Annotated in this window: 48 protein-coding genes and 4 pseudogenes; 28 read left to right on the top strand and 24 right to left on the bottom strand. The window is 62.3% G+C overall.

The window, feature by feature from the left end:
* Positions 1-96: 96 nt before the first annotated feature.
* Positions 97-507, bottom strand: coding sequence for a response regulator (locus BLM15_RS30370; protein ID WP_236846825.1), 411 nt, complete (start codon positions 505-507; stop codon positions 97-99).
* A 707-nt stretch (positions 508-1,214) separates the two neighbouring features.
* Here BLM15_RS30370 and BLM15_RS30375 point away from each other — a divergent pair.
* A complete protein-coding gene (locus BLM15_RS30375) occupies positions 1,215-2,000 on the top strand; it encodes a Crp/Fnr family transcriptional regulator (RefSeq protein WP_126116641.1) in 786 nt (261 codons plus the stop codon).
* Here BLM15_RS30375 and BLM15_RS30380 read toward each other — a convergent pair.
* The 6 genes and pseudogenes from BLM15_RS30380 to BLM15_RS30405 form a co-directional block, all read right to left on the bottom strand.
* Complete coding sequence (locus tag BLM15_RS30380; RefSeq protein ID WP_126116642.1) at positions 1,992-2,306, bottom strand: DUF2489 domain-containing protein; 315 nt, start codon at positions 2,304-2,306, stop codon at positions 1,992-1,994. The two genes, BLM15_RS30375 and BLM15_RS30380, sit on opposite strands and share 9 nt — an antisense overlap.
* 97 nt (positions 2,307-2,403) lie before the next feature.
* Positions 2,404-2,688: pseudogene (locus tag BLM15_RS30385) on the bottom strand (alcohol dehydrogenase catalytic domain-containing protein); the annotation flags it as partial.
* Positions 2,689-2,866: 178 nt separating this feature from the next.
* On the bottom strand, positions 2,867-4,384 hold the full coding sequence (locus BLM15_RS30390) for an FAD-dependent oxidoreductase (RefSeq protein ID WP_126116643.1): 1,518 nt from the start codon (positions 4,382-4,384) through the stop codon (positions 2,867-2,869).
* Positions 4,385-4,469: 85 nt separating this feature from the next.
* Positions 4,470-5,036: a CinA family protein gene (locus tag BLM15_RS30395; protein WP_126116644.1), complete on the bottom strand. Its 567-nt coding sequence runs from the start codon at positions 5,034-5,036 to the stop codon at positions 4,470-4,472.
* A 59-nt stretch (positions 5,037-5,095) separates the two neighbouring features.
* Positions 5,096-5,392, bottom strand: a pseudogene (locus BLM15_RS32265) (low affinity iron permease family protein).
* A 132-nt stretch (positions 5,393-5,524) separates the two neighbouring features.
* The gene (locus BLM15_RS30405) at positions 5,525-6,031 is read right to left on the bottom strand and encodes a YciE/YciF ferroxidase family protein (protein ID WP_126116645.1); all 507 of its coding nucleotides are present in this window, start codon (positions 6,029-6,031) and stop codon (positions 5,525-5,527) included.
* 615 nt (positions 6,032-6,646) lie between these two features.
* Here BLM15_RS30405 and BLM15_RS30410 point away from each other — a divergent pair.
* A complete protein-coding gene (locus tag BLM15_RS30410) occupies positions 6,647-6,937 on the top strand; it encodes a con-10 family general stress protein (protein ID WP_126116646.1) in 291 nt (96 codons plus the stop codon).
* 61 nt (positions 6,938-6,998) lie between these two features.
* Positions 6,999-7,508 carry a ferritin-like domain-containing protein gene (locus tag BLM15_RS30415; protein WP_126116647.1) on the top strand — a complete coding sequence of 170 codons (510 nt, stop codon included), beginning with the start codon at positions 6,999-7,001 and terminating at the stop codon, positions 7,506-7,508.
* Between the two features lie 279 nt (positions 7,509-7,787).
* On the opposite strand, the gene BLM15_RS30420 is transcribed toward BLM15_RS30415, so the two are convergent.
* On the bottom strand, positions 7,788-8,300 hold the full coding sequence (locus BLM15_RS30420) for a DUF4142 domain-containing protein (protein WP_164547736.1): 513 nt from the start codon (positions 8,298-8,300) through the stop codon (positions 7,788-7,790).
* A 540-nt stretch (positions 8,301-8,840) separates the two neighbouring features.
* On the opposite strand from BLM15_RS30420, the gene BLM15_RS30425 reads away from it, so the two are divergent.
* From BLM15_RS30425 to BLM15_RS30440, 4 genes are read left to right on the top strand one after another with little or no spacing between them, the layout of a single operon-like run.
* Complete coding sequence (locus BLM15_RS30425) at positions 8,841-9,401, top strand: ATP-dependent Clp protease proteolytic subunit (RefSeq protein ID WP_126116649.1); 561 nt, start codon at positions 8,841-8,843, stop codon at positions 9,399-9,401.
* Positions 9,402-9,458: 57 nt separating this feature from the next.
* Complete coding sequence (locus BLM15_RS30430; protein ID WP_126116650.1) at positions 9,459-9,731, top strand: hypothetical protein; 273 nt, start codon at positions 9,459-9,461, stop codon at positions 9,729-9,731.
* 36 nt (positions 9,732-9,767) lie between these two features.
* The gene (locus BLM15_RS30435) at positions 9,768-11,060 is read left to right on the top strand and encodes an SDR family oxidoreductase (protein ID WP_126116651.1); all 1,293 of its coding nucleotides are present in this window, start codon (positions 9,768-9,770) and stop codon (positions 11,058-11,060) included.
* Positions 11,060-11,539, top strand: a complete 480-nt coding sequence (locus BLM15_RS30440; RefSeq protein WP_126116652.1) for a DUF2269 family protein — start codon at positions 11,060-11,062, stop codon at positions 11,537-11,539. The genes BLM15_RS30435 and BLM15_RS30440 overlap by 1 nt, the downstream gene beginning before the upstream one ends.
* Before the next feature lie 15 nt (positions 11,540-11,554).
* On the opposite strand, the gene BLM15_RS30445 is transcribed toward BLM15_RS30440, so the two are convergent.
* The 3 genes from BLM15_RS30445 to trhA all read right to left on the bottom strand — a co-directional run bounded on the left by BLM15_RS30445 (position 11,555) and on the right by trhA (position 13,814).
* Entirely contained in the window at positions 11,555-12,061 is a 507-nt protein-coding gene (locus BLM15_RS30445) for a hypothetical protein (protein ID WP_126116653.1), read from the bottom strand.
* Positions 12,058-13,002, bottom strand: coding sequence for a hypothetical protein (locus BLM15_RS32090; RefSeq protein ID WP_236846826.1), 945 nt, complete (start codon positions 13,000-13,002; stop codon positions 12,058-12,060). Before BLM15_RS32090 ends, BLM15_RS30445 begins: the two co-directional genes overlap by 4 nt.
* Positions 13,003-13,136: 134 nt before the next feature.
* Positions 13,137-13,814 carry a PAQR family membrane homeostasis protein TrhA gene (gene trhA, locus BLM15_RS30455; RefSeq protein ID WP_236846827.1) on the bottom strand — a complete coding sequence of 226 codons (678 nt, stop codon included), beginning with the start codon at positions 13,812-13,814 and terminating at the stop codon, positions 13,137-13,139.
* A 100-nt stretch (positions 13,815-13,914) separates the two neighbouring features.
* On the opposite strand from trhA, the gene BLM15_RS30460 reads away from it, so the two are divergent.
* Both BLM15_RS30460 and BLM15_RS30465 read left to right on the top strand, forming a co-directional pair.
* Positions 13,915-14,826, top strand: a complete 912-nt coding sequence (locus BLM15_RS30460; RefSeq protein WP_126116655.1) for an NAD(P)/FAD-dependent oxidoreductase — start codon at positions 13,915-13,917, stop codon at positions 14,824-14,826.
* A gap of 137 nt (positions 14,827-14,963) precedes the next feature.
* Complete coding sequence (locus tag BLM15_RS30465) at positions 14,964-15,626, top strand: DUF6766 family protein (RefSeq protein WP_126116656.1); 663 nt, start codon at positions 14,964-14,966, stop codon at positions 15,624-15,626.
* A 49-nt stretch (positions 15,627-15,675) separates the two neighbouring features.
* On the opposite strand, the gene BLM15_RS30470 is transcribed toward BLM15_RS30465, so the two are convergent.
* Positions 15,676-16,248: a DNA-3-methyladenine glycosylase gene (locus tag BLM15_RS30470; RefSeq protein ID WP_126116657.1), complete on the bottom strand. Its 573-nt coding sequence runs from the start codon at positions 16,246-16,248 to the stop codon at positions 15,676-15,678.
* Between the two features lie 26 nt (positions 16,249-16,274).
* Between BLM15_RS30470 and BLM15_RS30475 the strand changes: the two genes are divergently transcribed.
* From BLM15_RS30475 to BLM15_RS30495, 5 genes are all read left to right on the top strand, one after another.
* The gene (locus tag BLM15_RS30475) at positions 16,275-18,041 is read left to right on the top strand and encodes a M20/M25/M40 family metallo-hydrolase (RefSeq protein ID WP_206734942.1); all 1,767 of its coding nucleotides are present in this window, start codon (positions 16,275-16,277) and stop codon (positions 18,039-18,041) included.
* 1 nt (position 18,042) lies between these two features.
* The gene (locus BLM15_RS30480) at positions 18,043-18,342 is read left to right on the top strand and encodes a hypothetical protein (protein ID WP_126116658.1); all 300 of its coding nucleotides are present in this window, start codon (positions 18,043-18,045) and stop codon (positions 18,340-18,342) included.
* A gap of 116 nt (positions 18,343-18,458) precedes the next feature.
* Positions 18,459-19,124, top strand: a complete 666-nt coding sequence (locus tag BLM15_RS30485) for a Crp/Fnr family transcriptional regulator (protein ID WP_164547737.1) — start codon at positions 18,459-18,461, stop codon at positions 19,122-19,124.
* Positions 19,125-19,309: 185 nt separating this feature from the next.
* Positions 19,310-19,543 (top strand): hypothetical protein, encoded by a 234-nt coding sequence (locus BLM15_RS30490; protein ID WP_126116660.1) that lies wholly within the window; start codon positions 19,310-19,312, stop codon positions 19,541-19,543.
* 233 nt (positions 19,544-19,776) lie between these two features.
* Positions 19,777-20,778, top strand: a complete 1,002-nt coding sequence (locus BLM15_RS30495) for a DUF72 domain-containing protein (RefSeq protein ID WP_126116661.1) — start codon at positions 19,777-19,779, stop codon at positions 20,776-20,778.
* Positions 20,779-21,991: 1,213 nt separating this feature from the next.
* Here BLM15_RS30495 and BLM15_RS30500 read toward each other — a convergent pair.
* Positions 21,992-23,069: pseudogene (locus tag BLM15_RS30500) on the bottom strand (5-(carboxyamino)imidazole ribonucleotide synthase).
* A 284-nt stretch (positions 23,070-23,353) separates the two neighbouring features.
* On the bottom strand, positions 23,354-24,484 hold the full coding sequence (locus BLM15_RS30505; RefSeq protein WP_126116662.1) for a YihY/virulence factor BrkB family protein: 1,131 nt from the start codon (positions 24,482-24,484) through the stop codon (positions 23,354-23,356).
* 154 nt (positions 24,485-24,638) lie between these two features.
* Here BLM15_RS30505 and BLM15_RS30510 point away from each other — a divergent pair, with 154 nt between their 5' ends.
* From BLM15_RS30510 to treZ, 4 genes are read left to right on the top strand one after another with little or no spacing between them, the layout of a single operon-like run.
* Complete coding sequence (locus BLM15_RS30510; protein WP_206734943.1) at positions 24,639-27,830, top strand: alpha-1,4-glucan--maltose-1-phosphate maltosyltransferase; 3,192 nt, start codon at positions 24,639-24,641, stop codon at positions 27,828-27,830.
* Entirely contained in the window at positions 27,830-31,117 is a 3,288-nt protein-coding gene (gene treS, locus BLM15_RS30515) for a maltose alpha-D-glucosyltransferase (RefSeq protein WP_126116663.1), read from the top strand. The genes BLM15_RS30510 and treS overlap by 1 nt, the downstream gene beginning before the upstream one ends.
* Positions 31,110-33,302, top strand: coding sequence for a 1,4-alpha-glucan branching protein GlgB (glgB, locus tag BLM15_RS30520; RefSeq protein WP_126116664.1), 2,193 nt, complete (start codon positions 31,110-31,112; stop codon positions 33,300-33,302). Before treS ends, glgB begins: the two co-directional genes overlap by 8 nt.
* 31 nt (positions 33,303-33,333) lie before the next feature.
* A complete protein-coding gene (treZ, locus tag BLM15_RS30525; protein WP_126116665.1) occupies positions 33,334-35,091 on the top strand; it encodes a malto-oligosyltrehalose trehalohydrolase in 1,758 nt (585 codons plus the stop codon).
* Positions 35,092-35,098: 7 nt separating this feature from the next.
* Here the strand turns inward: treZ and treY are convergent, their stop codons facing one another.
* Both treY and malQ read right to left on the bottom strand, forming a co-directional pair.
* Positions 35,099-37,672, bottom strand: a complete 2,574-nt coding sequence (treY, locus tag BLM15_RS30530; RefSeq protein ID WP_126116666.1) for a malto-oligosyltrehalose synthase — start codon at positions 37,670-37,672, stop codon at positions 35,099-35,101.
* A 367-nt stretch (positions 37,673-38,039) separates the two neighbouring features.
* On the bottom strand, positions 38,040-40,088 hold the full coding sequence (gene malQ / locus BLM15_RS30535; protein ID WP_126116667.1) for a 4-alpha-glucanotransferase: 2,049 nt from the start codon (positions 40,086-40,088) through the stop codon (positions 38,040-38,042).
* Between the two features lie 184 nt (positions 40,089-40,272).
* On the opposite strand from malQ, the gene BLM15_RS30540 reads away from it, so the two are divergent.
* Positions 40,273-40,554 (top strand): DUF2934 domain-containing protein, encoded by a 282-nt coding sequence (locus tag BLM15_RS30540; RefSeq protein ID WP_126116668.1) that lies wholly within the window; start codon positions 40,273-40,275, stop codon positions 40,552-40,554.
* A gap of 75 nt (positions 40,555-40,629) precedes the next feature.
* Here BLM15_RS30540 and glgA read toward each other — a convergent pair whose 3' ends face one another.
* Positions 40,630-42,162, bottom strand: a complete 1,533-nt coding sequence (glgA, locus tag BLM15_RS30545) for a glycogen synthase GlgA (protein WP_126116669.1) — start codon at positions 42,160-42,162, stop codon at positions 40,630-40,632.
* Between the two features lie 195 nt (positions 42,163-42,357).
* On the opposite strand from glgA, the gene glgX (BLM15_RS30550) reads away from it, so the two are divergent.
* Entirely contained in the window at positions 42,358-44,436 is a 2,079-nt protein-coding gene (glgX, locus tag BLM15_RS30550) for a glycogen debranching protein GlgX (protein WP_126116670.1), read from the top strand.
* Here glgX (BLM15_RS30550) and glgX (BLM15_RS30555) read toward each other — a convergent pair.
* The 3 genes from glgX (BLM15_RS30555) to BLM15_RS31535 are packed head-to-tail and all read right to left on the bottom strand — an operon-like array spanning position 44,399 to position 49,248.
* A complete protein-coding gene (glgX, locus tag BLM15_RS30555; protein ID WP_126116671.1) occupies positions 44,399-46,411 on the bottom strand; it encodes a glycogen debranching protein GlgX in 2,013 nt (670 codons plus the stop codon). The two genes, glgX (BLM15_RS30550) and glgX (BLM15_RS30555), sit on opposite strands and share 38 nt — an antisense overlap.
* Positions 46,412-46,434: 23 nt before the next feature.
* Positions 46,435-48,903 carry a glycogen/starch/alpha-glucan phosphorylase gene (locus BLM15_RS30560; RefSeq protein WP_236846830.1) on the bottom strand — a complete coding sequence of 823 codons (2,469 nt, stop codon included), beginning with the start codon at positions 48,901-48,903 and terminating at the stop codon, positions 46,435-46,437.
* 54 nt (positions 48,904-48,957) lie between these two features.
* Entirely contained in the window at positions 48,958-49,248 is a 291-nt protein-coding gene (locus BLM15_RS31535; protein ID WP_164547738.1) for a hypothetical protein, read from the bottom strand.
* 116 nt (positions 49,249-49,364) lie between these two features.
* Between BLM15_RS31535 and BLM15_RS30565 the strand changes: the two genes are divergently transcribed.
* From BLM15_RS30565 to BLM15_RS30585, 5 genes are all read left to right on the top strand, one after another.
* The gene (locus tag BLM15_RS30565; RefSeq protein WP_126116673.1) at positions 49,365-49,604 is read left to right on the top strand and encodes a DUF2171 domain-containing protein; all 240 of its coding nucleotides are present in this window, start codon (positions 49,365-49,367) and stop codon (positions 49,602-49,604) included.
* A gap of 37 nt (positions 49,605-49,641) precedes the next feature.
* Positions 49,642-51,429, top strand: coding sequence for a thiamine pyrophosphate-requiring protein (locus BLM15_RS30570; RefSeq protein WP_126116674.1), 1,788 nt, complete (start codon positions 49,642-49,644; stop codon positions 51,427-51,429).
* 75 nt (positions 51,430-51,504) lie between these two features.
* Entirely contained in the window at positions 51,505-51,969 is a 465-nt protein-coding gene (locus BLM15_RS30575) for a DUF4143 domain-containing protein (protein ID WP_236846860.1), read from the top strand.
* Positions 51,851-52,159 (top strand): hypothetical protein, encoded by a 309-nt coding sequence (locus BLM15_RS30580; protein WP_126116675.1) that lies wholly within the window; start codon positions 51,851-51,853, stop codon positions 52,157-52,159. Before BLM15_RS30575 ends, BLM15_RS30580 begins: the two co-directional genes overlap by 119 nt.
* A 172-nt stretch (positions 52,160-52,331) precedes the next feature.
* A complete protein-coding gene (locus tag BLM15_RS30585) occupies positions 52,332-52,664 on the top strand; it encodes a DUF1236 domain-containing protein (RefSeq protein ID WP_126116676.1) in 333 nt (110 codons plus the stop codon).
* Between the two features lie 177 nt (positions 52,665-52,841).
* Here the strand turns inward: BLM15_RS30585 and BLM15_RS30590 are convergent, their stop codons facing one another.
* Positions 52,842-53,027, bottom strand: a complete 186-nt coding sequence (locus BLM15_RS30590; protein ID WP_126116677.1) for a hypothetical protein — start codon at positions 53,025-53,027, stop codon at positions 52,842-52,844.
* Between the two features lie 72 nt (positions 53,028-53,099).
* Positions 53,100-53,363: a DksA/TraR family C4-type zinc finger protein gene (locus BLM15_RS30595; RefSeq protein ID WP_126116678.1), complete on the bottom strand. Its 264-nt coding sequence runs from the start codon at positions 53,361-53,363 to the stop codon at positions 53,100-53,102.
* Positions 53,364-53,556: 193 nt separating this feature from the next.
* On the opposite strand from BLM15_RS30595, the gene BLM15_RS30600 reads away from it, so the two are divergent.
* The 3 genes from BLM15_RS30600 to BLM15_RS30610 all read left to right on the top strand — a co-directional run bounded on the left by BLM15_RS30600 (position 53,557) and on the right by BLM15_RS30610 (position 56,181).
* A complete protein-coding gene (locus tag BLM15_RS30600) occupies positions 53,557-54,462 on the top strand; it encodes a hypothetical protein (protein WP_126116679.1) in 906 nt (301 codons plus the stop codon).
* 39 nt (positions 54,463-54,501) lie between these two features.
* Complete coding sequence (locus tag BLM15_RS30605; protein WP_126116680.1) at positions 54,502-55,014, top strand: YciE/YciF ferroxidase family protein; 513 nt, start codon at positions 54,502-54,504, stop codon at positions 55,012-55,014.
* 657 nt (positions 55,015-55,671) lie between these two features.
* Entirely contained in the window at positions 55,672-56,181 is a 510-nt protein-coding gene (locus tag BLM15_RS30610; RefSeq protein ID WP_126116810.1) for a ferritin-like domain-containing protein, read from the top strand.
* A 105-nt stretch (positions 56,182-56,286) separates the two neighbouring features.
* On the opposite strand, the gene BLM15_RS32415 is transcribed toward BLM15_RS30610, so the two are convergent.
* Positions 56,287-56,529 carry a DUF6894 family protein gene (locus BLM15_RS32415; RefSeq protein WP_442859479.1) on the bottom strand — a complete coding sequence of 81 codons (243 nt, stop codon included), beginning with the start codon at positions 56,527-56,529 and terminating at the stop codon, positions 56,287-56,289.
* 260 nt (positions 56,530-56,789) lie between these two features.
* A pseudogene (locus BLM15_RS30615) lies at positions 56,790-57,246 on the bottom strand (ATP dependent DNA ligase).
* Positions 57,247-57,671 lie beyond the last annotated feature (425 nt).

Below are 57,671 nucleotides of genomic sequence, written 5' to 3' on the forward strand. Positions count from 1 at the left end.
AGGTTGACGAACGTCCGACGGCGAACGCCGTCAAGGCTGGCCCCGCCTTCACTAACATCGCAAATCTTGCGCACACGGCTCGGTAAAACTCACTAACTATGAACCGGTCGTGATGTCGGAAGATTTTTCTCGCAGACTCGTATTTAGCAGCTGTGATATGGCGCCGACGACTTGATGCAATTGACATGGTTTTTCGATCCGGCGGACATCGATGTATTCGACCGGAATGCCATCGCGATCATAGCCCGTTAGAAAAAGAAAAGGTATGCCACGGTCTCTCAAAGCCTCCGCCAGTTTAAACGATGGCCCGCGCCCTAGATTGATGTCGACTAATGCCGCATCTGGCCGTGACTTCGCTAATGCTGCGCGGGCGGATTCTTCAGTCGGACACGGACCAACCACGTGAGCTCCAGCTCCCTGTAACTCGCGAGTCATGTCGGCCGCGATGAAATACTCGTCCTCGACCACGAGGATTTGGTATCCGCTGAGATCGCTTGTGTCGTTCATCTCGAAGCTCGTTCTCGACCTGTGCCGGCTTCGCTTCAAGCGTGAGTAGGCTAAATCCATCAAGCTTGAGCCAGCAGGCCGTCTCCTCCAATTGGGGCGCTCTGGCCCTTGCCAGTCCGATCGTGCCTTCCGTTCCAGATGCATAACTCTAGACCCCCCCTTTTAAGCCTTCCATCTTCAGAGGCGCCACGCCGCGCAGAGGTTGGTCGGCGACCCTTGAGCATCGATCGACCGCAGCGCCGTCGGGAAACTTCAGTGCCGCGTTGGTGGCTCAGGCCAACAGACGTCACGAATTTCATAAGCTGCTTCGCCCGATAAATAATATAGGTATTGTCGTCGCGATGTGACTGTGTCGGCGACGCCTCGCTCACATAGCCACTGGAAGTAGGCGTCAATACGCACGCCGACGACCTGCGCAGCCGCTCCCGTGGCTAAAAGTTCGCGAACCTTTGCTACCGCCTGCTCCCGCCACGCACTGTAGCAAGGCGGCAGATAAACGCCGTTCCGCATTTGGCGAATACGAATGAAATCATCTTGCTCATACCAGGGAACGAGCACGACCCGGCATAATCCGACATGACGGCACAGCCCCTCGCTTCAGGCTGTCAAAATTAGCTCAAGCCGAGCGTTCGGCTTTAACAAGGGTTAATTTCATGACGCGGATCAAAGCGGCATCCTGTTGGTTAGTCTGCGGATCCTGAGATGGTATGAAAATGGAACAGGCATCGGAGCGCGGCGCAAACAGTGGTGCGGCTTGGAAAGGGGCTCGGGCGTTCTTCAGGAAGCTCAGTAATGGCTCGTCTCTGGAGCCTCGTGATGAACTTATGTTGTTTGGGCTGATCGTCGCAACCAAATCAGTACCCACCGGGGTCGATTTGTTTTACGAGGGTGAGGAGCGGCGCCATCTTGCGCTCGTTGCCGACGGTTGGGCCTGCCATTACAAGCAGATGGCAGACGGTAGGCGCCAGATTATTAGCCTGCTGCTCGCCGGGGACTTATGTCAGCCCTTCGGCACCATGCCTGCCCACATGACGGACACTCTTGTTGCCCTCACCCCTCTTACCGTCGCCTACCTTTCTGCCAGTGACTTGCGCGAGCTTTGCAAAACGAACCCGCGGATTGAGAGGGCCCTTTGGTGGGATCTTCAATTCACGAAGGAGTCCCAAAACGAACTGATCGCCAGCTTGGGCAGGCGCGATGCCATGGAGCGGCTCGCCTATTTGTACTGCGAGCTCTATTTTCGCCTTGCTGCCGTGGGCCTCGCTGACCGGCCCGAATTCGCATTCCCCATGACGCAGACAGCGGCGGCGGACTTGCTGGGTCTATCTCCAGTACATGTCAATCGCTCCCTTAAGTCGCTGAAAAACCAGGGGCTCGTAACATTGCGTGGGCGCGTGCTCAGGATTGATAAGCTTTCTCAGCTAGTCGACCTCAGCGGCTTCCAGTTCACGAATTATCATCTGACGAGGGATGCGGGTAGTGGGTCAGTTTGAAAATCTGGCCGCAAGCCGTTCAGCAGAGGGACTGCCAAAGTTGTGCGCCCATGCCTCGGCCTTCGCGATTTCTGGACGGAGTTTTTCCAAGGCATCCGATTGCCAGTATTCGCGCACCGATCCAAGCGGCATGGCATCAGTCTCGGAGTCGATCCCAACGAATGCCATCACATCAGGGTCGGTCTCAAGATCGGCAGGAAAGCGCAGAGAGGCAATTCTTCGCGCGCCTTCGAATAAGGACATCGCGCCGGACAACATGGCTTGAGCCGTTCTGCTAATCTCAGTCCGGGCTTCCTCTTTCGTCATTTGTCGCGCCTTTAGGCTGCTGATTTTTTGTAGGGCCCGCGCTTGGCAGGCGCTTCCTCGCCAGCCTCAACCATAGCCACGATATCGGCAACTTCCCAAAGCTTAAATCGCCGCAGCTGATGGTGAACGGCGCAACGACGCGGTTGCCGATGCGCAGATTAGTCACCTCTGCGCCGAGTTCGACGACCTCGCCCATGTTCTCGTGACCGAGAATGTCACCGCTCTCCATCGTTGGCTGATAGCCGTCGAGGAGATGCAGATCGGAGCCGCAGATCGCGCAGCAAGTGATCTTGATGATCGCATCACGGGGATGTTGGAGTTGCGGGTCAGGAACGGTGTCGACCCGACCGTCGCCTTTTCCATGCCAACAGAGCGCACGCATGCGTCGTCCTCCGAAGCTGTCGCCGTGAAAATCTTCGCCGGGTGGCAAGGTGGAAAAGCAGCAGGAGCTAATCGTCCGGCGGTTACTTGAACCAGTGGAAAGGCGCGGCGTTCCTTTTCATCGAAATTTTCTGAGTTCGAACGTCGGCAAGTAAAGAGGTAACTTCAGAGGCGTGGTCCTAAAGGCGCGCCAGCGGCGCTACGGCAGGACCGTTGAGCACGCTGCCGTCGGGAGCAAAATGCGATCCGTGACAGGGACAATCCCAGCACGTTTCCAGCGAATTCCATTGCAAATGGCAGCCAAGATGCGTGCAGACTGCCGAGCGCTGGTAGAGGGTGCCGTCATTCGCCCGGTACGCAGCGATCTTGGTGAGGCCGTCGCGGATGATCGCGCCTTGTCCAGGCTCGAGTTCGTCCACGGAGGCGACCTCTCCCGGAGCGAGATACTGCGCTAGATTGGTCACTGCCGTGCTGTTCTCGCTGACGAAAGTCATCGCTGCCTTCACCGGCTTGCGAGCCGGGTCATAGACAGCTGCGAAGCGGTTGTCCTTGCCGTCGATCAGATCAGGGATGAGGAGGCTGGCGACCACGCCATGGGTAATGCCCTGGCCGGAGTCGCCGGTCGCGACGAAGATCCGCTCGCGCTGCGACTCGCGGCCGATGTAGGCGCCATAGTCGAGCGTATCCATCACCTGTCCAGACCAGCGATGGAGTTCCGGGCCGAGATCCGGGATCAGCGTCCTGATCCACGATTCCAGTGCGGCAAAACGAGTGGGCGCGTCGTCGGACTCGCCGGTCTTATGGTCTTCCCCGCCGACGATCAGGATATCCTTGCCGTTCGCGCCGGCGGTCAGGCGGACGTAATGGTATGGATCTTCGGTATCCCAGTAGAGCGCATCTGCCAGGGCCGCTCGCTCGATTTCGAACGTCATCGCATAAGTCCGATATGGCGCCTGCTTTGTGTGCAGGGCGAAGAGATCATGGATTGGTGAATTGGTCGCGACGACCACAAAGTTGGCATCGACCTGCTGCCCGGACCCCAGCCTGATGTGCACGCCCTCCCGGTCTTCTGCAATCTCGTCGACCGCCGAAAACGGATGCAACAGTGTCCCTTTTTCCTGCAGCGCCTCGACAAGGCCTTGCAGATACCTGAGGGGGTGAAAGGTCGCCTGATCGGGGTAGCGCAGATAAGGCCGGTCCTGCAGCGTCTGCAGCGGCAGCCCCGTACCGCGCTCAACCTCGACACCGATCTCGCCGGCTGCCGACACTTCGTCGTCCAGCACCGACTGCTCGCTCTTTGGGTCAAGGAAGAGGATGCCGTCGAGCCTGCGAAACTCGCACTCTATTCCAAGCTCCCTCTGGATCGCCTCGATCCGATCGACCGCGGCGCTCTGGCTGGCCTGAAAGCCGCGCGCTAGTTCTGGCCCGCGCATTGAAACCAGCTCGGCCAGCGAGTCGTCGCAGATCGGAGCGAGATGCGCCGTTGTCCTCGACGTCATGCCGCCGGCAATCGGGCCGCGATCGAGGACCAATACCGAGTATCCGCGAAGCATCAGCTCGTAGGCAACCGACAGGCCGGCGATACCGGCCCCCACGACTGCCACGTCGATTTGCGCATTCTCTGACAGAGGCAAGGCGTTGGGCGCTACTTCGGTATTCATCCAGACCGAGCGGCTGTGTTCGCGCATCGCGTTCATGGGAAACTCCTCTGAGGGTCCAACGTCCCGTGACTTGATCAGTTCGAATGATTCAGGGCGCGGCTAGTTCTCCCGCCTGAGAGCCTCAGACGCGCTGGACGGACTTCATTTTCAAAGCTTCGAGGCCAATTGCGAGTGCAGTTCGCAAGCCGGCGTCGAGTAGAACCGGCGGGGGGAACGCACCAAACTCACAATGGCAGTCGATACCACCGCCACCGGCCACGGCCGCAGCGATATAGATGCGCCCTCGCGGATTGCCACGCTCATCGGCAACCGGGCCCGTTACACCCGTGATCGCAAGCGCAAGATAAGCTTCAGTGCCTGCGAGCACCCCCGTCTCCATGGCGCGCGCCACCGGACTCGAGACTGCGGAATGAGCTGCCATAAGCTGCTCTGGCACGCCCAGGAGCTGGGTTTTGGCCGAGGCCATATAGGTCACGAAACCGCCGATCAGGACATCCCCGGCCCCCTCCGCCTTCGATAAGCCACTGGCGAGGGCGCCTGCGCTACAGGACTCGGCAACGGCGATCCGCAGGTTGCCATGCGCGAGCGCCGTGATGAGCTGTTGCGCCAGATCCTGAAGCTCGGGTAGCGCGGATCCGGGGAGCGTCTCGAACTCGCGCATACGCCATGAGAGCACCGATTCTTTCATCGCTTTGATCCTTGCCGGTTTTGGGGGTCGGCGTTTGCGTTACGCCCCCTTCAACCCGTTCACGTCAGACCTGGAACGCTGCAGCTGGGCTGCTCGCGCGCCTTTGCGGCTCGCCGCTCATATTCGTCGCGGATCGCCGCAAGCTTCTCCTCGTCGAGGTCCTCGAGGTTCACCAGCTCTTCGCGTGCGCCCTCAACCGTGGTGAGCAATCATTGAACTTGATCTGCATCGCGGCCGTGTCGCGGTTCTGGCTGTTGTGGATCCATCAGGAAGGTGACGATCGTCGTCGAGGTGTTGATCACCCGTTGCCAGGGTGTCGTTGACGCTGAAGAAGGGGCCGGACAGCCCAAGGTCACCCCCAGCGCCAGGAAGGTCGTTACCGGCTTGCCGGCATGGCAGCGGCTTCTGCCACAGCCGGCTGAACGGTGACGCCTGCCCGAGATCCAAGACTGGGTCGGAGGGCTCTGGTATGTCGATCCTGTCCCGGATCAGGCCGCCTTGGCCAAGGCCTGCTTGTTGACCTTGCGCTCGCCGAGCTGAGTGAGTGTCAGGTCGGTCTTCAACTCTTCGGTCAGGGTCAGGTCGAGGAGCGTCACGGCGTTGCCCAGAGCAAGCTGCTGGGCCCAAGCCTTCAGCGTGCCATAGCGCGAGATTTCATAGTGTTCGACCGCCTGGGCGGCTGCGAGGAGACCGGCGTCGAGAGCCGGGCTGCCGTCGAAGTCTTCCATGATCGACTTGCCCTCCTCGATGATGCCGATGATCGCGTCACAGGTCTTGCCGCGAGGCGCCTTGCCGAGGATCTCGAAGACCTCGGTGAGCCGCTCGACATGGGTCTCGGTCTCGTCGCGATGCTTTTCAAACGCCTGCTTGAGCTCCGGAGCAGTTGCTGCCTTCGCCATCTTCGGGAGCGCCTTCAGGATCTGCTTTTCAGCGTAATAGATGTCCTTGAGTGTCTCGAGAAAAAGATCGTCAAGAGTCTTGGGTTCGCTTGCCATCGTTTAACTCCTTGGAAAGATACGGTGATAACCCGACCGCCGTTTCTTGGTTTCCGCAGGGGGCAGGATGGTACGCAAACGCACGGATCGCCTCACCGGGACCTATTGGCGAGCCTCTCGGTGTGCTCTGCGACCGCAGCTGGCATGCGAGCACACCTGCTAGAGAACGCTTGCGTTCGGTGACCACAGATAATCGATCGCCCTCGCCACGGCGGCGCATGAGGTGGGCTGACGCAAAACGAGGAGGTCGGTCGTCCACGGCAGGGGTTGATAACCTCAACAGTGCTCCGGATGAGATTTCGCTATCCTGCGCACTGTCCCTGATCGGCCACAAAGCAAGTCCGTCGCCTCCGATCGCGCTCGCTGCGGCGCAAGAAGGCTCGATTTGATCTCATCCAGCTGCGCCCGATGCCGCCCAGCTTGAGCAAAAGCTACGCGCTGATGGATTGGCAAACGCAGGCGCTGGAGACCATGTGAGTCGCCATGGCCGTGGCCGTTGCACGTGAACGGTGCGCCCCCGTACGCACCTCAGCTGGGCTGAACGCTTCCGGCTTTGCGCTGTTCTTTCCGTAACCGGGCAGCGGCTCGGGCACATCCCAACCTGAGGAAAATCCAATGGCAAACGACGACAAGCGTGGCTTTGCGTCCATGGACGAGAACAAGCAGCGCGACATCGCCTCAAAAGGCGGCCGGAGCGTGCCGGATGAAAAGCGGAGCTTCAAGCAGGATCGCGAGGTTGCATCGGAAGCCGGTAAGAAGGGCGGCGAGAACAGTAGTGGCGGCCAGCAGCAGGGGGGCGACTCCAACCGCGGTCAGCAGGGCGGCGGGCAGCGTGGTGGCAGTGGCAACTCCGCCAATGATCGCGAGCGCGCGGCGGACGCCGGCCGCAAGGGCGGCACGAAGTAATCAGCGTGGCCCCTTCCGGGAATCCGGAAGGGGCTTTTTTCCTTGGACAGGAGATTACGTCATGGCTCACGCAGAAGAACGGCTCATGGAATGGCTGCGGGACGCTCACGCCATGGAACAGCAGGCCGAGACCATGTTGTCCTCGCTCGCCACGCGGATCGAGAATTATCCCGACGTGAAGGCGCAGATTGAAGCTCACCTGGAAGAAACGCGCCGGCAGGCGTCCCAGCTCGAGAGCTGCATTCAGCGGCGCGGTGGAGGCACGTCCACCATCAAGGACCTTGCGGGGAAATTCGTCGCCTTCGGACAGGGCTTGAGCGGCATCTTTGTGGGTGACGAGATCATCAAGGGAGCGCTGGCGAGCTACACCTTCGAACAGATGGAAATCGCCTCCTACCGAATCCTGATCGCCGCGGCCGAGCAAGTCGGCGACCCCGAGACAAGCGCCGTCTGTGCCCGCATTCTCGGCGAAGAAGAGGCAATGGCGCGCTGGCTTGCGGAAAATCTGGCGCCGCTCACCCAACGCTATCTGGTGCGCGAGGAAACACCTGAACTCGAGGCCCAACGCTGAGCCATCGTTATCGGCGCCGCCTCCCGTTGGCGCCGAGCTTTCCGCCGATCCAGCTTAGCTGCGGCTGTACCGGCAGCTCGGTCGCGCGGAAGGTATAAGCGTGTCGAGTGTCGTTCGAGCGCTCGCCTCGCCACGGCCGATGACATTTGGCGCCTTCCGTCTAATTGATAAAGCTCCCGCTGGCTGAGTACGCTCTCGCTTGGCCCGCAGGAGCGCATCGAGATCTCGATGACGCCCATGACCCGAGCGGGGACCGCGACGCGCGCTCTGACGCAACCGTCACGACCGACGGCGAACCTCAAGAATCTCAAGCTGGGCGAGATGTTCGCGGATATGGCCGCGGGCGAGAGATGCCACGGCGCGGAACGTTAGGTCCTGGCCGTTTTGCAGATAGCGTTCCTGGATCTGCAACAATTGCCTATGTCCGGCGGTCTGCTCGGCCAGATAGGCCTGCTCGAAACTTTCACCATTCGTCTCCGCCAGGTTGCGGGTCGTGGTCTGGGCATCGACCTTCGGCATTGTCGGGGGCGAGTTCGAGTGCTGCAGGTCGGTCAGGGATCTCAGCACATCCCGCAGCCCCTCCTGCTCGGCGATTTCAAAACTGGCGAACCGCTTGATCTCTTCACGTATCGCCTTCTGCAACGCCAGCTTACTGGTGTCGATTGCAGCCGCGCCGGCCGACAATGTCTCGGTGGCGTGCTGCAGCTCCCGATCCCGACCGCTTTTGCTCTGAGCCACTGCCGGGCTTGTGACGATCAGTGCTGCCGCTCCAATAAGCATCCGCCGATCCATAATTCTGCTCCTGCGCCAGGCCGTGTCCTGTCTGCCATTGTGCCAGGTCGGCCGCGCTGAACCCGGGTGATCAGAAACAAGGTGCCCGGCTGGTCGTTCGGCTGGCGCACGGCTTGGTACGGCGGCGCACAAAGTCGGAAATACTTCAACACGCCGTTCTGACGATCCAGCGCTGACTGGTCGCTCGGCCGGCCTGCAGCTCCTTGCCTGCTGCATCGGTACGCAAACGCACTAAATGCCCAAGCCCGCAACCTGAACGGTCAGCGCAGGTTATCGCCGTGCTCCACAAATCCAAGCGAGCCAGTGCGATGCCCCAACCTTCCCTCCATCATCCGGCGCTTTCGGTTCGGCACCTCCAACCGGCAACATGCTGGCATCCCAGCTGGATTTTTTTGCAGGCAGTCCGATTCTTGCCGATTTGGCGCGGCTCTCCGGCCGCTCGGAAGCTGCGGTCGCGTGGCTGCTTCGGCAAGACATGATTGTTCCGGCGGGCGTGCTTTGCGCAGCGCTTATCCTGCAATCAACCAGTAGCCCCTCCTCATGAATGGCCAGACTGCCGAGCTCGCCAAGCCGAACATCCGGCTTCTCGGAGCCATCGACAATGACGCGGTGAATAGCTTTCTGGACCAGTTGAGCCGTGCAAAGGAAACCGGCGGGCCGATCGTGCTCGAGCTGACGACACAAGGCGGCGATGCCGATGCGGCGCGTCGAATCGCTCTCGAAATCCGGCTGTGCCGTTCCTGGAGCGGGCTGCAGACAAAACTCATTGGCAAGACGACCGTCATGTCGGCGGGCATCACGATCATGGCCGCGTTCCCCGTCGGCGACCGCTATCTGACGGCCGACACGCTTTTGCTAGGTCACGAACGACGGCTGACCAAGCCGATCGAATTGAACGGCCCGATCCGGGCCAATACTCAAATTGTCCGTGAAGTGCTGGCCGAACTCGACACCGCGCACACCCTTGAGTGTGAGGGCTTCGCCGAGTTCGTCGAGGGCAGTCACCTCAGCCTGGACGATCTGCAAAAGCGGGCTCGGAACAATTATTACCTCACAGCTAGCGATGCGCTGAGCGAAGGCCTCATTGGGGGCATTGTCTAAGCTTGATCACCCCGGCCCACATCTCGGTGGAGCCATCACTTTCAACAGGAGGCCACTATGGCGGGACAAGCAAACGGTACATCGACCGAAGATCAACTGAACGCCGGCGTGCTGGCTGAAGACACCGATTTGCCGGACAGCGACAATGGCAATTTCTCCGGGGCGTTGAAGGAATTCGGCGTCGATACGGACCGGATGGTCGAAGCGACCAACGAACGAGTGGGCGACGTCCAGCAGATGCTGATCGATGAGATCCGCGCCCGGCCAATGCGAGCTTTGGGGTGGGCGGCCGCCGCCGGCTTGTTCGTCGGTTTTCTGGCGGCCCGTTAAGGTCCGGCCCGGCGCTGAGGCGCGGAGCGGTCGAGCATGAGCCGGATTTTGATCATCGGTGCGACCGGCCTGATCGGCACGCGGATCGCCGCCGAGCTTGCCGTGCTCGGGCATCAGGTCGTGGGCGCGGCGCGAGATGTCGGGGCGAGCGCGCGTCGCCTGCCGGGCCTAGAGTGGATCCGGCTCGATCTTGCCAGTTCGCGCGCCGAGGATTGGTCAAGGCACCTTGCAGGGGTCGATGCGGTCGTGAATTGCGCCGGTGGGCTGCAAAGCGGGCCGACCGACCGCCTGGCCGATACCCATAGCCAGGGGCCGCAAGCTTTGTTCGCAGCCTGCCACGCGAGCGGTGTACGCCGCATCGTCCATTTCTCCGCGATCGGCGTGGATCGGGCGACGCCTACGGAGTTTTCGCGAACGAAACTCGCCGGCGATACCGCCTTGATGGCGAGCAATCTCGATTGGGTCATTCTCCGACCCTCCGTCGTGCTCGGCGCGCCTGCCTATGGTGCCAGTGCGTTGATACGCGGCCTCGCCGCGCTGCCGGTCCTGCCGGTCATGCCCGACACGGCGCCAATTCAGCCGGTGACACTGGACGACGTCGCGGCGACAGCGATCTTCTTCATCGATCCTGCTTCCCCCAGCCGGCTGGTGCTAGAGCTCGTGGGTCCCGAGGCGATGAGTTTTCCCGATGTCATACGGCAATATAGGCGCTGGCTCGGGTTCAGGCCGGCCTTTGAGTTTCGCCTGCCGGCATGGCTGGCTGCGGGTCTCTACCGACTCGGCGATTTCACCGCGCGGCTCGGCTGGCGCCCTGCGGTGCGCTCGACCGCGCGGAGTGAGATTGCGCGCGGGGCGGTGGGCGATCCCTCGGACTGGCAGCGCCTGACCGGCATCGCGCCGAAATCGCTCTCGGCCGCTTTGATGGCGCGGCCGGCCTCGGTGCAAGAGGGCTGGTTTGCGCGGCTCTACCTTCTGAAGCCCGTGGTACTCGGCAGTCTCGTGCTTTTCTGGATGGGCTCGAGCCTCGCCTCTCTGGGGCCGGGCTATGGGGCCGGCCTTGGCTTGCTCGCGGACAGGCTGAGCAGTTCAACCGCGGCGCTCGTCGTCATCGGCGGCGGAATCGCCGATCTACTCATCGGCGTTGGAATCGCGATCCGCCGCACGACACGTGCCGCTCTCATCGCCGGCATCGTGGTCTCCGCGCTGTATGCCCTGGCGGGGACGATCGTCACTCCTTGGCTTTGGCTCGATCCGCTGGCGCCGCTCCTCAAGATCGGCCCCGTCATCGCGCTGCTCCTCGTCGGGCTCGCCACGCTGAAGGATCGCTGATGACCTACCTCATCCTGAAGTTTGCGCATCTGCTCGGCGCCATTGTGCTGATCGGCACCGGAGCCGGCATCGCGTTTTTCATGGTGATGGCTCATCGGACCGGCAATGTCGGCAAGATCGCCGGCGTAGCCCGCATTGTGGTCACCGCCGATTTCCTCTTCACGGCGACCGCCGTCATCATGCAGCCGATCACCGGGGTATGGCTCGCGCACGAAGCCGGCTACGCGTTGGCTGAAGGCTGGATCGTTCTGTCGACCATCCTCTATGTGGTGATCGGCGCCTTCTGGCTGCCAGTGCTGGTTTTCCAGATACGGATGCGTAATCTGGCAGAAGCGGCCGATGCCGCCGGCGAGGCTTTGCCTCCGGCCTATCACCGCCTGTTCTGGATCTGGTTTGTCTTCGGCTTTCCGGCGTTCGGAGCCATCCTCGCCATCCTCTGGCTGATGATCGCCCGGCCAAGCTTTTCGCTATTTGGATGACGCAGCGAGCCGCGCTCAGGCCTGCAGTCCTGCGCGATCCTTCAATTTGGGATTGGGGCTGGTGGACAGCGAGAAGCTGTCGCGCTCGGCATTTTCGAGCTCGGCAAGCCCGGCAGCCAGACAAGCACCCCAGACGAGATGGACAGCCAGCATCAACACGTTGCGGCGCATCGGATGTTGCGTGGCGGGACGCAGGATGCGCGCGGCCGGTACCCAGCCGAGATAGCTTCCGATCCAAACAGCAATCCCGTAGCCGGAGCCTGCTGCGATTCCTCCTCGTCGAAACAGACCGGCAAAGAGTGCACCGCCAGCTCCGCCATAGAGAAAATGCTGGAGCAGCGTGGCGCTCGACACTGGCAGGCCCAGGCTTGGCAGATCCTCGGCGATTTCCCGCGGCGGCAAGGGATAGCGTTCGTGGTCCGGCAGCACGCGGTGCAGACGCCTCATCGCAATCGTCATCGGCAGCGTAGCCACCAGGCCCGCCAGCGCGCCCAGGACAATGCGGCCGCCGAGGCTGCTCATCGCGCCTTACTCCCGCCGCGGGTTCCCAGAGACGAGGCCGCGAGCGCAAGAGCCATCGCGACATAGGTTATGCCGATGGCGCCTGGGCTGACCACTTTTTCCCACCCTGGCGTCAGCCGCTTGGGCACCACCGCGTAGTCGACAAATGCAGCGAGAGCCGAGACGGCCACGGCATCGCCAAGCGCAGGGCGGCCGGGCCGCTGCCGGCGCAGCCCTTCGTAGACCGCGGCCCAGAGAACCGAGGCGCCATGATGGGTGACGAAGCCGAGGACTGTGTGGGCCGTATCGACCCGTCGCGAGCGCCCGGCAGCGTCACCCCAGTACCAATGGCTGGTGGAATTGAGCGGCCGAACGGCTGACCGCCCCTCCATCCGCGCCAGGAACGCCAGGACACCGCTCGTCACGACGCTGATCGCCGTGCCGGTGGCAAGAGCAGTCAGCAGCGACCCGAGGAGAGCTGTCTTCCTTCCGCGCGCCGGGTGCTCATCGACGCTCGGAAGTGGCGGCGCCGCTTCGGTCCCCGGAGGGGATCTCTCAACGCCCTCTTCAGCAGCTCTGCGCTGCGAAGGCCTTTCGCCTTCGATCAGGCGGAGCGCAGCCAGCAGCAAGTCCTCGGGCGGCATGACGTCATGTTGCAGATGCCATTCGACATAGTCGCGCTTTTTGCCGAGCAGGTCGGCGAGGTCGGCGACCCAGTCGGTTCCCGGGAAACGGCTAGCCATTTCCAAGGCAAATGTCGAACTGGTCTGAACGGAGAGGGCTGCGAGATCGTCGCGCTCTCCGGCAGCTTCGCCACCGCTATTCCGGTGCCAATCGTCCGCCGCCCCGAGGAGCGCCTTGAGTTCGCTCGTCTCAGCGACCGTCGCCGGGCTCGTCCGCAACGCACGGATACGCGTCAGCGCGGTCCTGTATTCATCCTGGCTTCGGATCGTCATTGTCATGGCAGGTGCCTCCCGGGCCTGCTGTGACTACCCGCTACTGGACGGAAGGTTCGGACCTATGACCCGGCTTGGTGCGGCAGCGTACGAACGAGACCGAAATGCTGATCCGTCGGCTCGGTCAAGCACGCTCCGCTTCAAGTCGACGCCGAAACTGCATAGGCCTGAAAGATGGCTCCGTAGAAGCAACCGGAAGCCGCAAGCACGAAGCTGTGCCAGATGGCGTTCTGGAAGGGCAGGGCATGCCAGACGTGAAAGACCACGCCCAGTGTGTAAAGCAGGCCGCCAGTCACGATCAGCCACAAGGCCATGCCAGGGAGCTGGGCGACACTCTCCCAGGCGAATACGCCGCTCCAGCCGATGAGCAGATAGAGCGCGATGGACAGGCGATCATACCGGCCGGGAAGGGCGACCTTGAGCAGGACCCCGGCGGCCGACGCGATCCAGACGGCAGCAAGAAGGATGTGCGCCACCGCGCCCTCGCCCATCCTGGCCAGGAAAGGCGTGTAGGTGCCCGCGATCAGGACGTAGATCGCCGAGTGATCGAAGCGTCGGATCAGCCATTTCATCGGCGAAACTGGCCACATGTTGTAGACGGCGGAGATAAGGAGGACTGCCATCAACGCGCAGCTGTAGATCACAACCGGGATCAGACCAGGCATCGGGTCTGCTGCGACGACCCGCGCGATCAGGAATGCGACCGCGCCAATCCCCAACATGATTCCGAGCCCATGAACCAGGCCGTCCGCCCAAAGCTCGGCGCGATTGAAGTGGAAGCGCCCTCGTATTGGTTGGTGCAATTCGTACCCTTTCAAGCTCGTGCCGTGACGCTCTAACCCGTAGCGCCTCTCATAGATCCAACGTCGTTCTCGCGCGTTGTATTGGCTTGAATGATTGGCCGCTGATGGGATCGTGATGCCTGAACAGCTTGATTGCCTTATCATCGGCGGCGGACCTGCCGGCCTTACGGCGGCGATTTATCTTGCGCGATTTCACTTGACCGTCGCCGTTGCGGACGGGCGCCAGAGCCGGGCCTTGCAGATCACTTGCTCTCAAAATCATGCTGGCTTTCCGAATGGCATTTCGGGTCGCGGCCTCCTGACGCGCATGCGTGCGCAAGCAGTCAGGTATGGCTCGCAGATCGTCGATTGCCAGATCGACGAAATCGACCGCGATCGACTCGGGTTCTCGGCCCGGGGAGACGGCCACGCGTTCAGTGCGCGCTCGGTGCTGATCGCGACCGGCGTCACGAATTGTCGCCCTCCCATCGATGACGCACTGCACGCCGAGGCGCTGAGCCTAGGACGTCTTCGCTATTGCCCGGTGTGCGACGGCTACGAGGTCACGGGCCAGGACGTCGGGGTAATTGGCTCCGATGCTCGCGCGGCGAAAGAGTGCGAATTTCTGAGGTCGTTTACCGACCGCGTCAGTCTCGTCCTGAACGAGCGCGGCGACCTGCCCGGGGCCATCGCCGCACGACTCACCACCATCGGGGTCCGGGTCATTGGCGGCCCGGCCCAGGATTTTCAGCTCGAAGCAGGCGGCTTGAGCATGTCATCGGCGACTGGGCGGGTCTGCTTCGAGGCCGTCTACCCAGCCCTGGGATCTGTCGTCCACTCGGAACTTGCGACCTTGCTCGGAGCGGCCGTGACGGAAGATGGCTGCATCAAGGTCGACAGCCACCAACGCACCAGCATTGCCGGACTATATGCAGCAGGAGACGTCGTGATCGGTCTCGATCAGATCAGTCACGCGATGGGAGAAGCCGGAGTGGCCGCCACAACCATCCGGAATGACCTCGCTTTGTCCAGTCCGAGATTTCGCTAGAGGCGCGACGCTTGAAGCGTCAACTCTGCGGGCCCCGCACGCTTCATAAACATGGCGTCGTTCGGGGAACTCGCCCTTTGGCTCCCGGATTGTAGGTGCAAGGCCCCTCTCTGCGGCCGACGCGGAAAGGAGAGCCAATGCGCTCGCAGGAATCCAGGCAGCATATTCTCCGCGATAACGGCCTGACCATCGTGCTGATGGCGCTGTTCATAGGCAGCCTTGCCGGGATGGCGTGGACAGGCTGGCACGCCCATAACCAAGAGCGCGCCGTTCACGGCGTAACCTCGACACCGTTCTTGGAGTATCTCACGGGTGGATCCTTCATATCTGCCCTGTTCGAGAACTGGGAGAGCGAGTTTCTCCAGATGGCGTCGTATGTCGTGTTGACCGCGGTGTTGGTGCAGCGCGGATCGGCCGAGTCGAAGGATCCAGATGAAAGGGAGGATGAGGTGCCGCTCGGGTCCGATAGTCCATGGCCCGCACGACAAGGAGGTTGGAAACGCGCACTTTACGCGCGGTCACTAGGCATTACCCTGATTCTGCTTTTTCTGATTTCGTTCGGGCTTCATTTTTGGGGAAGCCTGCACGCGGCGAATGCCGAAGCCCTCCAGCATGGCCAACCGCATCTGGCCGCGGCAGACTATCTTCTCGACAGTCGGTTCTGGTTCGAGTCCTTCCAAAACTGGCAATCAGAGTTCCTCTCGACGGCGGTGATCGTCGTCTTGTCGATCTTTCTACGTCAAAAGGGCTCGCCTGAGTCAAAGGCCGTCAACGTGTCTCACGCTACGACCGGCGCATAGTTTTGCCTCCAATCCGCGTCGGCTCTCGGACTAAGGCAGACCAGTTGCCTCATGGACTCTGGCCCGGCCTCGTCCGTTGCCGGCGCTCGAACGGTTTGCTGAGATGCGGGGACCTGGCAAGGCCAAAGCGCCAGGGTCGCTCCGCAGCCTTGGAAATGCCGATGCGCGGCCCACGCAGGATTTCCGGTTCACTGTCACGCGGAACGATGGCGAAAGGCGGCTCTGCCAGGCTCAAGCCGTTATGGCGCGAGGTTAACCCCAGCGCCCGCGCCAGGCGTCCTGGCCCCGCGCAGAGGTATGCGCTAGTGCCACGTCGCGCGATCATCCGCTCCACCCCCTGTTCTGGCGCCAGCGCCCTGATCAGCACCGCACCGTAATCAGCTGCGACGACGTTAAAACACCAGTGCAAGCCATATGACCGATAAACATAGGCACGCCAGGGCGGGCCGAACATCACCCTGTTGGCCTGCGTCGGGCCCCGAAAGCTGTGCGAGGCCGGATCGCTGCTCAGATAAGCCTCGGTCTCGACGATCGTTCCGCCAACACCGTCGACGAGAAGCACAGCTCCAATCAGATGTGGCGCCAGTTCGAGTGCGTCCAAATCAACCGCAAGGAATGCCATGTTGTCCAACTCCGCCGCAGGCCTGCATGGTGGCGAAGGAACGATCATGCAAAAAGGAGAATCTAGGCTCGGTCGCCCAATTTTCGACCAGGGGCGTAACAGAGACGGGAATCTGCACGACGATGATGACAATTGCGGATCGGGCGCGCGATTGGGCGATCTGGCTGACGCGATTTGCCAGCGTTACGGGAACGCAGGGCGAGCGTGATTTGCCAGCAGCGCTGGCGGAGAGATTGCGAGCCTCCCTCCTCTGGCGAGGTTGCGAGGTGTGGCTAATCCCGGCACCGGATGACGTGCTCGGCCGCAGCTGCCTTGCGGTACTCGCTCGTGGCAAGGGAGACAAAGCCCTATTGTTAACCGGGCACTTTGATACTGTGCCCGTCGACGATTATGGCGAGCTGCGCGAGCTTGCGACCGACCCAGAGCCGCTGCGGGAGGCGCTGCTTCGGCAGCTTCGATCGCCGGCGACGCCGGCAGAGGAACTTGCAAAACGCGATCTCGAAAGCGGCCTTTTTCTGCCTGGGCGCGGGCTCCTCGATATGAAGGCGGGCCTCGCTGCCGGACTGGCCGCGATCGAAGAATTCTTGCAAAGCTCCGAGCGGCTGGGAAATTTGCTTTTTGTCGCCGTACCGGACGAAGAGGTGAATTCGGTCGGCGCGCGCGCGCTGGCAACGGCGATGCCGCAGATCGTGCAGGAGCGCGGCATTCGCCTCGTCGGCGCGATCAACCTCGATTGCATAGGCGATAGGGGAGACGGGACACTGGGTCGCTCCGTGGCGCTCGGCAGCGTTGGCAAGCTCCTGCCGACGGCGCTGGTAATCGGGCAACCGACCCATGCCAGCCACCCGCTACAGGGGATCAACGCAGCAGCGATCGCCGGGGCGATCGCGTCGCGCCTGGAATGGGCGACGGAGTTGACTGACAGACCGGACGGCGAGCCTGGCATTCCACCGACGCTGCTCAGCCTCAAGGACAGCAAGCGTCATTACGACGTCACGACACCCGATGCTTGCTTCGCGAGCTGGAATATCCTGACCATGGGCCGCGCCGCGGCCGACGTGCTTGGCGCCTTCGAGGACCTGATCAGGGATGCCGTGGCGGCTTTTGCCCGAACCCTCGCCGAACGGCAGGCTTTCGCGACGACAACCAATTCGACGCCGCAGGACATTCCGATCTTCCGGGCCTCGGCGGTCGTCGCAGAAGCTAGCCGCGATCCTTCGAACGCTGATGGTCTGAAGCAGATGGCACGGCAGCTGTCATGCGATGGGCTCTCGCTGCCGGACCAGAACGAAAAACTAACGTTTAGAGCTTGGCAGCTCGCCGGCCGTAGCGGGCCGGCGGTGGTCATCGGCTTCGGCTCGCTGCCCTATCCGCATGTCGAGATGGACCAAAGCGACCAGGCCCAGGCAATGTTCGCGGCCATCGAGGTCGCGCGCGCTCAAACGATGGCGACCCGTGATACAGTGGTCGGATTGTGTCGGCATTTTCCCGGGATATCGGACATGAGTTTTCTCGGGCAGGCCGATACGCAGAGCCTTGGTCTCATCGCTGAAAACACGCCCGCCTGGGACAGTGGCGTGCGTTGGTCGGGCGCGGTGATCGGCGTTCCCACGGTAAACATCGGGCCCTGGGGCCGCGATTATCATACGGCGCTGGAGCGGGTGGAGACCAGATACGCTTTCGATCTTTTGCCGCGCCTTTTGCTGGACGTGGCGCGAGCGCGGTTCAGGACGATCACCCCGGACCCCGGCGCGGTGACCACAAAGTTTGCCGGTCGCCACTGGTCGGTATGACATGAACGGTCGCCCTGCTTTCGTTGGTGCGTCCCATCCGCGCGGCAGGCTGGTTTATGGTGGCCGCTGGGGGAGACTCGCCGGCGGCACCGCAGGCGCCCTGGTCGATGCTGGCGTGCCGGAAGCGGATGCCAACCGGCAAGCTCAGGATCTGACCGACGGTTCATCCCTTGTCGCCGTGCAAGTGGAACCGCAGGAGACGTCTTCCGTCGAACCGACCATGGATGCCGGGTTGCCGATCGCAGGTGCTGAGCCCAAATCGGGCACGCCAGCGGACGAAAGAGGGGCCAAGGTTCTGTAGCTTTGTCGGCCATCGTTCCTGATCAGATCGTATGCCGTCTTTATGGCGCTTAACTCAGGTTAATGCGCCAAATTCCGAACCGGGGTTGATTTCGATACCGATGCATGGAGCCTCTCATGGAAGCCGCGCTCGGGGGGAAAGAGACGTCACCGTGTTTATTGCCCGATTCGGGTGAGCAGCTGTCCGGCGCCGGCGAACTCGTCTGTCTGAACAAGGGGAGCTCGCTGCGGGACGAAGCCATTTATTTTCCGCTCGACTCGGCCGTTTCCTTGACGATGGTTCGCGGGCAGGCGCGCATTCCTGTGGGAATTGCGCGACGAGGAGATGTGGTTGGCGTCCACCAAGTCCTCTTGCCGAGCTTTCCTGTGCTAGATGCGGTCGTGCTCAGAAGCGGCAATGCGGTTCGCCTTGGTCTTGGATCATTGTCGCGTGCCTTGGCACGAGATCGCAGCCTTTACGACCGGTTGCTGCAATACGCTTATCGGACGTCTGCCGACTTCCTGTCAGAAGCGGGTGCGAGCCTCGCCCTGTCGCTGGAGAAGCGTGTCGCGCGCTGGCTCGCCAGCTGTTGCGATGCCCTGGGCAGCGAAGCACTTTCTGTCACACATCATGATCTCGCGGAGTTCCTTGGTGTCCGGCGCTCAGGTGTGACAGTCGCAATGCACGTTCTGGAAGGTGATCATGTCATCCGATCGAGCCGGGGCAAAGTTCAAATCCTTGATCGTCAGGCGCTCTCCCGGTTCGGAGGTGCGTTCATTCCGCGGCGTGCCCAGGCGTCCTGACGAAGAGCAGCCGCGCATATCCATGGGGTCGGGCTTGCCGTTCCCTTTGCTCTTTGACAAGAATGCCCCGGAGATTCGATTATCCGCACGAAGAACGTCAGGCTGAACGACCAAAGCCTCCCCAGCGTCCTGGCCGCGCGCCCACATTAATCCATGTTAATGCGCAGCTGCCAGCTGCATCCGACATGGACGCCATGCCATTCTCATCCCTTAGCGACCCCATTGAAATTGCTCGAGCCCAGGCGGCCCTGGATCAGGCCTGGAGCGAAATCGAGCGACTCGGCGTAACCTTCCACGGCGCGCCAGAAGGCGAGCGCGCCCGAGCGGCGCAGATCGTGGCGGGTCTCATGTCTCAGTCAGTCTCAGACGAGGAGCTGGTTCGACGCGTAGTGACCCGCTTCATCGACCTGCGTGGCTGAAGTCAGTCGCCGCCGCTCACCCGCGCTGCGAAATGCCGGCAGCCAGCGCATTCCGGTAATCTGAAAGTTTTCGTCGGGCTAGGCTTGGATGCCACCTGACGTAAGAGGCTCCGTTGCGTCGTGCGGGCACACCGAATGGGCCGCCCGGAACAGGGGTGAGCAGCTGGGCGTTTGCCGCGAGCATCTTCGATGAATTGCGTTGGCCGTTGCCCACGCCTGGATGAGGCCTGGCTATGAGCAAGCGAGCGAAACGCGTGTGTCAGCCACAGCCGGCGGCGATCCGCATCGGTGTGTCTGGGTGGACGTATTCGCCCTGGCGCGGACACTTCTATCCGAAAGGACTGGTGCAGAAAAACGAGCTTGCCTTCGCGGCTCGGCAGTTTCCGACCTTGGAGATCAACGGCACGTTCTACGGGCTTCAAAAACCGGGTGCCTTCGCGCGCTGGGCGCAGGCGGCGCCCGACGGGTTCGTCTTCGCCATCAAGGGATCGCGCTACATCACGCATATGCGCCGGCTTAGGGACATCGAAACGCCGCTCGCCAACTTCCTTGCGTCCGGCCTACTCCAGCTTGGGTCAAAGCTGGGCCCGCTGCTCTGGCAGTTTCCGCCGAATTTCCGCTTCGACTCAGCCTTGATGGAAGATTTCCTCGCATTGCTTCCGCAGGACACACAGGCGGCAGCTGCCCTGGCGGGACGCCATGACGAGCGACTGGCAGGTCGAGCTTGGCTGCGGGCGGGCGCGAATCAGCCGGTGCGGCACGCGATCGAGATTCGTCATGACAGTTTTCGCGACCCAATTTTCATCGACCTGCTGCGTCATTACGGGGTAGCGCTGGTTTGCGCCGACACGGTCGAGTGGCCCCGGCTGATGGATCTGACCGGCGATTTCGTCTATTGCCGGCTGCACGGCTCGGCAGAACTCTATCGCTCGCGCTACGAGAAGGCGGAACTGGAACGTTGGGCGGCGCGCTTTCAAGCCTGGGCGAGCGGAGAGCCAATGCGCGACGGCGAGTTTGTCGGCGACGCCGATGCAAGCCCCTCTCAGCCTCGAGATGTCTTCGTATTCTTTGACAATACTGACAAACGCCATGCACCGGGCGATGCCGCGACATTGATGCGGGTGCTGAAGCTGGCTTGGAATCCCGAAGGGGACAAGCAGGCCGCTGCGATTGAAGGCGTCACCCGCGCTGAGCCGATGGCAACGTATGCAGATTCCCACTCAACTACGAAATAGGCAGCTGATTCGGCTAGGGACGGGCATCTACTACGGCGGAGCGTGCCCAGGCAAGCCGCCGTCATGAGACGCGGTGCCTATTAGGTTCCTCGACCAGGCTCATAGATGGTCCATCCAGTCTCTTACAATGGTTGCGCGCGCAAATCGAAGCGAGCGCTGCCGCCGCTGCAACGGCCGGTTGGTCGCGCGGCTCCCTTCGCTACGTTCCCGCAGGCTGTTGGCGGCAAGAAGTAAGATGGACGGGCTCCATCCAGTCCGTAAACGCCTCGCCTTGTCCGCCTCGCCCCAAGGTCCTTATTGCATTCGAGCGTGGCGGATTACCGGCTGAGCTGTACCAGGCGCAAATCCAGCAGACTCATGAGACAGACAGGAGCACGATAATATTTGACAACAGCGGCTTTGCCATCGACCGGTGCTCGACTGAGACGACGGAGTAGCGCGGTCGAATCGAAAGCGACAAGCAGCTCGCGGTCGCAGGCCGCGCGTTGCTGCCTGAGGCCGCACAGGCGCACCGTGTCTAAAGGCTTTGCGCCACACTGAGGCCTATGACATCTTGCGTCCTGATGAGGCTTTGTCGGAATAGCTGCCTTGTTCAGCTCGTCTATCATCGCCGTCTGCAGGTAACGGCTTGTCCCCGTCCTGCTTCCGAGCCTCCTGCTTTTTCGGCGAGGTTGCGGTTGTTGTGTCGCGCCGAGTACGCTTGGTAGGATTGGCCATATCGTTCCTCCGGTGTCGGAGAGAGCGGCGCTCCGGATCCGTGGAATGCCGTTCGGGATGGAACCATAAGCAAGGCGTGCGAACAGTAACACAAAGTTGGACCAAGGGTTCCTGGCAATACGGCTCGGTTCCTCGCTCGTAGACGGCGCCGAAGTCCGCGTGTGCCATGCCGGCCTCGGGGCGCCCTTCCGTCCTCGCTCAGAGCAAAATACCGTGGTCAATCGAGGGCAGGCGGTGCTTTCCGCGTAAAGATCCGGCGTCGCGCCCGGACGAGGTAACCCGTGGGTCGAATCGACCTCCAACGCAATGGAGCCAAAGAGAGGCGCCGTCGGCCTCCGTGCTCCGCCGGCGGGACCTCGTGATCGACGTCAAGCTGGCCGGTTGGCGGCGGTTACCGGGCAGGATGCGGCGCCCGACATCGGCTGTCCGCGTTGTGACGCCGGTCAGCCTTCGTGCGGGGTCAGCTGCCGCCCGCAGGGATAAACCAATCATAGTTCTACCGAATGCGAGTGACGTGCCCCATTTTGCGCCCCGGGCGGGTTTCGCGTTTACCGTATAGATGTAGGTGAGAATTGGGCTCAAGAAGAATTTCTAGCCATTTGTCCGCTGCATCACCGACAATGTTCTCCATCTCGATCGCTCCTCGCCTGCCAACCGAACCCAGCGGCAACCCGCATATTGCCCTGACGTGTTGCTGGAACTGGGAGGTCTCGGCGCCATCACTCGTCCAGTGAGCGGAATTGTGGATGCGCGGCGCGATCTCATTAATTATTATATTTTCGTTGGTTTCGTCGCCAATCACGAACATCTCAACTGCCAGAACTCCGACATAGTCCATGGCTTCTGCGATTTGCTTTGCAGCCAAAGTTGCTATGTCGCGAGTTGTTGGAAGAACGTTGGCTGGAACCCGTGTTGTTGCCAAGATATGATCACGATGCGAATTTTCACATACATCGAAGGGTTTGAAATTCCCGTCCGCCGTCCTAGCGCCTACGACCGAGATCTCTTTCGTGAATGACACATGGGCTTCGAGCACAGCTGACGCGCCGGAAATTTGATCGAGCGCCTCGCCCAACCCGGCTTCGCTAGTAATCTTTACCTGCCCTTTGCCATCATATCCGAAGCGACGTGTCTTCAGAATGCATGGGGTGCCGAGCCTTTGCACGCCGCGAACAAGGTCTTCCAGCGTGTCTACCTTCAGCGACTGGCAGGCCCAGCTGTGTGACGAAGTTCTTTTCGAGCAAGCGATCTTGGGTGGTTTTCAGCGCATTTGCGTTGGGGTGCAAGGGACGCAGGGCGGCTAGAATCGTCGCCGTCGCCGCAGGAACATTCTCAAACTCGTAAGTCACGAGATCGACGTTCCTTGCAAACTTCACAAGTCCAAGCTGGTCGTCGTAATTCGCCACCGTTACTTGCACAGCGACATCCCCGGCTGGGCTGTGCGCCTCAGGCGTGAAGATGTGACAGCTTATGGCAAGCTCCGCGGCGGAGAGAGCAATCATGCGTGCAAGCTGACCCCCGCCCAAAATGCCCAGTCTGCTCCCTGGGCCGAAAGTGTGCGGCGCCTGCTGCATTCTATGTCCCTCCATCACAACGCGTCGCCGAGATGCCCCAGTTTATTGGCTCAGGCAAGGCTCGCGTGGTGCTCGAGACTAGTGATCAGACACTCGGTAGTCGTCCAGCACTACCCTGAAAATCAATTGCGTCGATTGCATCGCAACTATTCATCCCGAGCGCTTGAAGCTGTCATGTTCATTGCCTCGAGATAGCTTGCCGCTCGACATGGCAATCACGCCCGCTATCATGCCTCGTCCACGCGTGTCGTCGATCCCATCGCGCTCTTTGGTCCCGGGCCAGGCTATTGCTTGCGGTCGGCGACGTCGGCCCCGCGTAGCCCGATGGGGGCCGGCGGGCCTCGCGTCGTGTCCCTATCCGTTTGCCGTTCCGATTCGGCGTTCAGTTCGGCACCGACAAGGATGATGGTCGCCGAAATCCACATCCACATCATCAGTCCGATCGCGGCGCCGACCGTGCCGTAGGTTTTGTCGTAATTCTCGAAATTCGCGACGTACCAGGAGAAGCTGATCGACGCGGAAATCCAGACAAGGACGGCGACGATCGCGCCAGGACTGACCCAACGCCATTGCGCCTGATCGCGGCTCGGGCCGAAACGGTAAAGCACTGACAGACCGGCCGCGAGTACGACGATCAGCATGGGCCAGCGGCCAACCTGGATGATCGGTTCGGCCACCGGCCCGAGATAGAGCCACTCGAGCAGCAGCGGGACGGCGATGACCGCGAAACCGCCGACGAGGGCAAAAATCAGCACGCCCGCTGTAAAAGCGAGTGAAATGAGATTGAGCGCCACGAAGCCGCGTTTCTCATCCTCGCCATAGGCAACGTTCAAGGCATCGAACACGGCCTTCATCCCCGCATTTGCACTCCAAATCGATAGAGCAAGGCTGATGATGAGGGACATCCCAAGCTTACCTTCGCCCTGACTGCTGAGCTTCAGCGACTGTTCCCGGAGGAGTTCGTAGGCATCCGCCGGCATAATCGTCGCCAAGATCGATAGGTGCTCCACGACGGTTTCGGGCGAAGCGATCAAGCCATAGAGGCTGATGAAGGCGGCAAGCGCAGGAAACACCGCCAGCAGACCATAGAAGGTCACCCCCGCTGCGACTGCGAGAACGCGGTCGCGGTCTACTTCATAGTATGTCCGCTTTGCGATCTCGTACCATCCCGCCGGCGGGATCTGGGTGGGAGAGACCGCATCTTCGCCATTGCGGGACCTGAGCGGGCGTTCGCCTTTCTCTCTTTGCTCGCGTTTGGAGCTGCCCCCAACCAGACCGGGAACGAGGAGCAGTGCCAAAGCAGCACCAAGACCAATAAAGCCGAGATCTCTGGCAGCGTCACGCAGGCTAATGTCGAGCTGCCGGGCGCTCAGACGCTTCCGGACTGAACCTGCTTGTTTTTCGGCTTTGTTCATAACGACCGTCAGGGGAGAGCCCAAGGCGGCAACGCTTGCCGAAGGCCGTGGTTCCGCGTCTGGAGCTCAATATTTGTAGCTAAACAGTCGGTTTTTCACGTGGAACCCATTCTGGCCCGCCCCGTTCTTTGGAGGTGCCAAGATCGAGGGTGATGTGCAAAACGACTCAGCTCAAACGCCACGGATTTACTATCTGCACCCAACTCTCGGTGGCGGGCCTGAGACCTGGCAGAGGCATCTGGAGCGCGTCCAGGCGCTAGGTTTTACCCACGTGCTTCTGGCGTGGCCGTTCTCGGCCTCGGACAATCTGTTCCTTACCCATGACATCGAATCGATCGCCGGCCTGCCTGCGTCCCACGTGCTGGCCGAATTCGCGGCGCAATCTCGCGCCCTCGGCCTGCGGTTGTGGATTGACCTTGCAATCGAGCGGGCGGACGGCAACGGGCCGCTCGTCGCAGAGCAGGAGACTTGGTGGGGCAGGGCCCAGGCAACCAGCCTCGATCCGAGGACAATCCACCGCCAGCATGAGCGGGTAGCGCGGTTTGGCGATGATGCGGCCCGCCCGCGGTTGATCTCCTTCTGGCAGGAGCGACTGCTGCGGTGGCAGGAGGCTGGCATCGACGGCGTCCGCTGCCACGGCGCGGTTGATCTGGCGCTCGAAATCTGGCGAGACATCCTCCTGCCGGCGAAGGAACGGCAGCCGTCATTCGGCGCGTTCGGCTGGATGCCGGGGCGGCAGCGACAAGCCTTGATCCATGCAGGCCAAGTATTCCAGTTCCTGCCCTCTTCGGTGGCGTGGTGGGCCGGCAGCCAAACCTGGCTGTTCGAGGAGTACAATGAGCTCTCCGGCTATGCAGGGCTCATCGGCTTTCCTGAGGACCCTTTCGGCCGGCGCATCATAGAGCCGGCCGCAATCAATCCCGATCGACGGCACAGCCTCGCCTTGAGCGCTGCGCTCCTGGCCGATGGCTGGCTGATGCCGATGGGCTTCGAGTTCGAAATGGAAGCCCCCTTCATCGAGGCCAGAAAAGAGGATTTTGAAGAAGCTTCCTCCCACAGGACGGACGGGCTTCAGGATCAGATCCGGTCGATCAATCGCGCCCTGTCAGCTCGTTCCTTGGTCGGGCAAAGATCGCTGCGACCACTTGAGCTGAGTGATAATTTCGCGGCGATCATTCGCCTTGAGAAGGCGCATCCCCGTGAGCTTGTGCTGCTGAACAGGGATCCGATCAACGCGAGCAAATTGGAAATCGAAAGGCTTGCCGCGAAGGTCGAAGCTCAGCCGAAGGATGCGACCTACGACAGCCATTTGCCGGCTGCTTCAGGCATGGTGGCCGCGCTCGCCGCGGCTACGGCAGTTCGTAACGGCGCTGTCGCTCCGCCGCAGAAACGTGTGCAACTCTTTACTGATCGACTGGCCATCGAAGCTGTCGCACCAGCGGTCGACAATGGCCGCTTTGCGGTCAAGCGCACGGTCGGCGACCTCGTCACGGTCGAGGCGGACATCTTCAGCGACGGCCATGACGTCCTCGCTGCGGAGCTGCGCTGGCGCGCCGCCGACGAGACACAGTGGTCTCGCGCGCCGATGGGCTTTCTCGTCAACGACCGCTGGCGCGGGGAATTTCCGCTGCTTCGCACCGGCCGCCACGTCTTCGCGATCGAGGCCTGGTGGAGCGAGTTCGGCACGTTCAGGCGCGACCTTGCAAAGAAGCATGAGGCAGGCGTGGAGATCGCCCTCGAACTGAGGGAAGGCCGGCTGACCCTCGAAAAATTCGCCGCGGCGGCATCGCAGTCCGACAGGTCGATCATCGAGCGGCACCTGGAGCGCCTCGACGAGCCTGACAATGATCAGGTCGCCATCTTGCTGTCCAACGAACTCAGTGGCGCGATGGTGCGCGCCGATCCGCGTCCGCATGCCATTGGCTCGGAGCTCTATCCGGTCGATGCCGATCGCCAGGCAGCGTCGTTCTCAAGCTGGTACGAGCTGTTCCCACGCTCGATCACTGACGACGCTTCGCGTCACGGCACGTTCCGCGATGTCATCGGCCGCCTGCCGGCGGTCAAGGCGATGGGCTTCGACGTTCTCTACTTTCCGCCGATCCATCCGATCGGCAAGACAAACCGCAAGGGCCGCAACAACACCTTGACCCCGGCCCCGGACGATCCCGGCAGTCCCTATGCCATTGGCTCGCCGGAGGGCGGCCATGACGCGATCCACCCGGAACTCGGAACGCCCGAGGATTTTCGTGCGCTGGTTGAGGCGGCGGCCCAACACGGTATCGAACTAGCGCTCGATTTCGCCATTCAGTGCTCCCCTGATCACCCCTGGCTCGGCGAACATCCCGACTGGTTCCAGTGGCGACCCGACGGATCGATGCGCTACGCCGAGAACCCGCCGAAGAAGTACCAGGACATCGTCAACGTCGACTTCTATGCTCCCGGAGCGATCCCGGGGCTGTGGCTCGCCCTGCGCGATGTCGTTCGGCATTGGGTCGATCAGGGCGTCCGGATCTTCCGGGTCGACAATCCCCACACCAAGCCCTTCCCGTTCTGGGAGTGGCTGATCGCCGACATTCGCGCGCAGGATCCGGGGGTCATCTTCCTGTCCGAGGCTTTTACCCGGCCCAAGGTGATGTACCGGCTCGGCAAAGTCGGCTTCACCCAGTCCTATACATATTTCACCTGGCGTAACAGCAAGGCTGAGCTGACGGAGTACTTGACGCAGCTTAACGAAGCGCCGGTGCGCGACCTGTTCCGACCGCACCTTTTCGTCAACACTCCCGACATCAATCCTGTATTTCTGCAGCGCTCCGGCCGACCGGGTTTCCTCATCCGGGCGGCATTGGCCGCGACGCTGTCAGGCTTGTGGGGCATTTACTCGGGCTTTGAGCTTTGTGAAGGGACGGCGATCCCCGGCAAAGAAGAGTATCTCGACAGCGAGAAATACGAAATCAAGCCGCGGGACTGGCAGGCGCCCGGCAACATCATAGCGGAGATCACGCGGCTCAATCAGCTGCGGCAGAGCTTTCCGGCGCTGCAGAGCCATCTCGGCCTGACCTTTTACAGCGCGTCCGATGACAACATTCTCTACTTCGGCAAGCGGGTCGGCGCCTCGCCCGAGATCATTCTGATTGCGATCAATCTCGATCCGTTCGGTGTCCATGACGCATCGATCGAGGTGCCGCTCTGGGAATTCGGCCTGCCCGACCACGGCGTCGTCGCCGTTGAGGACCTGATGCTCGGAGCGCGCTTTGACTGGCACGGCAAGCGGCACACGATCCGGCTCGATCCGCAGGCCACGCCGTTTGCAATCTGGCGCATCACGCCAGGGACCAGGGCCAAATGATGGACACAAGCCTCATCCGGAACGTCGCAGCCGACTCCGCTGATCCGCAATGGTACAAGGACGCGATCGTTTATCAGTTGCACGTCAAGTCGTTCTTTGACGCCAATGGCGATGGCATCGGCGATTTCGCCGGAGTTATGGCGAAGCTCGACTATATCGTCGAGCTCGGCGTCACTGCGATCTGGCTGCTGCCATTTTATCCGTCGCCTCGCCTCGACGATGGCTACGACATCGCCGAGTACAAAGCCGTCCATCCGGACTACGGCACGGCGGCAGACGTCAGGCGTTTCATCAGGGCCGCCCATGAGCGGGGCCTGCGCGTCATCACCGAGCTGGTCATCAATCACACCTCGGACCAACATCCCTGGTTTCAGCGGGCCCGGCTTTCCAAGCCCGGCTCGGCGCATCGAAGCTTTTATGTCTGGTCCGACGACGACAAGCTTTATTCCGGCACGCGCATCATTTTTCTCGACACCGAGCGCTCGAACTGGACCTGGGACCCGGTTGCGAAGGCCTATTTCTGGCATCGCTTCTACTCACACCAGCCGGATCTGAACTTCGATAACCCGGCCGTCCTCAAAGCGGTGTTGGGGGTGATGAAATTCTGGCTCGAGCTCGGCGTCGACGGCCTGCGCCTCGATGCCGTCCCCTATCTGATCGAGCGTGACGGCACCTCGAACGAGAACCTGCCGGAGACTCACGACATCCTGCGCAAGATCAGGGCCGAACTGGATGCCACGTTTCCGAACCGGATGCTGCTGGCCGAGGCCAATATGTGGCCGGAGGATACGCAGGCCTATTTCGGCGCCGGCGACGAATGCCACATGGCGTTCCATTTCCCGCTGATGCCGCGAATGTACATGGCCATTGCGCAGGAGGACAGGTTTCCAATCACCGACATCATGCGGCAAACCCCCGACATTCCGGACAATTGCCAATGGGCGATCTTCCTCCGCAATCATGACGAGCTGACACTCGAAATGGTGACGGACAAGGAGCGCGACTATCTCTGGAATTTCTACGCATCCGACAGGCGTGCTCGCATCAATCTCGGTATCAGGCGACGGCTAGCGCCGCTGCTCGAGCGTGATCGGCGCCGCGTCGAGCTGATGACCAATCTTCTCTTGTCGATGCCGGGCACGCCGGTGCTCTATTATGGTGACGAGCTCGGCATGGGCGACAACATCTTCCTCGGCGATCGCGATGGCGTGCGCACGCCGATGCAATGGTCGCCGGACCGGAACGGCGGCTTCTCGCTCGCCGACCCGGCAAGCCTCGTGCTGCCGCCGATCATGGACCCGCTCTATGGCTTCGCCGCCGTCAATGTCGAGGCGCAAACCCGGGATCGTCACTCCCTGCTGAACTGGACCAAGCGCATGCTGGCTGTTCGCAAGGAGCACAAGGCGTTTGGGCGCGGGACGTTGCGCTTCCTCTACCCGAAGAACCGAAAGGCCTTCGCCTATCTACGTGAATATGACGGCGAGACGATACTATGTGTCTCTAATCTGTCGCGCTCGTCGCAGGCTTTCGAGCTCGACCTATCGGAATTCGCCGGTCGCCATCCGGTCGAGATGCTCGGCAATTCGGTCTTTCCCGCCATCGGACAGCTCACTTATTTGCTGACGCTGCCGCCCTACAGCTTTTACTGGTTCCTCCTGGTCGAGGGTGCGCAGGCTCCCTCCTGGCACGCGCAGGCGCCGGAGCCGATGCCCGACTTTACCACATTCGTTCTGCGCGGCGGTCCCGACGAGATGATCACACCGCAACACCGGCGCGAGTTTGAGGCCACTATCCTACCGCCCTATCTCGCCAAGCGGCGCTGGTTTGCCGCCAAGGATCAGAAACTCGAGATCGCGCGCGTGGCGCTGACGGCGCGCATCGGTCCCAATCGCGAAATGGCGCTCGTGGCGGTCGAGGCGGTGCATGGCGGCGGCGCCGAACGCTATTTGCTGCCGCTCGGCATCAACTGGGACGATGAACTCACGACCGCGCTGCCCCAGCAGCTCGCTTTGGCGAGGGTACGGCGCGGCCGGCGCACCGGATACCTGACTGATGCCTTCGCCCTGCCGGGTTTCATTCACGAACTGTTGGCCCTGTTGAAGGCCGGAGCCGAGGTCAGGAGCGCGACCGGCATGGTTTCGTTCAGGCCGACATCCGCATTCGACAGCATCGACATCTTGCCGGAGGACCCTGTGCGCTGGCTCTCAGCCGAACAGTCAAATTCCTCGGTGGTGGTCGACCATAAGGTGATGCTGAAGCTGTTTCGGAAGCTCGCGCCAGGCCAGCATCCTGAAGCGGAGATGATGCGGGCCCTGACGGAGCGTGGCTTTGCCAATGCGCCTGCGCAGCTCGGCGAAATCGTCCATATCTCGGAGGACGGCGAGGAGGAGGTGCTGGGAGTCGTTCAGGCCTTTATTCCAGGCGAAGGTGACGCCTGGGACTGGACCGCGTCCTATCTTGGCCGTGTTATCGACGAACTGTCTCGCGAGGGAGCCGATCTTGCCGATCTGCTGTCGACCTTCGAGCGTTTTGCCCAGCTTTTGGGCCAGCGCCTGGGAGAGATGCACGTCGCGCTGTCGCAGCCGACAGATGACGCTGCTTTTGCGCCGGCCGTGGCAGATGACGCACATATCGAGCGCTGGACTGAGCGCGTCGGAGGCCGTGTCCATGCGGCTTGCGACAATCTGGCGAGGCACCGCGATCGGCTCGGCGAGGCGGAGCGTGCGCTCGTCGATCGCGTCCTAAGGCGTCGGAAGGCTCTGCTCACGCTGGTGAACCGGCTCTGCAAGGCGGGCAAGGGCAGCCTGCTGCATCGCATCCATGGCGATTTCCATCTTGGCCAGGCACTGGTTGCGAGCGGTGACGTGATGATCATCGACTTCGAAGGTGAGCCCTCCCAGCCGCTGGCGCAGCGCCGCGCCAAAGACAGCGGCTGGCGTGACGTCGCCGGCATTCTGCGGTCCCTCGACTATGCGCTGGCGGCCGCCCATCGCAACCCCGCCGCCGCGAGCCACGACGGCGCGTATGCGACTCTGGCGGCGGCGTTCAGTGAGAGAATGCCGCGTGCCCTGCTGCTGGCCTATTCCGAGGTCATCGCAGAGCAGCCTGTCCAGCGTTCGCGCGATCAGGCTGGGGATGCGGCACTGCTCGACCTCTTCATGGTTGAGAAGGCTGCCTATGAGATCAATTACGAGGTCAGCAACCGGCCAGACTGGCTCGGTGTGCCGTTAGGCGGACTGACCGATCTCATGGATCGATTGCTGAGCGGGGAAGCTGCCGATGACTGATCTGTCAGGGCGCATTCCGCCGCTCGATCCTGAGATCGTGACAGCTCTAGCGCATGGCCAGTTCGGTCATCCCTTTACGGTACTCGGCCCCCATCGCGGCCCTGACGGACGTTTCGTCCGGGTGTTCCTGCCCGGCGCCATGTCAGTCGCCGTGCTGCAGGGCGCCGATCACGAGCGCTTCGAATTGACGAGGCGCGAAACAGCCGGTCTGTTCGACGGGGCGATCGGCGAGGGCGCGTACCTGCTCACGATCCGCTGGCCGGGCGGCGAACAGGTTACCGAGGACCCGTACTCCTACGGACCGCTGCTTGGCGAGCTCGATCTCCATTTGATCGGTGAGGGCAGGCATCAGCGGCTGGCGGACGCGCTCGGCTCCAATCTCGCTACGGTGGACGGCGTTTCCGGCACGCGATTCGCCGTCTGGGCGCCTAATGCCAGGCGCGTTTCCGTGATTGGCGGCTTCAATAGTTGGGATGGGCGCCGCCATGTCATGCGCCGGCGGGGTGGCAGCGGGATTTGGGAGCTCTTCATCCCGCGCCTCGGCAGCGGGGAACTCTACAAATACGAGATTGTCGATTGCCATGGCCAGGTGCTTCCGATGAAAGCCGATCCGGTTGCGCGAACAGCAGAGCCGCTTCCTGGCACTGCCTCGGTTGTACCGCGGCCGCCTTCGCATGTTTGGCAGGACGATGAATGGATGAGTTCCCGGGCGGCCCGGCAGACCGAAACGGCCGCGATCTCGATCTATGAGTTGCACCCCAGCTCGTGGACGCGGGCCCCAAACGGCACGACGCTTGACTGGCGGGGCTTGGCCGACCGTCTGGTCCCCTATGCCAAGGAGATGGGGTTCACCCATATCGAGCTTCTGCCCGTGGCCGAGCACCCCTTTACTGGCTCCTGGGGTTATCAGCCGCTTGGCCTCTTCGCACCAACACGGCGTTTTGGGGATCCCGAGGACTTCGCGATATTCGTCGACGCCTGTCATCAGCAAGAAATCGGTGTGATCGTCGACTGGGTGCCCGCGCATTTCCCCTCTGATGCCCACGGCCTCGCCCGCTTCGACGGGACCGCGCTCTACGAGCACGAGGATCCGAGCGAGGGCTTCCACAAGGACTGGAACACGCTGATCTACAATTTCGGCCGCCGGGAGGTTTCCGGCTTCCTGATCGCCAGCGCACTCCATTGGCTTGAGCACTTCCATGTCGATGGCTTGAGGGTCGATGCGGTCGCCTCGATGCTCTACCGCGACTACAGCCGTAATCCTGGCGAGTGGCGGCCGAACATCTACGGTGGACGCGAGAACCTCGAGGCGATCGATTTCCTGCGCCATCTCAACAGGGTGGTGGCGGAGCGTCACCCCGGCGCAATCATGATCGCCGAGGAATCCACCGCCTGGCCGGGCGTCACACGCCGCTCCGAGGAAGGCGGCCTTGGCTTCAATTTCAAATGGAACATGGGCTGGATGCATGACACGCTACACTACCAGGCGCGTGATCCGATCCATCGCCCGCACCATCATGACGAGATGACCTTCGGCCTGGTCTATGCCTTTGCCGAGCATTTTATCCTGCCGCTCTCGCATGACGAGGTCGTGCACGGGAAGGGCTCGCTGATTGGCAAGATGCCGGGCGATCGTTGGACCAAGCTGGCCGGGCTGCGCGCTTACTTCGCGTTCATGTGGACCCATCCGGGTAAGAAGCTCCTTTTCATGGGCGGCGAGATTGCACAGGAGCGCGAATGGAACCATGACGGCGAGGTCGATTGGAATTTGCTCCAGGATTCCGGCCATGCCGGGGTGCAGCGCCTGATCAAGGATCTCAACCGGATCTACCGTGACCAGCCGGCACTCCATGCCACCGATTCCGACCCGAGCGGCTTTCGCTGGGTGGTGCAGGACGACCGCGACAACTGCGTTTATGCCTTTATTCGCCAGCAGCCCGGCTCGCCGAGCGTGCTTGTTGTTGCGAACATGACGCCGGTGCCGCGGGCCAACTACAAAATGGGCGTGCCTTCCGCCGGCTTTTGGCGCGAAGCACTGAACAGCGACTCGACCTTTTACGGCGGCTCCGGGATTGGAAACGGTGGAGGCGTCGGCGCCATCGATGCCTCGAGCCATGGCTACCCGGCCAGCGTCGAACTGTTGCTGCCGCCGCTAGCAACGTTGGTCTTCATCGCCGAGGCTTGAGCCGTTGCACTTACAATAGGACAGGAGCCCCATGCTCGATAGCAGCGATGAGACCGCAGCCCGGCTTCCGGCCACGCCGCTTCGCTTCGGCGCCTGGAAGGACGGCGAAGTCGCCATCTTCCGGATTTGGGCACCCGCTGCCGCGGGCCTATCGATCGAGATCGATGGGGCCACACCTTCGCCGATGACGCTGCTCGCCGATGGCTGGCACGAATACCGGGCTGAGCTCCCTTTCGGCACGCGCTATCGCTACCGCCTACCAAATGGAGTTTTCGTCCCTGACCCGGCCTCGCGTCGACAAGAAAGCGGAGTCCATGGCGCGAGCGTGCTGATCTCCCCCGACGATTATGCCTGGCGTAGCGCTGGCTGGCGCGGACGGCCCTGGCGAGAGACCATCCTCTATGAGCTTCATGCCGGGTTGCTCGGAGGCTTTGCCGGCGTCGAGCGCGAGCTATCGCGCCTGATCGACCTGGGCGTCACCGCGATCGAGCTGATGCCGATCGCCGACTTCCCGGGGAGCCGGAACTGGGGCTATGACGGCGTGCTACAATTTGCGCCGGCTGCTGCATATGGCACCTCGGCCGAGCTCAAAAGCCTGATCGATCGGGCTCACGAACTCGGGCTCAGCGTCCTACTCGACGTCGTGTTCAATCATTTTGGCCCGGATGGCTGCTATCTGCACACCCTTTCGCCTGAGTTCTTCAAGGCCGGCAGTCAGACGCCCTGGGGTGCCGGCATCGCATTCGACCGACCCGAAGTCCGCGCCTTCTATCGCGCTTGCGCTTTGCAATGGCTCGACGAATTCCGGTTCGACGGGCTGAGATTCGACGCTGTCCATGCCATCCCGTCGACCGAGTTCCTGCTCGAGCTCGAACGCGATATCCGCAAGGCATTGCCCACAGAGCGGCATATCCATCTCATCGTCGAGAACGAGGACAACGACGCCGATCTGCTCGTCGCCTACGACGCGCAGTGGAACGATGATTTCCACCATGCCGTCCATGTGCTGCTGACCGGCGAGACGCGCACCTATTACGGCAGCTTTGCCCCTGAACCCGTCCGTCATCTTGCTCGGATCCTGGCGAGCGGCTTCGCTTTCCAAGGCGAGGTGACGTCGAGCCGCGCGCGCCCGCGCGGGAAGCCGAGCGGGCATCTGGCGCCGACGCGCTTCGTCAACTGCCTGCAGAACCACGACCAGATTGGCAATCGGCTGTTCGGCGAACGGCTGCTCGTCCTGGCCGATCCCAACAAGGTCAAGGTCGGCGCGGCGCTGCTGCTGCTTACCCCCCAGATCCCGATGCTGTTCATGGGCGAGGAGTACGGAAGCCGCACACCCTTTTACTATTTCACCGATCACAATGAGGAACTCGCCCAGGCGGTGCGCGAGGGGCGCAAGCGCGAATTCGAGCATGAGGATCATGGCGGCGACCTCCTCGCGCTCGATCCCAACGCCCCCGAGACCTTCGAAGCTTCCCGGCCGGAAGCCGGGGAAGACGCCGAGGAATGGCTCTCCCTCTATCGCACGCTCCTCGAGGTCAGGCGTGATGCGGTCGTGCCGGATCTTGGCGACTGCCGCAGCCTCGGCGCGGCTCCGCTCGGAGCGCACGCGGTGAGGGCAAGTTGGCGGCTCGGCGGCCGCACCCTGAGTCTGCTCGCGAATTTCAGCGACGGGCCGGTCCAAACAGCACCGCCGGCGGGCCGGACGATCTTTTCGCTCGGGACCGTCACCGTTCAGGCGGATCAGGCGACGCTGAAGGGCTCTTCGTTCCTGGCGATGCTGTCCGACTGACGACGGCTCATTTCTTGGCGATCGCGACGCGGCAAGGGAAGCCGCCATCCGCTTCGCCTGGCGTCAGGACCATGCTTGAGATCGCGCGACCAATGATCGAAGTCCACGCGAATCTGCTCTCGGTCAGCTTGATCCGGGTGTCCTGCCACCACGCGTCCGAGACCGTCAAATCCGCCGAAACCATCGCAGCGCATCGCAGCGGCACGACGACGAGCAGCGCCGCATCCTGCGTCTCGCGCAGGAAGGCGATGACGTCGTCGCGTCTGACGCCGGTCACGGGTAGCGGGCAATACGATGCGCCGACGAAGAGGTCCGGATTTAAGCGCCGTGCCTGCAGCAGCCGCTGCAGCACCTGTTGTTTGAGGCGGCCGTCGCGCCAATCTTGGCGCAGATCGCCTTCTTGCGCATCGCTCTCCAGCGCCTGCCGGCGCCCGGTAAAGTCGACTGGCCGGCGATTGTCGGGATCGACCATGCTGAGGTCCCAGAACTCGGTGCCCTGATAGGTGTCGGGTACGCCGGGCACGGTGCATTGCAAGATCAGCTGAACGATCCCGTTGAGTGCCGCGGCGGGCGCGATCGCCTCCACCCAGTCCTGCAGCGAAGCGAGGAAAGCGCCGCTGCGCGACTGGTCGAGCGCCGCATGCAGGAACCGCTCCGCTGCCTGCTCATAGGCTTCATTGGGTGATATCCATCCCGTCTTCAGCTTGGCCTCGCGCAGCGCCTTCCGCCACCAGCCGCTCAGCCGGTCGGCGAACTCGCAGGTCACAGCCGATCCATCGAGCGGCCAGGCTCCGACCAGCATCTGATAGAACTGGTACTCGTCACCGCGATCGAGCTCGTCCGGGCGGATGGCATCGTTCTGCGCGAACCAGCGCTCGACGGCCTCGCGCCAGCGGCCGGGGTCCTCGCTGATCACCGCAAGGCGAGCGCGCACGTCGGCGCCGCGCTTGTGGTCGTGGGTGGCGAGCGCCAGCATGGAGCGCGGCTGCGCTGTCGCCCGCTCCTGCATGAGCGCGTGGAACTCCAGGACAGGCAACGACAGCCGCGTAGCATCGAAGCCGACATCGTTGCGCGAGAGCAATCGCCCGTAGCGATAGAAGGCGGTGTCCTCGACGCTGCGCGCCGCTAGCGGCGAAGTCAGCTGGTTGAAGCGCTGCACTGCCGCCTTGCGCAGCTCGGCAGGAAGCCCGGATTCAGCACCGGTCATTGCGGCCTTGATAAAATCGAGCGCAAGATGCTCCGCTTGCGGCTGCGCACGGGCGGTTTCGAGCGCCGCTGCCAAGAAGGGGCCGGGCTCTTCAATTTCGCCGACGCCGGTCATGTAGCTGCGGTAGCTGTGCATATTGCAAGCGAGCGCAGCCGTGGCACGCCGCATCGCACCGCGCGGTATGTCGACATCACGGCCGGCGGCCTTCGCCAGCGCCATCAGCATGTCGACGACATATTCGAGCTGGCCCTCGAAACCGTGTTCGAGGACTTCGCGCCGTGCGCTCTGTTCCTCGTCAGCGAATTTTGCCGGCCGTCCGCTGATCTCCGACCAGAATGAGGCGAGGGCGGTCTCATCGCGGTCGTTATGCAGAACGGCGCTGACCTGATCCATGAAGTCATAGCCGGTTGTCCCGTCAACACGCCAGCCGGCGGGCAGCGCCTCGCCTGGCGCCAGAATCTTCTCGACAACCAGCCAGGCCGGGCCTGGCGTCGCCCAGGCTGGCCGGCCTTTCGACAATGCCTCGAGCCGTGAGCGAAGCTTCGCGCAGTAGCCTGCCGGATCGGCGAGCCCGTCAACGTGATCGATCCGGAGCCCGTCGATCAACCCTTCCTCGTAGAACGCGAAGGCCAGGCGATGGGCCGCCTCGAACGCGTCCGGCTTTTCGATCCGGATGCCAGCGAGCTGGGTGATCTCGAAGAAGCGGCGCCAGTTCAGCCTGTCCGAGGCGTTACGCCAATAGTCCAGATGGTAATGCTGGTGCTGAAGCAGGGATCGCAGCCTGTCGGCCTCGTGATACGCGTCTGGTCCTGCGGTACGGATTTCGGCATCGGTCTCCGAACGCAATGGAAACAGGTGCTCGCCATAGCGCAGTGCGAAGCCCTGCCGGGCCGGATCCTCCACTAGCGCGAACTTGCCTTGATCGAGAGCTTCTGTAAGGGGCTCGCCTAGGAAAGGCACATGGATGCGGCCGGCGAGAATCGGGTCACGCTCGTCGAAATCGACGTCGAACCAGGCTGCATAGCGGCTGTCCCGGCCACGCTTGAGCAGATCCAGCCACATGGCGTTGTCGTCTCCACCGACGGCGACATGGTTCGGCACGATATCCAGAATGATGCCGATTTCCTGTCGGCGGAAAGCCTTGGCCAGCGCCCGAAAGCCATCGGCGCCGCCAAGTTCCTGATTGATCTGCTCATAACTGGTGACGTCGTAGCCATGCATCGAGGCGGCGCGTGCTGCTAGAATCGGCGACGAATAGACATGGCTGATCCCGAGCTGTCGCAGATAACTCGCCAACCCAAGAGCGGCGGAAAACGGAAATTCCCGATGGAACTGCAACCGATAGGTCGAGAGCACCGAATTCGTTTGTTGCAAGCTGGACCCCTCGGCTCAGCGGCAGGGCAAAGGCCGCACGTCCTCAACGTCCGAGAGGACCGCCAGTTCGGCTGCTGCCTTGCGCAAAAATCGGGCGCGAGGGATGGAACCTCCGCCGGGACCGGCGCGTTTGCGTGCGGGAGGTGCTCCTCATGGACATTGCGCCGATCAGATCGCCCGTCGACATGATACGCGCGCAAGCGCGCCTTGTCGCCTTGGCCGCCTCGACACGGGGGTCGGAGGATGAGCTCGAATATGCAGCGCTACGCGACGCGATCGAGCACTACCGATGCGTTACTGAGCGGGTGGCCGGTGGATCGCCGCCGGCCTGGAACGGACCGGACGCCATCGAAGTCGAGGCACAGTGTCAGCTGCGCCGGGCCAGCTGACCGAGCCTGGGGCCAACGCCGGGGTAATCGAGCAGGTCGGCGGCATCCCCGGCAAGCCGGTGACGCCAGTTCGGCTTCTCGACCGTGGTGCCAGGGACATTCGGCTGTGTTCGGACGCCGAGTGCGTCCTCGATCGGCACAATCTTCAAAGCGCAGGGCGTCGCCGCGACATACCGCACGGCCGCATCGACGACCGGATCGGTATCGTCAGGTGCCGGCCGTTCGCCATGAACGATCCCCGCATCCTGGAAGGCTCCCCAAAGCACGCCACGATCCCAATCGCGAACGCCATGAGGATCGGCCTCGCCGCCGTGCCGATCGAGATCTGAGCCCGCCCACCATCCGGCTGTCGGCACCAGATCATGCGTGCTGGTCATGGCAATTGCTTGAGCATCCCAATTACCCGGCGGCACATAGCCATGCTGTGTGCGCTCAAAACGGAGAACACGCATCCCGGCGATGCCTTGCTCGTTCAGCTGCTCGCGAAAGCCGTAGGGTAAAGTGCCAAGATCCTCACCAATGACGATGGCACGGTGCCGCCAGGATTCAAGCGCGATCAGGCGAAACAGCGTCTCCTGCGGAAAGGTGACATAGGCGCCGTCGAGCGCTCCGGCGCCCTCGGGAATCAGCCAGAGGCGATTCATGCCCATGACATGGTCGATGCGAATGCCACCGACATGGCGCAGGCTAGCCCGCAACGTCTCAATGAACGGCGCATAGCCGCTTGCCGCCAGCCCGAGCGGCGAAAACGTGGTCAGGCCCCAGTCCTGGCCATTGGCGGCATAATAATCAGGCGGTGCGCCGATCGTCAGCCCGATCAGGACATCGCCAGGCCGGCTCCAGGCATGGCTGCCGGCACCGTCCATGCCGATGGCGAGATCGGCGATGAGGCCGACCTTCATGCCGGCGTCCCGGCAGGCTTGCTGAGCCTGAGCATAGGAGCGCGCCGTTAGCCACTGCAGGAAAACCTGATGGTCGATCGCCTCAGCATGGTTCGCGGCGAAGGCGGCGACCTCCGCGCTCGCGGCATCGCGATAGCAGACCGGCCAGTCGCGCCAGTGCAACGCCGAAGGAACTTGCTCGCACTGCTCGGCATGCAGCAGCTCGAAGACCGCATGGTCGCGAAGCAAGGGCGATGCCTCAGCCGCGAAATGTTCGAAATCCTGGCGTGCCGTCGTCGCGGCGGTTGACTCCCGAAAAGCTTTGAACAACGCATTCAATAGCCTCCGCCGCAATGGCGTCGCTTGCCGCCACTCGATCACCGACAGGGCCGACAGGCGCGCCATCTCGCCGGCGAGTCCAGTTTGCGCGATAACGTCCCTGATGAACCCTTCCGGCAGCGCGGCCGCCGGATCGGCGTGAAGCGGGTTGTAGAAGAGGCGGGTCGAAGGAGAGTACGGGCTGAACTGATCCGGCAAGGACCCGTACAATGCGTGTACGGGGCTGATCGCCAAAGCATCCGCCCCGCGCGCGGCTGCCGCACGGCCGAGTGCGGCGACGCCGGCAAAATTGCCGATGCCGCCATCGTCTTCGCTGCGCAGCGAATAGATCTGGGCGGCGAGCCCCCACCCAGTCGATCCTCCGCCGAGCTCGGCAAAGGTTACGCAGCTGGGCGGCGCCACAGCGACGGTGATATCGCCGTCGGTCAGATGAACGGTATGGTAGCCGGGCTCTGCGAAGGTCGGCAGGGTCAGCCTGTCGCGATTGCCTTCGAGGGGCGATACAACGCGCCGCGCGCCACGTTCAAGCGTGACTTCGACGGCGCCTTTGGCCCGGTGCGGGAGGGGCAGTTCGACCGGATGCCCCGCGCGGGCAACGACAAATCGGGAGCCGGCTCCGGCGTCTTGCATTTCGATGGTCACAAACGCCTCGCGGATGGCGGCATCGGTATTCGCCGGTAGTCCGATCGCTGCAAGAATCGCGCGCAAACTGTCGGCTGACACCTGCCGGATCGCGCCGGTTTGATCTGTCCAGTGGGGCGCAACGCCGGCACGTATCGACAATTCTCGAAGGCTCTGTTCAGTCATATGTCGCTAAGCCGCGTGGAATTGGTTATCATGGGGTCCTCAGTGCCGGACAGCACGGGACGGTTTTGTCACCGACCGATCTGGCGAACTTCGAGAGCCCGTCGCCGGTGTCGCAACGCGGCTGAAATGGTCATGGTTCCCGCTCCGCCTCCGATGAAGTCCATCAGGCGCGCCCGCGTGGAACATGAGCAGCCTGTGGCGGTTGTTTGCAGCGCCTGATGCAGCCGGGAGACAGCCGATGAGCCGCGAAAAACTCGTGCAGGATACAGCCTATGCGATCTGGGAGGCCGAAGGCCGCCCGGAAGGTCGCGAGTCCGACCATTGGCGGCTCGCGGAAGAACGGGTCGCGGCCGGCGATGTAGATCATGGCAAGGCGAAGCGTGCGCCGGCAACGACAGGGCGGAGCAAGAAAGAGGCGGCTGACAAGCCGGCTGGAAGCAAAAGCAGGGCCAAGAAGGCGCCATGACAAGGTATCGGCGGGCCATGGAGCCCGCCACTATTGTCTCATAGCTGTTTAACGTGCCAGTGACTACGATATGCTTTAGGCTCCGAGCGCCTTGGCGTAGACGGATGCGTAGCGGTAACCGGGGCGGCGCCAGTCAAAGCGCCTGGACATCGCCTGTCCGCGCATCAGTTTGAAGGCGCGTTTTGAGCGGTAAGCCTGAAGCGCGCGCCCTATCGCCGCGGACAAGCCCGGCCCCGTCAATGACGAAAAAAGGAAGCCCGAGATACCGTCTTCGATGGTGTCGACGAGCCCGCCTGTGCGGGACGCTATCGGGAGGGCACCGGCCCTTTGCGCATACATCTGGCTTAGTCCGCAGGGCTCGAAGCGCGACGGCATCAGCAAGAAATCGCTTGCTGCGAACAGGCGCCGCGCCTCTGCATCGTCGAAGCCAATCCTCGCGGCAACGGCATGCGGATAGCGTTTGGCCAAATGCGCGACTGCATCCTCCAGGCGCGATTCCCCCTGACCCGTTACAACGAGTTGCCCGCCCGCGGCGACGATTGTCTCGGCAGCCTCGATGGAAAGATCGATGCCCTTTTGATGGACCAGACGGGAGATGATCGAAAAGAGCGGTCCGCCCGAATTGGGCAGTGCGAAGGCCTTCCGGATGGCCGTCGCATTGCGGCGCTTCCACTGCCGAATGACATGCTCGGTCGTTGCCCCGCCTTCGATCAGGGTGTCCCAGCTCGCATCGATTCCGTTGACGATGCCGGTCAGGAGCCCTGCGGCCATCCTGCTCTTGAGCAGGCCTTCAAAGCCGCAGCCATGCTCGGGTGTGGTGATCTCCCTGGCGTAAGTCTCGCTGACTGTGGTGACGTGAGAGCCGTAGAAAATGCCTGCCTTCAGGAACGACAGCCTGCCGTGGAATTCGGCGCCTTCGACGCTGAAGGCGTGGTGCGGAATCCCGAGAGCCGCCATTCGCGCGGGCTCGAACAAGCCCTGATAGGCGAGGTTGTGGATGGTGAGGATTGCCGGCGTGGATACATTCTTCCACCGCAGATAGCCGGCGGCCAGCCCGGACGGCCAGTCGTTGATATGAAGGATGTCCGGCCTCCAGTTTGGATCGGCCTCTCCTGCCGCGATTTCCGCTGCCGCGAGTGAGAGGCGCGCGAACCGGATATCGTTGTCGGCAAAGTCGCTGCCGCCAAACGGACCATAAGGTGAGCCTGGACGGTCGTAGAGCTCATCGCAAAGGACAGCGTAGATTGTCAGGCCGTCGGCTGTGGCGAAGCGGCCGAGCGACCATGGCGGCAGGTCGGCCGTTCCCGGCATCTGGCGCACCACCTCCATGACCGGCTTGGCCGCGCGGACCTGACGGAAGCCGGGGATCAGGATCCGGACATCGCAGTAGGAGCGCATCTGGCGCGGCAGCGCCGTAGAAACCTCGCCGAGCCCGCCGGCCTTGATGAAATCGCTCATCTCGGAAGTGACGAAGAGCAGCTTCGTCGCTGCCGAAATCGGTGCCGGCGCCTCGTGCGGATCGTCTTTGACGGCGTGAGCATAATGTAACGCATGCGCCGAGGTTGAGGAGGAATTTATCGTTTCGGGGAGCTTGAGGATGTCAGTCATTGCTCGGTTCCCAGACCTGCGAACCGGCAACCGCCAGCTCGGTCGCGAGTTCCACCCCAACCTCCAAGATTCTCATGCAAACTAGGGGCCGAGCTGGAACTGGCGGCTCCCAGCTACGTTCCACTTTTCACGGCGCGGCGAATGGCCGGCCGCGAGCGCCAATCATCAGCTCGAACGCCAGGGGCGAATCACGGCATGTCGCAAGATCAGATCGAAGTGAGGCCCGGCTCCCCAGTCGAGCTCGGGGCGAATTTCGATGGGGAGGGCACTAATTTCGCGTTATTCTCGGCCTACGCCGACCGCGTCGAGCTATGTCTCTTCGATGACACCGCTAGGATCGAGACGGCGCGAATAACCCTTCCAGAATATACCGACGAGATCTTTCACTGCTATCTGCCGGGAATCGGGCCCGGCCAGCGCTATGGCTACCGGGTGCATGGCCGCTTTGCGCCGGAAGAGGGGCATCGCTTCAACCCGCACAAACTCCTGCTCGATCCCTATGCACGGGAGTTCGCCGGAACGCTCGGCTGGAACGAAGCGCATTACGGCTACGACTTGAATGGGATTGAGGATCGCGATCTGGGCTTCAGCGAGCTCGACAGTGCGCCCTTCATGCCCAAATGCGTCGTCTGCGACTGGAAGGCCGATCCGCACCCGCCGGCAAAGCCGCTCGTGCCTTGGGACCGAACCGTCTTCTACGAGGCCCATGTCCGCGGTTTGACCCGGCTGCATCCGGCCCTGTCGGAATCCGAACGCGGCACCTTCGATGGCCTCCGGCACGAAAAGGTGGTCGACTACATCCGCAGCCTCGGCGTCACCTCGATCGAGCTGTTGCCGGTCCACGCTTATCTCGATGATCACCATCTCGTCTCGAAGGATCTTTCGAACTATTGGGGTTACAACAGCATCGGCTTTTTTGCGCCGATGCAACGCTATGAAGGCAAGACGGGTCTTGCCTCGTTCCGCGAGATGGTCCGGACCTTTCATGACGCCGGTCTCGAGGTCATCCTCGACGTCGTCTACAATCATACGGCGGAAGGCAACGAACTTGGGCCGACGCTCTCCTTCAAGGGCATCGACAATTTCTCCTATTACCGGACCATGCCCGAGGAGCCGCGCTACTATATCAACGACACCGGCACCGGGAACACCGTCAACACAAGTCATCCACGCGTGCTGCAGCTGGTGATGGATTCGCTGCGCTACTGGGTCGAGGTGATGGAGGTCGACGGCTTCCGCTTTGATCTCGGCACCATTCTCGGCCGCGAGCCGCATGGTTTCGATCCCCGCGGCGGCTTCTTCGATGCGGTGGGACAAGATCCGGTGCTGCGCAAGGTCAAGCTCGTCGGCGAGCCCTGGGACATCGGCCCGGGCGGCTACCAGGTCGGCGGCTTTCCGCCAGGGTGGGCAGAGTGGAACGACAAATACCGCGATACCATCCGCGCCTATTGGAAAGGCGAGGAAGGTATCATCCGCGACCTTGCGGCGCGCATCACCGGCTCGGGCGACGTCTACGACCAGCGCGGGCGGAGGCCATGGGCGACCGTCAATTTCATCACTGCCCATGACGGCTTCACGCTCAACGATCTTGTCTCCTACAACGACAAGCACAACCAGGCGAATGGCGAGAACAACGAGGACGGCCACGGTCACAACCTGTCGTTCAACCATGGCGCGGAAGGTCCAACCGATGATCCTGGTATTATAGCCGTCCGCCAGCGCCAGAAGCGCAACATGCTCGCAACGCTGCTCCTTTCACATGGCACGCCAATGCTGCTCGCCGGTGACGAGCATGGTCATTCCAACCACGGCAACAACAATGTCTACGCGCAGGACAACGAGACGGCCTGGATGCGCTGGGAGGAGATCGGCGCACGGGACAAGAAGCTTGCCGACTTTGTGAGGCGCGTCCTGCAGTTGCGAGCTGAGCATCCGATCTTCCGCCGTGCCTCGTTCCGCGACGGCTGCCTGCTGCGCTGGATCAATCCCGCCGGTGGCGAGCAGGAAGAAGAGCACTGGGACGACCCTGGCCTGCTGGCGATCGGTCTCCTGATGCATATGCCCGATGTCGATGTCGGCGGCGACGAGGCGCTCATGTTGTTCAACGCCTTCGACGGCGAGGTCGTCTTCAAGATCCCGCCGCGCGTGAAGTCGGGCTCCTGGTCCGTGGTGCTGGATACCGAGACCGGCCCAAACTCGGACGAAGGTCGCAAGGGGCTCAAGGCCGATCAGGAGATCACGCTCTCGCCGCGCTCGCTGATCGTGCTGATGTAGCCGGTGGCGCTTCGGCTTTTCGGCCATGTCGCCACAGATTGACACTCCGAGGGGGAAGATCGCCTGCGCCTTCGGCTGAGCAGAGCAGGCGGCTCCAGCCGTCCCCTGCCGGCGCGAGCGTGAGGCAGCTATCGCCATGATTGATCGCGATCAGCACGGTGCTGACCCGGTCACGCAGGAGCAGGCAGAAGGCGTCGAGACTCTGCCATTCATCGCTGCCAATCGCGGTACCGTCCGGCTTGAGCCATTGCGCACCCGGTGGATCCCCCTTGCCGTTGAAAAAGCTGTTCTCTGTCAGCAAAAACAGTTCGCGGCGAAGCCGAGCAAGGCCAGCGACGAAGACTTTCAACTCTTCATCGGCATTCGCCCAATCGAGCCAGGTCGTCTCATTGTCCTGGGCATAGGCGTTGTTGTTGCCGGCCTGCGTGCGGCCGAACTCATCGCCGGCCGTCAGCATCGGAACGCCACGCGACAGGAAGAGCGTTGCGAGCAGCGCCCGGACATCGCGGCGACGGGCCGCCATCGGTTCTACATCATCAGTCCAGCCCTCGACGCCGTTGTTCCAACTGTGGCTGTCATTATCGCCGTCGCGATTGGCCTCGCCATTGGCTTCGTTGTGCTTAGCGGAGTAGCTGACGAGATCGGCGAGGGTAAAACCGTCATGCGCGGCGAGGAAATTGATGCTCGCGCACGGGCCGCGATGCCTTGCTGAGAACAGGTCCGACGAGCCGGCCAGCCTCGTGGCGAGTGACCCGGCCAAACCGGAATCGCCGCGCCAGAAGCGGCGGACGTCATCGCGAAAGCGCCCGTTCCATTCGGCGAAGGGAAAAGGGAACTCGCCAAGCCGGTAGCCGCCGGGGCCGACGTCCCAGGGCTCCGCGATCAAGACGGACTGCGAGAGGTCGGGCTCCTGGAGGATTGCTGCCAGAAGCGGCGCATCGGCGCTGTATCCGCGCGCAGTTCGACCCATCACCGTCGCGAGATCGAAACGGAAACCGGCGACGCCGAGGCTGCGCCAGTACCGCAGCGCATCCATCGCCAAGCGCACGACTGGTGCACGGTCCAGCGCCAGCGTATTGCCGCAACCTGTGTCGTTGACGAGCCGCCCGGGATCGTCCTGCGCATGGCGATAATAGACGGCGTTGTCGAGCCCGCGCAGCGAGACCGTCGCGCCGAATTCGTCGCTTTCTGCGGTATGGTTGAGAACGATGTCGAGGATCACGCCGATCCCGGCCTCGGCATAGATCGCGCACAGCCGGCGCAGCCCATCGGCGCCGTCGGGTGCGAGGCGCGGATCGAGTGCAAAGAAATTGACCGGGTTATAGCCCCAGGCATTGCTCAGCCCGAGCGGTGGCAGATGACGCTCGTCCATCCACGGCGCGATCGGCATCAGCTCGACATGGCTCACGCCAAGGCGCTGCAGATAATCGACAATGAGAGGCTCGGTCAGCGCGGCAAGCGTACCGCGCAGCTTCTCCGGTATCGCTGGGTGGCGCATGCTGAACGCCTTCGTCGCGATCTCGTAGATGAAGCTCGGCTGCGTCGGCTCAAGCGTCAGCGGCTCCCTCTCTGCTGTCACGAGGCAGCGTGGAACGAGATCCACTGTGTCACTGCCAAGCAGTGCCAGCCGCGGATGCCAGCGAAAGGGCCGGTCAACGGCCTTGGCATAGGGATCAACCAGAAGCTTCGCCGGATCAAAACGATGGCCGCGATCAGGCTGCCACGGACCTTCGACGCGCAGACCATAGCGCAGGCCGGCCCCGACCCCGGGCAACAGCCCGTGGTGGATATCGCCGCTACGGCAGGGCAGTGGCAAGCGGGCGATCTCGTTCTCGCCGGCTTCGTCGAAGAGCGAGACCAGTACGCGCTCGCCGTTCTGCGAGAACACGGCGATAGACACGCCGCCTGCCGTCACCGTCGCGCCGAGGCGGGGCGGCAGCGGGCAGGGGATCAGTTCGGCCCGCACTCGAGGCATCGACTGACGGCCAGAGGGCACGGTCAGGCTCGCGCCGCCTGGCCTGCCGGCACGTGCCAGATGCGATCGGCATATTCGCCGATCGCCCGGTCTGCACTGAACCAGGCGCAATGGGCGGTGTTGATGGCGGACATGCGCCACCAGCGCGCGCGATCGGCCCAGAGCGCATCGACGCGCCGCTGCGCCTGATGGTAGCTCTCGAAATCGCGCAGCACCATGAACCAGTCGTTGAGGCGCAAGCCCTCGACGAGCGCCGCATATCGGTCGCGCTCTCCCGGCGAATAGGCGCCGCCGGCGACGGCATCGAGCACGCTTTCGAGGTGCGGCGTCGCGCGGATCACCTCCGCGCTCGGTTGCGGATTGCGCTTCGCAATCTCCACCTCGTCGGCGTTCATGCCGAAGATCACGATATTGTCTGCGCCGACGCGCTCGCCAATCTCGATATTGGCGCCATCGAGCGTGCCTATGGTGATCGCCCCGTTCAGGGCGAACTTCATATTGCCGGTTCCGGACGCCTCCATGCCTGCAGTCGAAATCTGCTCGGACAGATCGGCTGCAGGAATGATCAACTCGGCAAGGCTGACATTGTAGTTCGGCAAGAACACGACCTTCAGCCGGTCGCGCGTCGTGATATCGTTGTTCACCACGGTGGCGACGTCATTGATGAGATTGATGATGGATTTGGCCGTCGTGTAGTTCGAGGCCGCCTTGCCAGCGAAGATCTTCACGCGGGGTGCCCAGTCGCGATAGGGCTCGGTTCGGATGGCATTGTAGAGCGCGATCGTCTCAAGGATATTGAGCAGCTGGCGCTTGTATTCATGAATGCGCTTGATCTGCACGTCGAAGAGAGCCTCGGTATCGACGACGACGGCGCAATCCCGCTGGATGATTTTCGCCAGCCTAAGCTTGTTCTCGCGACGGATGGCGGACAGTCGCTCCTGCAAGCCCGCATCGTCGGCATGGCCGCCCAACTGTCGGATCCGCTCGATATCGTCCGCGACCGCTTCGCCGCAAACCTCCTGCAGCAGCTGCGTCAGCCCGGGATTGGCGTTGAAGAGCCAGCGTCTTGGCGTGATCCCGTTGGTGACGTTGGTGATCTTCGCCGGGAATGTCCGGTGCAGCGGGGCGAAAACGGTTTCCTTCATCAGGTTGGAATGGAGCGCCGAGACACCGTTTACGGTGTGCGAGCCGACGAAGGCGAGATGGGCCATGCGCACGCGCCGGCCATGGTGTTCGTCGATGAGCGAGAGACTAGCCAGGTCCGCGTCTGGCGTGCTGCGGCGCACCGCGTCGAGGAAGCGGGCGTTGATGCCAAAAATGATCTGCATGTGCCTCGGCAGCAGACGCTCGACCAGCGTGAGGGGCCAAGTCTCGAGCGCTTCGGGAAGCAGGGTGTGGTTGGTGTAGGAGATCGTCGCAGTCGTAATCTCCCAGGCTTTCTCCCACCCCAGCTTGTGCTCGTCGAGCAAGAGCCGCATCAGCTCGGCAACAGCGAGCGAGGGATGGGTATCGTTGAGCTGTATTGCCGCCTTTTCAGCAAGGTTATCGAGGCTTCCGAACTGTCGATGATGCCGGTGCACCAGATCCTGCAGCGATGCCGAAGTGAAAAAGAACTCCTGCCTCAAGCGCAATTCCTGCCCGGCGGGCGTCGAATCATTGGGATAGAGGACCTTGGAGATTGCCTCGGCGCGATTACGCTCGGCGACGGCGCCAACAAGGTCGCCCTTATTGAAGGCATCAAGCGACAGCGGATGCATCGCCCGCGCGCGCCAAAGACGCAAAGTGGTCGAATCTCGGCCGCGCCAACCAATGATTGGCGTGTCATAGGCGACCGCAAAAACAGTCTCTTCTGGCGTCCAAGCGACCTGATCCGGCCCATTGGCTGCCAGCGAGCCGCCAAATCCAATGCGATAGGACGCCTCGCGCCGCTCAAATTCCCAGGGGTTGCGGAACGATAACCAGTCTTCCGGTCGCTCGATCTGTCGGCCGTTCTCGACCCCCTGTTTAAACAGGCCGTGATCGTAGCGGATACCGTAGCCGAGCGCCGGAACGCCGGTCGAGGCCATCGCCTCCATATAGCAGGCTGCCAAGCGGCCAAGGCCGCCATTGCCGAGCGCCGCATCAGGCTCGATCGTCTCGATTTCCGACAGATCGACGCCAAGCTCGCGCATGGCGCGAGTCATCGGCTCCGTGAGGCCAAGATTATTGAGTGTGTCGGCGAGCGACCGACCGATCAGGAATTCGAGCGAGAGGTAATAGACGCGCTTGCGGCCCGTCGCGTAACTCTTCTTGGTACTCGCCTGCCAGATGTCGATCGCGTGATCTCGCGCCGCAAGGATGCTGGCTGTCAGCCAATCATGCGGCAGGGCGGCAGCCGGATTCTTTCCGAGCGAATAGGTCAGCTTGCGCAGAATCTCGGCCTTGAGTCGATCAACCTGATCGTCCGGCTCGAAGTGGACGGCGCCCTTCAGCTTATCATCTGAATCGTTCAACCGCGTGGTTCCTCTGCCGATGACAGGTATCGGCGCTGGTTGCCGAGTGCGAGCCTAGGAGATGAAGGCACGATCGCCAAGGGTGAGCGTTGAGGCTGTCGCACGCCCTAATTTGCGGATCAGCTGAGGCAGCGCAAGCGGCTGCTCGCGATCCCCGGCATGGGTCTCGTCGTGTGGCTGGCTCGCGCCAAACTCCGCCGGCGCTGCGGCAGGCCGTGCGACCGGCGGCCCCATCGGGGCGTTCGAGAGACGAACAATGCAGTCCTGCGAGCTATCGACCGCGACATCGACCAGCTGATCGACGAGATTGATCGCGACTATGCCGGTCGCCAGCCTCCTCAACATTCCGTCCGCGAACATCTCAGCTAAACCGGTTCTTGCGTGAGCTGGAACATCCCCACCGGCGCCTCGTTCCCACTTCGGATAGCCGCGCGGTGCTGACAGGACCGGAGGACGCTCAGATGATGCATGTCGATCAAATACGCGAAGGGCTCGAGGTGGTCGGTTCCGACGAGGATCATGTCGGCACGGTCGACGCCCTCGCCGGCCAGCTGCTCAAGTTGAAGAAGAACGATCCCGCCTCGGGCGGTACTCACCACTATCTCGACATTGGGCTTATCAGCGCGATCGAAGGCGACACCATTAAACTGCTCGTCACCGGCGACGATGCCAGGCAGCGCTGGTCGGAAGAGAGCGAATAGGCCCTCGCGCAGATGAGCGAACGATCAGGAGACTGTGATGGCCGACAGCGTCGCCGACTTCATCTGGAATCGCCTGCACGATTGGGGCGTGCGCCGCGTTTATGGCTACCCGGGCGATGGAATTGGCGGGCTGATCGCGGCGCTGCAGCGACACGAGAACCGGATTTCGTTCATCCAAGCTCGGCATGAGGAAATGGCAGCGCTGATGGCGTCTGGCGAAAGCCGCTTCACCAACGAAGTCGGCGTCTGCATTGCGACATCCGGGCCTGGCGCAGTCCACGTCCTGAACGGTCTTTACGACGCGCGCCTTGACCATCGTCCCGTGTTGGCGCTGGTCGGGCAGCAAGCCCGTACCGCCATGGGCGCGCATTACCAGCAGGACCTCGATCTGCAGAGCCTGTTCAAGGACGTCGCCGGAGCCTATGTCGAGACGGCATCAGTGGCGGAGCAGGTGCCCCATCTGATTGACCGGGCATACCGCATCGCCAAGGCAGAACGGCGCGTCACCTGCGTAATCCTGCCAAATGACCTGCAGACACAGGAGATGCGTCTGCCTGGACGGAAACACAGCATGACTTTCTCCGGTGTCGGTATCGAGATGCCGACGCCTGTTCCGGGTGAGGCAGCATTGCAGCGCGCCGCAGATATCCTGAATTCCGGCGAACGGGTCGCAATGCTGGTTGGTGCCGGAGCGCTTGGCGCCACGGATCAGGTGCTAGCGGTGGCAGAACGGCTTCAGGCCGGCATCGCGAAATCATTGCTCGGCAAGGCAGCGGTGCCCGACGACGTCGCTTTCTGCACCGGCTCGATCGGCCTGCTCGGCACCCGCGCGAGCTGGGAGATGATGCAGGGCTGCGACACGTTGTTAATGGTGGGATCTGGCTTTCCCTATGCCGAATTCCTGCCCGAGGTCGGACAGGCGCGCGGTGTCCAGATCGACCTCGACGCTGGCATGCTCGGCCTGCGTTACCCCATGGAAGCCAACCTGCTTGGAGATGCGGCGGCAACGCTGACGGCGCTTCTCCCCCTCCTCGAGCAGAAGTCGGCACCGGATTGGCGCGCGCAGATCGAGGAGAACGCCCGCAAGTCCTGGGAAGAGCTCACGGCGCTCGCCGAAGTCGAGGCCGACCCGATCAATCCCCAGCATGTTGTGCGGGAATTGTCCTCGCGCCTGCCCGAAGCGAGCATTGTCACCGCAGACAGCGGCACGACCACGGTCTGGTATGCACGCAATCTGCGCTTCCGTGCCGGCATGATGGGCTCGGTGTCGGGCACGCTCGCCACCATGGGCTGCGCCGTACCCTATGCGATCGCCGCGAAGTTCGCTTACCCTGACAGACCGGTGATCGCGCTCGTTGGCGACGGCGCCATGCAGATGAATGGCCTTGGCGAACTCGTCACCATTGCGAGATATTGGCAGGGCTGGAGCGACCCCAGACTGATCGTCATGGTGCTCAACAATCGCGAGCTTGCCTATGTGACATGGGAAGAGCGCATCCAGGCGGGCGATCCTAAATGGCCAAGCAGCCAGCACTTGCCGGATCTGCCTTATGCGGAGATCGCGAGGCTGATGGGGATCGATGGTGAGCGCGTCACCGACCCGGCACAGGTTGGCCCAGCCTGGGACCGGGCTTTGGCAGCACGGCAGCCCTTCGTCCTCGACATGGTCACTGATCCCGACATCCCACCGCTGCCGTCGCACATCACCTTCGAACAAGCGCGCGGTTTTGCTGGTGCGCTCGTCGCGGGCGATCCCGCCGCCAGCAGTGTGCTCGCCAAAACAGCCCGTTCCGTCCTCAGTACCTTTTTGCCCGGGCAAAACTGAGCAAGCATAAGCAACGGTAGATCTTCGTTTTGACGCCTCGGCAAGCTTCTGACCTGGAGCGAAAGGGGCGCGCCGCTGTCGCATTTCCGGACGCGGGAGCAGGATGAGGTTGATCTCGTGCTTGAAAATCGACGCGGGCGGATCGTCGGAATCGAGGTCAAAGCCGCCGTAACGCTCAGGCCCAAGGACTTTTCAGGTCTGAAGAAGCTGCAGGAGGCGGCGGGCGATAAATTCATCCAAGGTTTCGTGCGTCAAGACCATGACCGCGCGACGCCATTCAGTGAAACAACCCGGGCTGTCGCGGAGTGGAAATTCCTGCACGAAAAGCCACTTTTTCTCCCGCAGGGTGAGTTGCCCTCTTATGAGAACATAACTAGAACGTATGAGCCAAGACGGAGTCAAGATATCGAGGGAGTTGCATATGGACCAGACCGAACTCGCGGACATGCACAAGGCCCAGCTGGTCGACCAGCTCCACATGGCTCAGCACGTCATGCAGGGGTTCACTCGAACGATCCTGCTCGTCAGCAAGACGATTAGCGGCGAGGATGTCGACGGAGCCGAGCTGACGGAGAAGGCCGCACTGATAATCGCCGAGATGCTTCTCAAGGAGGCGGCCGAGAAGCGAAAAGTCAACGACATCGGCGAAGCGGAGATTCGCGAGCGCGCCGTCGAGCAGTTCAGCATGGTGATCCGCGAGACGCTCCGCATGGGTCAGCCTCGGCAGTAGCGTGGTGGATCAAGCGGCGCAATGACGCCGGGTCTGATCCTGCGCCGCACTTGCCCTGGCCACCACGACGTGAAGGGGCGCGGTCGGGAACATACCAAGCTGGGTGCAGTTCTTCGAGCTGAGGGATAGCTAAGGGCAACCTTCGGCTTCACCGTGCACGAAGGAACATCCTATGCTCAGGAACGCCATCTTTGCCGCCGGACTCATACTGCTGCCTGCGACCGCTATGGCTCAGGGCCAGGGCCAGCCCAACGGGTTGCCGGAACCGCCGTCGATGCGCAGCGAACTCGCGCCGCGCTTCAAACAGTACGTGGTCACCCAACGCCCGACTTCCTACAGCTACGCTCAGCCGCTCTCTGTCGGCACCGTTCTGCCGCAGCAAGGCGTAACCTATCGCGACGTGCCGGCGGAGTACGGTGTCAGCGGATATCGCTATACGGTCGTGAATGATCGTACCGTGCTGGTTGAGCCGAGCACCGGCCGGATTGTCCAGATCATCGAGTGATGACTGCGGGCCGGCGCGCGGCACGCGCTGAGTGGCCTAGCCATACGGCCCGCTCCCTAGGGAGCGGGTTTTATCGTTCGAGTATCGTGATTATGGCTACAGACGAAGCCCGACCTCGAAGGCCGGGCCACGCTATAGTTTGCTCGCCGGATTCATCGACGCTTGAAGATGGCTGCCTCACCGGTCCTGCTGGTGGCCCTGGTGGGTGGTATTGATCTTGGTATTACCCTGTTGTCCTTGCGAGGCGGTGTTGGACGGCCGATCATTCGGTTCGGCCTTGTGGGGATCCGTACCCTGATGGCCGGGCTCGCCCCGACCCTTGTCGCTGCGATTGGCAGGCGGGATCGGTGGTTGCTTGCTCACGGCTTACCTCCTTGTCTCAGGAGGCAACCAGCTTTGCGATGAAGGGTTCCGTGCAGCCTGCAGCTCTACCAGTCACTTCAGCTGACTATCCTTGCTGCCGCGTCGATTGATGCCACCGAATTCCGGGCGCCGGTCAATTCCCGACTGGCAATCGACGCAGGTGCGAGCCCCCGGCATGGCCTTTCGCCTGGCCTCCGGGATCTCATCGCCGCATACCTGACAGTGAGTTTCGCCAAGCCCGCTTGGAAGCTTGGCCCGCGCTAGCCGCACGGCGTCCGTCACCGAGTCGTCGATCTGATCCTGAACTGCCCCGTCTGGAGCCCATCCGCTCGCCATCACAATGCCCTCTACCGAACTGCATCAATCGAGGATGATCGCAATGGTTCCATTGTTGGGGCCTCGGACCATCGAAACCGATAACGCGAAGTGGAACAGATCAAGCGTTCGGCCGTTGCACCGGCATCGAACGGCCAACGTGCCGCATGTAACGCGATCGCTGCGCTAGCGACGCCCTTAAAGTGTTTTAGCCATGACAGACTACACCGCTAGCGGCCTCGCCGATGGCCCGATTGCGCGCGCGTCCTCCGCAGTATCGTGGGGCGCGGTCCTGGGAGGTGCCGTCGTCAGCGCGTCGATCTCCCTGATGCTGCTCGCAGCGGGCGCTGGCCTCGGCTTCACATCGATCTCGCCCTGGACGAACGCCGGCGTCACCGCCACGACGTTCGGCATCGGCGCGGTGACCTGGCTGGCTCTCGTTCATCTTATCGCTGCAGGAGCCGGCGGCTACCTCGCCGGTCGGCTTCGGACCAAGCGCGTCGGCGTGCACACCAACGAGGTCTCTTTCCGCGATACCGCTCACGGCTTCATGACCTGGGCCGTCAGCGCGATTGTCAGCGCCGTTCTGCTTGCGTCGGCCGCCTCGGCGATCATTGGCGGCACGGCTCGCCTTGGCGCCAGCGCCGCATCGAGCGTCGGTTCGGCCGTATCCGGTGCAGCAAGCCAGGCAGCCGGTCGGCTCGATCTTTCGAACCTCGACCCGTCCGCTTACCTGACCGACACCCTGTTCCGTGCGGATCGCCCGGCTCCGACATCGACCGACACAGCCCCCGCGCGCGCCGAGGTCGGCCGTATCCTTGCGATGAGCATCCGCAATGGTGACATCGCACCGCCCGACAAGGCGTACGTCGCGAACGTAATCGCGGCGCAGACGGGCATCAGCCAGCCCGACGCTGAAAAGCGCATCAACGACGCCATCGCTAAGACGAAGGAGACCGCCGCCAAGGCGGAGCAGACCGCGCGCGAAGCGGCTGACGCAGCTCGTAAAGGTGCTGCCTCGTTCGCCCTGGCATCCTTCATCGCGATGCTGATCGGCGCGCTGGCGTCGAGCTATGGCGCGACTGTCGGTGGCCGCGCACGCGACAAGGCCGAAGTCTGATCACCAACCTAAACATCCCTCACTAACCCGGAGAGACCCATGGCCACGAACACGCCCAAAGCCCTCGATGACCTGTTCCACGACATGCTCAAGGACGTCTACTACGCCGAAAAGCAGATCCTGAAGGCACTGCCCAAAATGGCGAAGGCCGCCAATTCTGCCGAGCTGAAGAAGGCTTTCGAGACCCATCGTACCGAGACCGAGGGTCATGTCGAGCGTCTCAGCGGTGTCTTCGATGCGATCGGGAAGGCGCCCCGCGGCAAGACCTGCGACGCCATCCTCGGCATTCTCGAGGAAGGCAAGGCGGTGATGGAAGACTACGCCGACAGCCCCGCACTCGATGCTGGGCTGGTGGCCTCGGCCCAGGCGGTCGAGCACTATGAGATGACCCGCTACGGCACGCTCAAATCATGGGCCCAGCAGCTCGGCCACAAGGACGCTGTGGCCCTCCTTGAGGCAACTCTCGCCGAGGAGACCAAGACCGATGAGTTGCTGACGCAGATCAGCAGCTCGACGAACTCAGCCGCCGTCGCGAAGGCGAAGGCAGCCTGAGGCCCGATAGCGTGCAAGGCCTGTTGAGCGGCACTCGGCAGGCCTTGCTTACTCAAGCCTCAATAGCTGTTGGTCAAGAATGCATAAAGGCGCCCTGGTCCTGATCTCCGTAGCGCTGGGTTTAGGGATCATCTGCATATGGACGCTGGGACACGCCCGGGTCATAAGGCGGCTCTGGAAGATTGCCTCGACACTGCGATGCTACCCTATGAAGTGCCACGGGAGCTGTTCTGCGAATGCTACGTTGATGAAGTGAGCAGCATCAGCCACCGCGCCTTTTGCCTCATGACGTTCAATGAAACCAGCGAGATGTCTAAGCGGGCATTAATCATGGAATGTACCGCTTCAGCGTATGAACAGGGTCAGCGCAGACCAGACAAGCCTCCGCATCCTTGAATAAGCCGTTGGCAGCGACCGCTAGATCGTAGCGCGTTGCCGGCGGCGCGTTATCAATGAGGCGTAGGGCCAGCGCGCGGTAGTTCCACTACGGAGTGGAACCAGACAGGCCCCAACAAGTATTGCCATCACAAGGTCAGGCTCCGGCAAAGCAGAGTTCACGGAAGCGCTCGTATGGTGGCCATCGGCATCGCCAGCCACGCGCCGGTTTCCTCCCATGCCGCGCCGGGCCCGACTACCCTCGCAATTGGAGCGAAGACCATGACTAATCGCGAAGATCATCTGATGGACTGGCTGCGCGACGCGCATGCGATGGAGCAGCAGGCAATCACGATGCTGTCGGCCTTAGCCGGCCGCATCGAAAATTATCCCGAGCTCAAAGAAAAAATCGAGGAACACCTAGTCGAAACTAAGCGACAGGCTTCACAAATTGAAAGCTGTATCGAGAGGCGCGGCGGCGACACATCGATAGTGAAAGATTTCACCGCCAAGTTCGTGGCCATGGGCCAGGGATTGAGCGGCGCGTTCGTCGGAGATGAGATCATCAAGAGCTCGATGGCAGGCTACACGTTCGAGCATATGGAGATTGCTGCCTATCGCACCCTGATCACGGCATCCGACGCCGTTGGCGATCCTGAGACCAGTGCCGTTTGTGCGCGCATTATGGGGGAAGAGGAAGCCATGGCATCTTGGCTTGCTGACAATCTTCCGGCCGTGACGGCAAAATACCTGGCTCGCGACGAAATGGATGGGGTCCAGGCGAAGCATTAGGCGGTGGACCCGTACAGCTTGCCGCCGGCATCACGACGGCATCTGGCCCGCTTCATCACGCAGATCGTAATTGCTCCAATCGCTCCGAAGAGCAAGCGGGCTGGATCAGCCATTGAGATAAATGCGCTCTTCGGTGATGACCAGCCTCACGCAAAAGAGTGGCGTCGGCCCTCGCCGCACGCGAACGGAAATGACCGCGTCTGTACCCCTCAGAATTTCCAAGCAGGCACGCCCAGCTAACATTGATCGCGCCGCAACCGCGGCGTGTCTATCATTATCCAACTCCCTGCCATCCACATCGACCAGGTCGTGGAAGCTGTCCTGATAATCGAGATAGTAACGGGGCACACCAAAGCCACTGAGTTGTCACGCGCCAAAACATTCGGTCCCGCCGGCTTGTGAGGCTGGCGGGGCCTTTTACTTTGACACACCATGGGGTTGCGAGTGAAACGCCCGCTCAGGTCAGAAGTTCCTGCGCTCTCAGTCGCTTCCCTAACCGGCTCCGCGTCAGGGAGCGTTGCGCACGGTCATGTCCAAAGCGACATGGAGACAACGGCTAATTCATTGGGCGCCTTTTCCGGCCGTCGATGTCAAAGACAGTTCCACCACTAGGGCAGCCTATAGATTTTTGCCTCGTCGGCCTTCTCGCGGGGACCCTTGAACGATGCGTGCCGCAGCTTTTCGTCATGCGTCCAGCCGCGATAGGTGATCTCAGCTGCGAGCTTTGGCTTGACGCAGACGACGCCCTTGCGGCTCAGGCCACGAGCCCCGCGGCGACGTTGCAGTGATCCGGTCGAGCTGCTTGCGAATTGCGGTTGCGCTCGCATTCGTGAAGCCCGTCCCAACGCTGCCGACATAGGCCAGGCCGTAGTTGCCATGTGCCGCAAGCAGCAGCCGGCCGATGCCGCCAAGCGCCGCGCTGGACGGCTCATAGCCGATGATAAGGAAGGTGTCCGACTGGATGCATTTGATCTTGAGCCAGTCACCACCGCGGCGGGGGCGATAGGGCGCGTCGCGCCGTTTGGCGATAATGCCTTCAAGACTGAGCCGGCAGGCCTCTACCAGGAATGCCGCGCCGTCCGCTTCTGGGGGTGATTATAAAGCTCGCGATCGATGGCAGCACCGACGTCGACCTGCTCTTCGATTCACTGACCTTGGCCAAACTGCAATCCGCGCTCGCGAAAATGGATCAGCGGCACGCGGACGTGCGCCCACCACAGTAAGACGAAAGAGCCCCGCCGGGGTTGCCGACGGGGCTTAAAATGGATGCCTCTCGCCGGCATGTGCTGGGGAGCGACTGGATCAGCGAGAGGCATGGCGCTGGTGGGACGCCGCGCTCAGGCTAGCACGTCACGAGGAAAGAAAAAGCCGCCATGAGGAGCCCAACAGCCCCTCGCCGACGATGCGGCTGGGCAGCGTGCCATATCGACGAGGGGCGTGGCGCTCGGGACCAGCCGGGCGCCGCAACCTGAACTCGCTACGACGTCCTT

Source organism: Bosea sp. Tri-49 (assembly GCF_003952665.1).
GTDB lineage: Bacteria > Pseudomonadota > Alphaproteobacteria > Rhizobiales > Beijerinckiaceae > Allobosea.

Coding starts and splice junctions, on each gene's coding strand:
- BLM15_RS30540 (WP_126116668.1), top strand. CDS start 40,273: ATGAGCAGCCTGTGGCGGTTGTTTGCAGCGCCTGATGCAGCCGGGAGA.
- BLM15_RS30595 (WP_126116678.1), bottom strand. CDS start 53,363: ATGGCGAGCGGATGGGCTCCAGACGGGGCAGTTCAGGATCAGATCGAC.
- BLM15_RS30480 (WP_126116658.1), top strand. CDS start 18,043: ATGAACGGTCGCCCTGCTTTCGTTGGTGCGTCCCATCCGCGCGGCAGG.
- BLM15_RS30485 (WP_164547737.1), top strand. CDS start 18,459: ATGGAAGCCGCGCTCGGGGGGAAAGAGACGTCACCGTGTTTATTGCCC.
- BLM15_RS30405 (WP_126116645.1), bottom strand. CDS start 6,031: ATGGCAAGCGAACCCAAGACTCTTGACGATCTTTTTCTCGAGACACTC.
- glgB (WP_126116664.1), top strand. CDS start 31,110: ATGACTGATCTGTCAGGGCGCATTCCGCCGCTCGATCCTGAGATCGTG.
- BLM15_RS30370 (WP_236846825.1), bottom strand. CDS start 507: ATGAACGACACAAGCGATCTCAGCGGATACCAAATCCTCGTGGTCGAG.
- glgA (WP_126116669.1), bottom strand. CDS start 42,162: ATGACTGACATCCTCAAGCTCCCCGAAACGATAAATTCCTCCTCAACC.
- BLM15_RS30425 (WP_126116649.1), top strand. CDS start 8,841: ATGAATGGCCAGACTGCCGAGCTCGCCAAGCCGAACATCCGGCTTCTC.
- BLM15_RS30435 (WP_126116651.1), top strand. CDS start 9,768: ATGAGCCGGATTTTGATCATCGGTGCGACCGGCCTGATCGGCACGCGG.
- BLM15_RS30580 (WP_126116675.1), top strand. CDS start 51,851: ATGGACCAGACCGAACTCGCGGACATGCACAAGGCCCAGCTGGTCGAC.
- BLM15_RS30375 (WP_126116641.1), top strand. CDS start 1,215: ATGAAAATGGAACAGGCATCGGAGCGCGGCGCAAACAGTGGTGCGGCT.
- BLM15_RS30410 (WP_126116646.1), top strand. CDS start 6,647: ATGGCAAACGACGACAAGCGTGGCTTTGCGTCCATGGACGAGAACAAG.
- BLM15_RS30420 (WP_164547736.1), bottom strand. CDS start 8,300: ATGGATCGGCGGATGCTTATTGGAGCGGCAGCACTGATCGTCACAAGC.
- treZ (WP_126116665.1), top strand. CDS start 33,334: ATGCTCGATAGCAGCGATGAGACCGCAGCCCGGCTTCCGGCCACGCCG.
- BLM15_RS30395 (WP_126116644.1), bottom strand. CDS start 5,036: ATGAAAGAATCGGTGCTCTCATGGCGTATGCGCGAGTTCGAGACGCTC.
- BLM15_RS30440 (WP_126116652.1), top strand. CDS start 11,060: ATGACCTACCTCATCCTGAAGTTTGCGCATCTGCTCGGCGCCATTGTG.
- BLM15_RS30380 (WP_126116642.1), bottom strand. CDS start 2,306: ATGACGAAAGAGGAAGCCCGGACTGAGATTAGCAGAACGGCTCAAGCC.
- BLM15_RS31535 (WP_164547738.1), bottom strand. CDS start 49,248: ATGTTGAGGAGGCTGGCGACCGGCATAGTCGCGATCAATCTCGTCGAT.
- glgX (WP_126116670.1), top strand. CDS start 42,358: ATGTCGCAAGATCAGATCGAAGTGAGGCCCGGCTCCCCAGTCGAGCTC.
- BLM15_RS30570 (WP_126116674.1), top strand. CDS start 49,642: ATGGCCGACAGCGTCGCCGACTTCATCTGGAATCGCCTGCACGATTGG.
- BLM15_RS30445 (WP_126116653.1), bottom strand. CDS start 12,061: ATGAGCAGCCTCGGCGGCCGCATTGTCCTGGGCGCGCTGGCGGGCCTG.
- BLM15_RS30470 (WP_126116657.1), bottom strand. CDS start 16,248: ATGGCATTCCTTGCGGTTGATTTGGACGCACTCGAACTGGCGCCACAT.
- BLM15_RS30505 (WP_126116662.1), bottom strand. CDS start 24,484: ATGAACAAAGCCGAAAAACAAGCAGGTTCAGTCCGGAAGCGTCTGAGC.
- BLM15_RS30465 (WP_126116656.1), top strand. CDS start 14,964: ATGCGCTCGCAGGAATCCAGGCAGCATATTCTCCGCGATAACGGCCTG.
- BLM15_RS30495 (WP_126116661.1), top strand. CDS start 19,777: ATGAGCAAGCGAGCGAAACGCGTGTGTCAGCCACAGCCGGCGGCGATC.
- BLM15_RS30585 (WP_126116676.1), top strand. CDS start 52,332: ATGCTCAGGAACGCCATCTTTGCCGCCGGACTCATACTGCTGCCTGCG.
- BLM15_RS30475 (WP_206734942.1), top strand. CDS start 16,275: ATGGTGGCGAAGGAACGATCATGCAAAAAGGAGAATCTAGGCTCGGTC.
- BLM15_RS30430 (WP_126116650.1), top strand. CDS start 9,459: ATGGCGGGACAAGCAAACGGTACATCGACCGAAGATCAACTGAACGCC.
- BLM15_RS30565 (WP_126116673.1), top strand. CDS start 49,365: ATGATGCATGTCGATCAAATACGCGAAGGGCTCGAGGTGGTCGGTTCC.
- BLM15_RS32090 (WP_236846826.1), bottom strand. CDS start 13,002: ATGACAATGACGATCCGAAGCCAGGATGAATACAGGACCGCGCTGACG.
- treS (WP_126116663.1), top strand. CDS start 27,830: ATGGACACAAGCCTCATCCGGAACGTCGCAGCCGACTCCGCTGATCCG.
- BLM15_RS30490 (WP_126116660.1), top strand. CDS start 19,310: ATGGACGCCATGCCATTCTCATCCCTTAGCGACCCCATTGAAATTGCT.
- malQ (WP_126116667.1), bottom strand. CDS start 40,088: ATGACTGAACAGAGCCTTCGAGAATTGTCGATACGTGCCGGCGTTGCG.
- glgX (WP_126116671.1), bottom strand. CDS start 46,411: ATGCCTCGAGTGCGGGCCGAACTGATCCCCTGCCCGCTGCCGCCCCGC.
- BLM15_RS30460 (WP_126116655.1), top strand. CDS start 13,915: ATGCCTGAACAGCTTGATTGCCTTATCATCGGCGGCGGACCTGCCGGC.
- BLM15_RS30390 (WP_126116643.1), bottom strand. CDS start 4,384: ATGAACGCGATGCGCGAACACAGCCGCTCGGTCTGGATGAATACCGAA.
- BLM15_RS30415 (WP_126116647.1), top strand. CDS start 6,999: ATGGCTCACGCAGAAGAACGGCTCATGGAATGGCTGCGGGACGCTCAC.
- BLM15_RS30600 (WP_126116679.1), top strand. CDS start 53,557: ATGACAGACTACACCGCTAGCGGCCTCGCCGATGGCCCGATTGCGCGC.
- BLM15_RS30605 (WP_126116680.1), top strand. CDS start 54,502: ATGGCCACGAACACGCCCAAAGCCCTCGATGACCTGTTCCACGACATG.
- BLM15_RS30610 (WP_126116810.1), top strand. CDS start 55,672: ATGACTAATCGCGAAGATCATCTGATGGACTGGCTGCGCGACGCGCAT.